The organism is Methylobacterium sp. J-077, from assembly GCF_022829365.1.
Lineage (GTDB): Bacteria > Pseudomonadota > Alphaproteobacteria > Rhizobiales > Beijerinckiaceae > Methylobacterium.
This window is the reverse complement of the sequence record NZ_JAKSYJ010000206.1, coordinates 56,410-98,005: the sequence shown is the minus strand read 5'-3', so window position 1 is coordinate 98,005 and position 41,596 is coordinate 56,410. Positions and strand designations below refer to the sequence as shown.

36 protein-coding genes, 2 pseudogenes and 1 riboswitch (1 of these 39 cut by a window edge) are annotated in these 41,596 nt (G+C 69.6%); of the genes and pseudogenes, 19 read left to right on the top strand and 19 right to left on the bottom strand.

The window, feature by feature from the left end; translation table 11 throughout:
- The 5 genes from MKL11_RS24730 to MKL11_RS24710 form a co-directional block, all read right to left on the bottom strand.
- The coding region (locus MKL11_RS24730) for a cobaltochelatase subunit CobN (protein ID WP_243948120.1) at nt 1-1,734 on the bottom strand (1,734 nt) is incomplete at its 3' end.
- A gap of 70 nt (nt 1,735-1,804) precedes the next feature.
- A complete protein-coding gene (gene cobW, locus MKL11_RS24725; RefSeq protein WP_243948117.1) occupies nt 1,805-2,839 on the bottom strand; it encodes a cobalamin biosynthesis protein CobW in 1,035 nt (344 codons plus the stop codon).
- Nucleotides 2,836-3,234: a DUF1636 family protein gene (locus MKL11_RS24720; protein ID WP_243948115.1), complete on the bottom strand. Its 399-nt coding sequence runs from the start codon at nt 3,232-3,234 to the stop codon at nt 2,836-2,838. Before MKL11_RS24720 ends, cobW begins: the two co-directional genes overlap by 4 nt.
- A complete protein-coding gene (locus MKL11_RS24715; RefSeq protein WP_243948113.1) occupies nt 3,227-3,961 on the bottom strand; it encodes a CbtA family protein in 735 nt (244 codons plus the stop codon). Before MKL11_RS24715 ends, MKL11_RS24720 begins: the two co-directional genes overlap by 8 nt.
- Before the next feature lie 16 nt (nt 3,962-3,977).
- On the bottom strand, nt 3,978-4,160 hold the full coding sequence (locus MKL11_RS24710) for a CbtB domain-containing protein (protein WP_243948111.1): 183 nt from the start codon (nt 4,158-4,160) through the stop codon (nt 3,978-3,980).
- Between the two features lie 33 nt (nt 4,161-4,193).
- Nucleotides 4,194-4,389, bottom strand: a riboswitch (cobalamin riboswitch).
- A gap of 238 nt (nt 4,390-4,627) precedes the next feature.
- Between MKL11_RS24710 and MKL11_RS24705 the strand changes: the two genes are divergently transcribed.
- Nucleotides 4,628-5,647: a DUF4424 domain-containing protein gene (locus MKL11_RS24705; protein WP_243948109.1), complete on the top strand. Its 1,020-nt coding sequence runs from the start codon at nt 4,628-4,630 to the stop codon at nt 5,645-5,647.
- Between the two features lie 129 nt (nt 5,648-5,776).
- Nucleotides 5,777-7,129, top strand: a complete 1,353-nt coding sequence (locus MKL11_RS24700; RefSeq protein ID WP_243948107.1) for a discoidin domain-containing protein — start codon at nt 5,777-5,779, stop codon at nt 7,127-7,129.
- Nucleotides 7,130-7,132: 3 nt separating this feature from the next.
- On the opposite strand, the gene MKL11_RS24695 is transcribed toward MKL11_RS24700, so the two are convergent.
- The 4 genes from MKL11_RS24695 to secG form a co-directional block, all read right to left on the bottom strand.
- The gene (locus MKL11_RS24695) at nt 7,133-8,722 is read right to left on the bottom strand and encodes a S10 family peptidase (RefSeq protein ID WP_243948137.1); all 1,590 of its coding nucleotides are present in this window, start codon (nt 8,720-8,722) and stop codon (nt 7,133-7,135) included.
- Between the two features lie 2 nt (nt 8,723-8,724).
- Nucleotides 8,725-9,177: a DNA polymerase III subunit chi gene (locus MKL11_RS24690; protein WP_007561502.1), complete on the bottom strand. Its 453-nt coding sequence runs from the start codon at nt 9,175-9,177 to the stop codon at nt 8,725-8,727.
- A gap of 58 nt (nt 9,178-9,235) precedes the next feature.
- A complete protein-coding gene (locus MKL11_RS24685) occupies nt 9,236-10,864 on the bottom strand; it encodes a CTP synthase (RefSeq protein WP_243948105.1) in 1,629 nt (542 codons plus the stop codon).
- Between the two features lie 249 nt (nt 10,865-11,113).
- Nucleotides 11,114-11,515: a preprotein translocase subunit SecG gene (secG, locus tag MKL11_RS24680; protein WP_243948103.1), complete on the bottom strand. Its 402-nt coding sequence runs from the start codon at nt 11,513-11,515 to the stop codon at nt 11,114-11,116.
- Between the two features lie 263 nt (nt 11,516-11,778).
- Between secG and MKL11_RS24675 the strand changes: the two genes are divergently transcribed.
- Nucleotides 11,779-12,249, top strand: coding sequence for a nuclear transport factor 2 family protein (locus MKL11_RS24675; RefSeq protein WP_243948101.1), 471 nt, complete (start codon nt 11,779-11,781; stop codon nt 12,247-12,249).
- A gap of 16 nt (nt 12,250-12,265) precedes the next feature.
- Here the strand turns inward: MKL11_RS24675 and ppk2 are convergent.
- Together ppk2 and tpiA are read right to left on the bottom strand one after the other, a co-directional pair.
- A pseudogene (gene ppk2 / locus MKL11_RS24670) lies at nt 12,266-13,176 on the bottom strand (polyphosphate kinase 2).
- A gap of 74 nt (nt 13,177-13,250) precedes the next feature.
- Complete coding sequence (gene tpiA / locus MKL11_RS24665) at nt 13,251-14,012, bottom strand: triose-phosphate isomerase (RefSeq protein WP_243948099.1); 762 nt, start codon at nt 14,010-14,012, stop codon at nt 13,251-13,253.
- 196 nt (nt 14,013-14,208) lie between these two features.
- Here tpiA and MKL11_RS24660 point away from each other — a divergent pair, with 196 nt between their 5' ends.
- The 7 genes from MKL11_RS24660 to glp all read left to right on the top strand — a co-directional run bounded on the left by MKL11_RS24660 (nt 14,209) and on the right by glp (nt 22,012).
- Complete coding sequence (locus MKL11_RS24660) at nt 14,209-16,110, top strand: peptidylprolyl isomerase (RefSeq protein WP_243948097.1); 1,902 nt, start codon at nt 14,209-14,211, stop codon at nt 16,108-16,110.
- 5 nt (nt 16,111-16,115) lie between these two features.
- A complete protein-coding gene (trpE, locus tag MKL11_RS24655; RefSeq protein WP_243948095.1) occupies nt 16,116-17,636 on the top strand; it encodes an anthranilate synthase component I in 1,521 nt (506 codons plus the stop codon).
- Between the two features lie 63 nt (nt 17,637-17,699).
- Nucleotides 17,700-18,314 carry an anthranilate synthase component II gene (locus MKL11_RS24650; protein WP_243948093.1) on the top strand — a complete coding sequence of 205 codons (615 nt, stop codon included), beginning with the start codon at nt 17,700-17,702 and terminating at the stop codon, nt 18,312-18,314.
- A gap of 35 nt (nt 18,315-18,349) precedes the next feature.
- A complete protein-coding gene (gene trpD, locus MKL11_RS24645) occupies nt 18,350-19,387 on the top strand; it encodes an anthranilate phosphoribosyltransferase (protein WP_243948092.1) in 1,038 nt (345 codons plus the stop codon).
- Nucleotides 19,384-20,292, top strand: a complete 909-nt coding sequence (gene trpC, locus MKL11_RS24640; protein ID WP_243948091.1) for an indole-3-glycerol phosphate synthase TrpC — start codon at nt 19,384-19,386, stop codon at nt 20,290-20,292. Before trpD ends, trpC begins: the two co-directional genes overlap by 4 nt.
- Nucleotides 20,293-20,294: 2 nt before the next feature.
- A complete protein-coding gene (gene moaC, locus MKL11_RS24635; RefSeq protein ID WP_243948090.1) occupies nt 20,295-20,786 on the top strand; it encodes a cyclic pyranopterin monophosphate synthase MoaC in 492 nt (163 codons plus the stop codon).
- The gene (gene glp / locus MKL11_RS24630; RefSeq protein WP_243948089.1) at nt 20,783-22,012 is read left to right on the top strand and encodes a gephyrin-like molybdotransferase Glp; all 1,230 of its coding nucleotides are present in this window, start codon (nt 20,783-20,785) and stop codon (nt 22,010-22,012) included. Before moaC ends, glp begins: the two co-directional genes overlap by 4 nt.
- A 4-nt stretch (nt 22,013-22,016) precedes the next feature.
- Here glp and MKL11_RS24625 read toward each other — a convergent pair whose 3' ends face one another.
- Nucleotides 22,017-23,777: a hypothetical protein gene (locus MKL11_RS24625; RefSeq protein ID WP_243948088.1), complete on the bottom strand. Its 1,761-nt coding sequence runs from the start codon at nt 23,775-23,777 to the stop codon at nt 22,017-22,019.
- A gap of 218 nt (nt 23,778-23,995) precedes the next feature.
- On the opposite strand from MKL11_RS24625, the gene MKL11_RS24620 reads away from it, so the two are divergent.
- The 5 genes from MKL11_RS24620 to MKL11_RS24600 all read left to right on the top strand — a co-directional run bounded on the left by MKL11_RS24620 (nt 23,996) and on the right by MKL11_RS24600 (nt 29,725).
- Nucleotides 23,996-25,195 (top strand): glycosyltransferase family 87 protein, encoded by a 1,200-nt coding sequence (locus MKL11_RS24620; RefSeq protein ID WP_243948087.1) that lies wholly within the window; start codon nt 23,996-23,998, stop codon nt 25,193-25,195.
- Nucleotides 25,196-25,222: 27 nt separating this feature from the next.
- Nucleotides 25,223-26,254, top strand: a complete 1,032-nt coding sequence (locus MKL11_RS24615; RefSeq protein WP_243948084.1) for an NAD-dependent epimerase/dehydratase family protein — start codon at nt 25,223-25,225, stop codon at nt 26,252-26,254.
- A gap of 107 nt (nt 26,255-26,361) precedes the next feature.
- Nucleotides 26,362-27,864 carry an NAD(P)/FAD-dependent oxidoreductase gene (locus MKL11_RS24610; protein ID WP_243948135.1) on the top strand — a complete coding sequence of 501 codons (1,503 nt, stop codon included), beginning with the start codon at nt 26,362-26,364 and terminating at the stop codon, nt 27,862-27,864.
- A 113-nt stretch (nt 27,865-27,977) separates the two neighbouring features.
- Nucleotides 27,978-29,261, top strand: a complete 1,284-nt coding sequence (locus MKL11_RS24605) for a PQQ-dependent sugar dehydrogenase (protein ID WP_243948082.1) — start codon at nt 27,978-27,980, stop codon at nt 29,259-29,261.
- Nucleotides 29,262-29,407: 146 nt separating this feature from the next.
- On the top strand, nt 29,408-29,725 hold the full coding sequence (locus MKL11_RS24600; RefSeq protein WP_243948080.1) for a c-type cytochrome: 318 nt from the start codon (nt 29,408-29,410) through the stop codon (nt 29,723-29,725).
- A 228-nt stretch (nt 29,726-29,953) separates the two neighbouring features.
- Here the strand turns inward: MKL11_RS24600 and lepA are convergent, their stop codons facing one another.
- The 3 genes from lepA to MKL11_RS24585 all read right to left on the bottom strand — a co-directional run bounded on the left by lepA (nt 29,954) and on the right by MKL11_RS24585 (nt 33,026).
- A complete protein-coding gene (lepA, locus tag MKL11_RS24595; protein WP_147853555.1) occupies nt 29,954-31,756 on the bottom strand; it encodes a translation elongation factor 4 in 1,803 nt (600 codons plus the stop codon).
- A 220-nt stretch (nt 31,757-31,976) separates the two neighbouring features.
- Nucleotides 31,977-32,213 carry a hypothetical protein gene (locus MKL11_RS24590; RefSeq protein WP_243948079.1) on the bottom strand — a complete coding sequence of 79 codons (237 nt, stop codon included), beginning with the start codon at nt 32,211-32,213 and terminating at the stop codon, nt 31,977-31,979.
- Nucleotides 32,214-32,234: 21 nt separating this feature from the next.
- The gene (locus MKL11_RS24585; protein ID WP_243948078.1) at nt 32,235-33,026 is read right to left on the bottom strand and encodes a HugZ family protein; all 792 of its coding nucleotides are present in this window, start codon (nt 33,024-33,026) and stop codon (nt 32,235-32,237) included.
- A 289-nt stretch (nt 33,027-33,315) separates the two neighbouring features.
- Here MKL11_RS24585 and MKL11_RS24580 point away from each other — a divergent pair, with 289 nt between their 5' ends.
- The 4 genes from MKL11_RS24580 (at nt 33,316) to MKL11_RS24565 (ending at nt 36,862) form a co-directional block, all read left to right on the top strand.
- Entirely contained in the window at nt 33,316-34,026 is a 711-nt protein-coding gene (locus tag MKL11_RS24580; RefSeq protein ID WP_058192712.1) for a response regulator transcription factor, read from the top strand.
- Nucleotides 34,027-34,043: 17 nt separating this feature from the next.
- Entirely contained in the window at nt 34,044-35,846 is a 1,803-nt protein-coding gene (locus MKL11_RS24575; RefSeq protein WP_409565907.1) for a stimulus-sensing domain-containing protein, read from the top strand.
- Nucleotides 35,846-36,286: an HPr kinase/phosphorylase gene (locus MKL11_RS24570; protein WP_279600694.1), complete on the top strand. Its 441-nt coding sequence runs from the start codon at nt 35,846-35,848 to the stop codon at nt 36,284-36,286. The genes MKL11_RS24575 and MKL11_RS24570 overlap by 1 nt, the downstream gene beginning before the upstream one ends.
- A 174-nt stretch (nt 36,287-36,460) precedes the next feature.
- Entirely contained in the window at nt 36,461-36,862 is a 402-nt protein-coding gene (locus tag MKL11_RS24565; RefSeq protein WP_007561549.1) for a PTS sugar transporter subunit IIA, read from the top strand.
- Between the two features lie 6 nt (nt 36,863-36,868).
- On the opposite strand, the gene MKL11_RS24560 is transcribed toward MKL11_RS24565, so the two are convergent.
- The 4 genes and pseudogenes from MKL11_RS24560 to MKL11_RS24545 all read right to left on the bottom strand — a co-directional run.
- Nucleotides 36,869-37,693 (bottom strand): EamA family transporter, encoded by an 825-nt coding sequence (locus MKL11_RS24560; protein ID WP_243948130.1) that lies wholly within the window; start codon nt 37,691-37,693, stop codon nt 36,869-36,871.
- Nucleotides 37,694-37,769: 76 nt separating this feature from the next.
- Nucleotides 37,770-38,891: a Fic family protein gene (locus tag MKL11_RS24555; protein ID WP_313900779.1), complete on the bottom strand. Its 1,122-nt coding sequence runs from the start codon at nt 38,889-38,891 to the stop codon at nt 37,770-37,772.
- A 58-nt stretch (nt 38,892-38,949) separates the two neighbouring features.
- Nucleotides 38,950-40,263 (bottom strand): ATP-dependent protease ATPase subunit HslU, encoded by a 1,314-nt coding sequence (gene hslU / locus MKL11_RS24550; RefSeq protein ID WP_243948076.1) that lies wholly within the window; start codon nt 40,261-40,263, stop codon nt 38,950-38,952.
- Between the two features lie 117 nt (nt 40,264-40,380).
- Nucleotides 40,381-41,596, bottom strand: a pseudogene (locus tag MKL11_RS24545) (SulP family inorganic anion transporter); it runs 282 nt beyond the window's last position.

Here is a 41,596-nt window from a genome sequence, read left to right as displayed (position 1 = left end):
GAGCGTGGGCGCCCGGCAACAGTTTCCGCGGTGGTGGGAGGGGCGGGGTTGTTCACCGGAGCGCCCGCGCCGGCGCGGCGGCATCCCCCCCCCCTCTTCGGGGGAGGGTGGCCCCTGGGTCAGCAGTGGTTGGGATAGGGGCAGCGGGACGCCGGCGGATGTGTCGCACGGCGAACCCTCTCCGCAAGCGGGGCTCCCCTCCCCCGACCCGCGTGAGCGGCCACCCTCCCCCGCAGAGGGGGGAGGGGGCGCAGCGGTGCGCGATCTGACGATCCGAAACCGGAAAAGATCGTCACGGCACATCGGGTCGTCGGCCGGCTCGCCCCAGGCTTCCATCAGCGCATCACGCGATGCCGCGGGCAACTCGGCGAGCCAGGCGGCATACTCCGCCAGCGGGACCGTGAATTCCGCCGCACCCTCGGTGAGCGCCCGCATCACCGCGGCCGACTCGGGCAATGCCCCGGTCGCATAACCCGCCTCGACCAAGTCCGAAGCAAGCGCCCGGGCGCTCTCGGGCGTATCGAGCCCAACCGCGAATCCGGCCCGGCCGCCGCGGGCGGGATAATCGGACAGCACCACGGCGACGCACCGCTCGGCGCGGGGGAGGGCGGCGAGACGCAGCCAGCCGTGCGCGCGCTCAGCCAGGGCCGCGATGCCCTCGACATAAGGAACAGCCCGACGCTCGGCGAAGCCGGCGACCTCCGGGGACTCCTCTTTGAACGAGATCGGGAAGCCCGAGAGCCGTCCGTCGAATTCCGGCAGGGCCACCTGCATGGCGAGGTCGGCAGCGCCGAGGCCCCGCGCCGAGGCTTCCCAGGCCGCCCGGGGGGACCCGACCGTGAAGGCCTGAAGAACCGGACAATCGGCGCCGTCGAGGACGAAGTCGATGCCGTCCTCCCGCGCCGAGAACGCGGTGGCAGCGATCACCAGATCGGGTTTCTCCGCCCGCACGGCCGCGGCGACCGCCGCGGCGGCTTCCGGCTCCCTCAGGCTCGACACCGCCATCGGCAGCACGCCGATCCCGCGGGCGCGGAGCGCTGCGGTCAGGACGACGAACGGCGCGGTATCGCCGCCGAGCACCGCGGAGCGGTAGACCAGGAGCAGGACGAGCGGCGTGGCGGTGACGCGCGGGTCCGAGAGCGGCACCGCCGTTTCAGCGGCCTTGATCGCCGTATCGAGGGTAAGCACGCCGCAGCCCGGGCACCAGGGGAAGCCCCGTGGCAGCGGCTGCGGTGGCTCGACGGCACCGCCTGCACCGATCCGGGCGGCGAGCAGCCGCAGCATCCGGCGCAGGTTCTCCGGGCCGCCGGCCCGGAAATAGCCGTCAAGCAGCACGGCGAAATCCGGGTCGGTGGAAAAACCCGCGAGCCGCGGGTCCGGCCGGTCGTCGCCCGGCAGCACCGCCAGCACGACGCCGTTCGCCCGCGCCGCGGCGGCGCTGCGCTCGATCCCGTAGCGCCAGTAATCCAGGCCGCCGAGGCAGCGGATCACCACGAGCTTTGCCCGGGACACCACGCGCTCGACATAGAGATCGACCGACATCGGGTGCCTAAGCTTCGCGAGCTTGGCGAGTCTCAGGCTCGGCAGTCCCGGTTCGGCGGCGTGGGCCTGCGCGATCCCGGCGAGGTCGCTGTCCGTGAACGACAGCACGACGAGATCGCCGGGCTCCTGCCCGAGATCCACGGCGGCCTCGCCCTCGTCAAGGGAGACGGCATCGATGCGCACCAGGTGCATGGCGGTTCCTAGGCCGCGCCGAAACGGGCGCGCGCGCAGCGTCTCAGGGAAGAAGCGCGCGCAACTGCCGTCATCCAGCGAGCGCCGCGGCGACGGCGCCCTGGTCGAACCCCTTCAAGCCGATCACCACGAGGCGCCCGTCGCGGCTCTCGCCCGTCCGCCAGGGCCTGTCGAAATGGTGGGCGACGCGCCGGCCGACACCCTGGACCACGAGGCGCATGGCCTTACCCTCGACCTCCGCAAAACCCTTGATCCGCAGGACGCCCTCGGCTTCCGCGGCCTTCTCGACCCGGGCCGCGAGATCGCCAGCGGTGACGGCCGGGCGGATCGGCAAAGCCACGGTCTCGAAATCGTCGTGGTCGTGATCCTCGCCATCGCCGTGATGCGAGGGACGCGCGTCCAGATCGTCCTCGGCGGCGGCACCGAGGCCGAGCAGCACCAGCGGGTCGATCGCGCCGTTCTCGGTCTCGACCACCTTCACGGCGCGGGGCAGGTGGGCCTCGACCTCGGCGCGCACCCGCGCCCGGGTTTCGCCGTCGAGCAGGTCGGACTTGTTGAGCACGACGAGGTCGGCGCAGAGGAGCTGGTCCTCGAACACCTCCTCCAACGGGTTGTCGTGATCGACCGCCGCATCGGCCGCGCGCTGGGCGGCCAGGGCCTCGGGATCCTCCGCGAAGGCGCCCGCGGCGACCGCCGGCCCGTCCACCACCGCCACGACCCCGTCCACGGTGACCCGCGAGCGGATCGCCGGCCACTGGAACGCCTGAACCAGGGGCTTGGGCAGGGCGAGGCCAGAGGTCTCGATCAGGATGTGCTCAGGCGGCTCGGCGCGGCCGAGCAGCGTCTCGAGCGCCGGCACGAAATCGTCGGCGACCGTGCAGCAGATGCAGCCGTTCGGCAGCTCGACGATGGACTCCTCGGTGCACCCTTCGACGCCGCAGGCGGCCAGGAACGACTTGTCGAAGCCGACATCGCCGAACTCGTTGACCAGGATCGCCAGGCGGCGGCCCTTGGCGTTCTCGATGACGTGACGGACCAGCGTCGTCTTGCCGGCCCCGAGGAAGCCGGTGACGATGGTGCAGGGGATCTTGGTCACGATGGTCATTCCGCAGCCTCCAGGGTGCCGGCCGGACGCGGGCGGGGATCGGGAAAGGGCGGGATCCGAGCGATCACGCCGGTCTTGAAGGCGGCGGGCCGCTCCCGCCACGGCACGATGCCGTCCTGGGTCGCCGCGTAGGCCGAGAGGCCGTCGAGGATGATCGCCGCGGAGTCGACCGGGTCCATGTCGCCGTAGACGTAGGTCCAGCGGTTCTCGGAGGCGACGGCAACCGAGCAGGGCCGCTTGCACACCGACAGGCACTCGACGCCCTCGATCCGAAGATCCGGGGCCGCGTTACCCGCGCGCAGGGCATCGAGCAGGCGCGCCCCGGCCCGGGGGCCGTCCGGGTCGTCGCCTGGGCGGCGGCAAGTGGTGCAGACGTAGAGGACGGTCTCAGGCATGGGCCGTCCCGCGCGCCGGACCCCGGGCGAAGACCTGCCAGGCCCAGCCGAAGCCGAGGCCGATCAGGACCCAGAAGACGAAGCTGATCGCCAGGGACCGGGCCGCGAACTGCGCCGCCAGCGCCGCCGGCAGCTCGGAGGCCGCCTCCGGCGCCTGCGGGGCGCCGGCCACGTGCGGGGCGATGATCAGCACCAGCCCGCCCAGGATGGCGATCAGCGAGCGCCGGACCGTGATCAGGTACAGGGCCATGCCGGTGGCGGCCGCCGTCATCACCCACCAGGCTTGGCGGGTGGCCAGCGGAGCCGCCTCGCTGCCCGGCAGTTCCGGCGGCAACCCGAGCCCCGGGGCGAGGGCGACGCTGGCGAAGCCGGCGATCGCGAAGGCGAGGCCGACCTGTCGGGTCGGCTCGCGGCCGCAGGCGAGGATCGCCGCACCGAGCAACAGGGCGTAGCCGACCGCGCCGACGAGCGTCGCCAGCGCCGTGAAGGCCATGCGCGGCAGGCCCTCGCCGGGCTGCCATTCGGGCGCAGTGTCCGGCGCGGCGTGATCGTGCCCGGCATGCGCCAGGACGATCGGCAAGCCGCGCGTGGCCTGATGCGTCTCGTGGGTCTCGTAACGCTCGGCCGCCACGATCAGCGGCGAGGTCAGCGTCAGCTCGAGGCCCGTCACCACGACGGCCGCGAGGAAGCCGGCGGCCAGCGCCGCCGACAGAAGCCGGATGATCATCCCTGGGGCAGGGGCGTCAGTGGCAGGGGAAGTTCTGAGTATGCCGGAAATCGTGCGCGGCGTTGTGCAGCGCGATCGCCGGCGAGAAGCCCGCCATGAACAGCAGGCCGAGCCCGAGGAACGCCGCAAGCGCGACGGCGACCGGGCGCTCTGCGGCGCGGGTGCCGGCGGCGACGGGGGCGAGGGTCGAGGTGGTCATCAATATGTCTCCAGCCGCCCCACCGGCGGCATTGCGGGATCTCATTGGGACGGCAGGTCTCCTGGCTCGCGGCTCGGCGCGCCTGCCGCCTTCCCGGATCGCTCCGGTGGCTTCCTGGCAGACGCTCGCCGCTCACAGTTGCGGGGGCAGCCGCGGAATCGGGGTTCGCACCCTTCACCGCATTCCCTTTTCACCCCGTTGCCGGGGCACCGTCACGCGATCGTTGTAGACGCATGACAGCTCTCGCACAACGGAGACGCAGCGGAATCGTTTCCGACTCTTGGGGGATGGTGCGGATATGCGGGTCGGGCAACTGCCGTGACGGTTCGAACGCTTCGCAGCAACCGATTCCGCTATTCCACACCCGCTGCGTTCGTCGTCGACGCTTGGTCGTTGCGACTGCCGCCGTGTAACGGCTTCGTCGGCCCCGGTGGGCCATGTTGCCGAATCTCAATCCTTCAAGCGTGATGTCGATGCGTCCTGTGTCGCTGGCCTTCGTTATCCTGGCGGCGGTATCCCTCCCGGTCAGGGCCGACGACAGCAGCGCGGCGCTCTCCGCGGGCGGGCTCGTTCTAGAGAAGACCGACACGATCGCGCTCGCAGCCGAGGACCTGTATCTGTCGGAAAAGTCCGTGCGGATCGATTACCGGTTCCGCAACGTGACCGACGCCGACATCGAGACCACGATTGCCTTCCCGATGCCCAACATCGCCGGCGATTCCGCGACGCTGGTCTCAATTCCCGATCCGGCGCATGACAACTTCCTGAAATTCGAGACTGCAATCGATGGTCGGCCGGTCGACTGGCAGGTCGAGCAGCGCGCTGTCCTAATGCGCAGCGACAAGCCCCCCGTCGAGATCACCGATCGGCTCAAGGCGCTCGGAATCCCGCTGGTGCCGACCGTCGAGGCGACGGAGGCCGCCCTGCGCCGGCTCGGGGAGAGGCAGCGCCGCGACCTCATCGCGGCCGGCATCCTGGAGCGGCAGGAGCACAAGGACGGGACCATCGCGGACGCCCCGCTCTGGACGCTGAAGTCGAAGTTCTGGCGCCGGCAGGTCTTCCCGGCCGGCCGGGAGATCGCGGTCCGCCAGAGCTACGTGCCGAGCCTCGGCGGTCTCTCGAGTTTGTCCTACGGCGCGCCGAACCTCGATCCGTCACAGAAGGCGCAGTACGCGATCCGGTACTGCACCGACCCGGCCTTCGAGCGCTCGGCCCAGGCCCTGTACCGGCGCGCAAGTGCCGACGGCAGCCGGGCGTTCCAGGCCTACGAGCAGTCCCTGTCCTACGTAATGACGTCCGGGAACAACGGGGCTCGGCCGATCGGCGTGTTCAAGCTGGTGGTCGACAAAGGCGATCCGGCGACCCTGGTCTCGTTTTGCGGCGGCACCGCGAAGAAGATCGGCCCGACCACCTTCGAGATCGTCGTGAAGGATTACATCCCGCAACGCGACATCGATATCCTGTTCCTGAAGACGACGAAGGGCTGACGGGCCGGTTCGGTCCCGGCGTTCCGACGCGCCGACGGGCTTGACGGGCCGGTCTCGATGCGGGCACCGCCGGGCGCGCCGTCCGGCCGCGTCCTCGGCGCGACCGGTCCAGATCGCTTCGGAGACACGATGGCCCCGGCAGACGCCTCGAACCCAGCCCTCGTCGATCTCGCCGCCGGCCGTGTCCCGCAGACCGTGGTGGACGCGGACACGGCCTGGCTGGAGATCGATCTCGGCGGCCGTTTCCCGGTCCAGTCCGTCGTGGTTGTCCCGGGCGGGAAGGAGCAATCGGCGGCAGACGGCGCGATCCTGTTCTCGCAGGACGGCGCGTCCTGGTCCGAGCCCGGCATCGCATCCCGTCAGGTCGAAGCGGGCGCCGGCACGGTCTGCATCAAAGCCGACGAGCGCGCCTGGACGCGCGCCGTGCGCGTCGCGGTATCGCCGCCCATGGCGGACGCCGTGGTCCAGATCCGGTGTGCGGAGGCCGCCTTCGACCTGATCGCTTTGCGGGCGATGCTGAACCTCGACGTGACGCTCCTCAACGAGAAGCCCGGCGCCAACCCCTTCACCTCCTACAGCCTGGAGAGCAGCCCCGGACGCACGAGCCGCGCGCTCGTGGGCGTATCGACGTTCCAGAACGGCGCGTTCGGGAATTGCCTGATCCAGTACATCATCGCGCTCTCGGTCGCGAAGGCGCTGAACCTGAAATACGTGGCGGTTCCGAAGTTCGACCGCAGCAGGGTCATCTTCCTGACCGAACGTCTCACCCGCGACGGCATCACCTTCCTGCCCCCGGACGAGCCGCTTCCGACGGACGGCTACTTCCTGTCCGGCCTGTTCTTCGATCCGACGCAGTTCCAGCGGCAGGTGAGCCTCGAGACGCCGCCGGATTCGCGGGCGATCATCCAGGGGATGATCCGCCCCCTGTTCAACGGCCTGCCGGCGACGTTCCCGGTCAAGCCCGACGACCAGCTCCTGATCCATATCCGCTCGGGCGACATTTTCAGCACCTGGGTCGATCCGCACTATCCGCAGCCGCCCTTCGCCTTCTACCGCATGGTGATCGACCGCCTGCTCGGCGAGGGCCGGATCCGCTCGGTGAAGCTGGTCTTCGAGAACCGGCTGAACCCGGTGATCGCTGAGGTCGAGGCCTATGCAAACCGTCTCGGCCTGCCGGTGGAGACGCAGAGCGAGTCCCTGATCGCCGACGTCACCGCCCTGGTGAACGGGCGCTACCTCGTGTTCGGCCTCGGCACCTTCGGCCCGGGGATCTGCCACCTGTCCGAGCGGGTCGAGCAGGTGTTCTACTTCGCATCCAATTGGCCGCAGATCTTCCGGGGCATCCCGTCCATCGACAAGGTGGTCGAGGTCCGGGACTTGGAGGAGCGCTACATCAAGGTCGGCGAATGGCAGAACACCGACGCGCAGCGCCGCATGATGATCGACTATCCGGCCGAGGCGCTGGCGTTCGACGACGCCTGAAGCTCAGGGTGCGTCCTGGAGGCGTTCGGCTGGTGCGCCGGCCGGCGGTGCGGGTCCGGCATCGCGGTCCTTCAGAGCATCCCGGTAAAGGTTTCGGACATCGCGCCTGAAGGCGGCTCGGGAATCCGAGCGCGAATAGAACATGTGCCCGCCGGGATAGACCGCGAGGCTGACGCGCCCCGCGCCGTAGGCCGGCACCTGCGCCAGCAGCAGCTTCGACGCGTAGTAGGGCGTCACGAGATCGGTGAAGCCGTGGGCGACCAGAACGCGGAGCCGGCCGTCGAGGGCCAGGACGCCCTTGAGGTTCGAGAGCACTTCCGGGGCCTGTCGGCCGGAGCCCCAGCTCCAGCCGCGGTTCACCGCGTTGCTCAGGAGCTCGTAGCGCATGTTCGGCACCGGCCATTTCAGCGTGCGCGCGTAGAGATCGAGCATCGCACTGGTCAGCGGCGCCTGGAGCGCGGTGAGCTGCGGGTCCTCGAAATTCGCCTGCGCGGCGTCCGGATTCGGGTCCCAGCCGGTGATGCCGGTGTCGTAGGCGCTGGTGACGCGGCCCTCCGTCCGGTCGATCTCCCGCTGGACGCTGCGGGTGGAGAGGCGGGCGGCCTGCGCGCGGACGATCGCCGGATCGAGGCCGGTGAGCGGCGCGACCTTCTCGGTCATCCGCGCAACGGCGGCGGTATCGCCTGGGCCCTTGAGCAGGTCCGCCAGATAGGGGCCCGCCGCATAGGCCTCGGCCTCGCCGAGCAGCGCCGGGGTCGGGATGGTCCCGGCCCGTTCCAGGGCGCCGGCTGCCAGGGAGGGCAGCTTCAGCACGTAGCCCCAGGGATTGGCCCGCGGCGTCTCCAGCCAGCCGAAATCGAGCACCGGCGAGAGCAGCACCATCCCGGACAGGCCGATCCCGATTCCCTCCTGCAGCTTCTCGGTGATCAACGGCCCGCGGAAGCCGCCATAGCTCTCGCCGACATAGAATTTCGGGCTCGCCATCCGGTCGTTGACCCGCAGGTAGCGGGCGATGACGGCCGCCAATGTCGATGCGTCGCTGTCGATGCTCCAGTAGGTCTTGCCGTTGCCGTCGCTGGCCCGGCTGTAGCCGGTGCCGACGGGATCGATGAACACGAGGTCGGTGAAATCGAGCCAGGTGCCGTCGTTGGGCGTCAGCGCCACAGATTGCGACGGACTGATGCTGGTGCCGCCAGTGGGCAGACGCCAGGGACCGATCGCCCCGATATTCAAGTAGGCCGAGGACGCGCCGGGGCCGCCATTGACCGCGAAGGTGACGGGCCGCTCGCGGCCGGCCTCCGGCGCCATCGTGTAGGCGACATAGGCGATCTCGGCCTGGAGCTTCCCGGCCTCGTCGACCAGCGGCAGGCTGCCGGCCGTGGCGGTGAAATCCAGCGTCCGTCCGTCCGGAAGCTTGATGCTCTGTCGCGTGGTCGAATCCGGCGGCAGGCGCCGCCCCTCCGGGCCGCGCGGTGCCGGCTTGGACTCCGCTGGCGGGCCAGGATGGTGGGCGTCCTGCGCCCGCAGCGGCAGCGGCGCCGCCGCCAGGGTGAGGGCGAGCGCGGCCTGCGCGAGACGCTTGCTGAGGGGCACGGTCAAGCCTTCTTGTTCCAGCGGCCCGAATCGTCCTGCTGCCAGTAGGCGACGGCATGGCCCGCCTCCTTGGCCTGGCGCCACTGCTCGCGGGCGCGCAGCAGGGCGTCCTGGTCGGTCCCGTCGAACAGGATGCAGATCCGTTCGTAGCTCTCCGCATCCGGCGGCAGGTCGGCGCCCTCCACCAGGAACCGGATCGAGGCAGTGTTGGGGTTCACGTCGCGGAGCGTCAGCACCACCGGCTGGCCGGCCGCATCGGGATCGCGGTCGGTGCCGTGCGGCAGGAAGCTCTCGTCGGAATAGGTCCAGAGGTGGTCGTCGAGGGCCTGCAGGCGCTCCTCGGTGGCCGCCTGGATCGCGGCCTGCCAGCCCCGGCCGAGCGACCGCTCGACGAGGTTCGGCAGCACCTTCTCCAGGGGCTGGCGCTGCATGTGGTAGAACAGAATCTCGGTCACGATCCGACCGATATAGGGTTCAGGCCCACGGCGCGAGCAGCGGCGCGGAGCCGCGGACCTAAACGAGCCGGCTCTGCTCGATCGCCGCGCCGACGAACCCCTTGAACAGCGGGTGCGGCTCGAACGGGCGCGACTTCAGCTCCGGGTGGAACTGCACGCCGATGAACCACGGGTGCCCGACATGCTCCACGGTCTCGGGCAGGAGCCCGTCCGGCGAGAGCCCGGAGAAGCGCAGGCCTTTGGCCTCCAGCCGCTCGCGATAGGCCATGTTGACCTCGTAGCGGTGGCGATGCCGCTCGGAGATCCGATCCGAGCCGTAGATCTGGGCGATCTTCGAATCGGGGTCGAGCTGGGCGTCGTAGGCGCCGAGCCGCATCGTGCCGCCGAGATCGCCCACCGCGGCGCGGCGCTCAAGCTCGTTGCCGCGCAGCCATTCGGTCAGCAGGCCGACCACCGGCTCGGAGGTCTCGCCGAACTCGGTGGAATTGGCATCCGGGACGCCGGCCAGCGAGCGGGCGGCCTCGATCACCGCCATCTGCATGCCGAAGCAGATGCCGAGATACGGGATGCGCTTCTCGCGGGCGTAGCGGGCCGCGCGGATCTTGCCCTCGGCTCCGCGCTGGCCGAAGCCGCCCGGCACCAGGATGCCGTTCAGGCCTTCGAGGAACGGCGCGGGGTCCTCGCGCTCGAAAACCTCGGCCTCGATCCATTCGAGGTTGACCTTGACCCGGTGGCTGATGCCGCCGTGGATGAGCGCCTCGGTCAGCGACTTGTAGGCGTCCTTCAGCCCCGTGTACTTGCCCACGATGGCGATGGAGACCTCGCCCTCGGGGTTGCGCACCCGGTCGGAGATCGTGGTCCAGCGGCCGAGATCCGGCTCCTCGCCGTGCTCGAGGCCGAAATGGCCGAGCACCTCCCGGTCGAGCCCGGCCTTCCGGTAGGAGAGCGGCACCTCGTAGATCGAGGCCACGTCGAGGGCCTCGATCACCGCGGTCTCGCGGACGTTGCAGAACAGGGCGAGCTTGCGCCGCTCCTCGACCGGGATCGAGCGGTCGCAGCGGCAGAGCAGGATGTCGGGCTGGATGCCGATCGAGCGCAGCTCCTTCACGGAGTGCTGGGTCGGCTTGGTCTTCAATTCGCCGGCGGACGGGATGTAGGGCAGGAGCGTCAGGTGGACGTAGGCGCAGGTGCCACGGGGCAGTTCCTGGCCGAGCTGGCGAATCGCCTCGAAGAACGGCAGCCCCTCGATGTCGCCGACCGTGCCGCCGATCTCGACGAGGACGAAATCGAACGTGTCGTTGCCGTCGAGGACGAAGTCCTTGATCGCGTTGGTGACGTGCGGGATCACCTGGATCGTGGCGCCGAGATAGTCGCCCCGCCGCTCCTTGGCGATGATGTCCTGGTAGATCCGGCCCGTGGTGATGTTGTCGGCCCGGCTCGCCGGCACGCCGGTGAAGCGCTCGTAATGGCCAAGATCCAGGTCAGTCTCGGCGCCATCGTCGGTGACGAACACCTCGCCGTGCTGGGTCGGGCTCATCGTGCCCGGGTCGACGTTCAGGTAGGGGTCGAGCTTGCGCATCCGGACCCGGTAGCCCCGGGCCTGGAGCACGGCGGCGAGCGCCGCGGAGGCGAGTCCCTTACCGAGAGAGGAAACCACGCCGCCGGTGATGAAAACGTACCGCGTCATGGGCCTCGGTCCATAAAGAAGGCGCAGGCATTTGCCAAACGGCAAGCCTGCCGGCGATGAAATGTCTGGGGATCGGGCGGGCGCGGGGAACGGCCTGCCGGGTCGGTCCGAAGCCGAGCGAACGCGCCGGCTCCTTGCTCACCCACCGCCCGTCCTCTAGCGGCCCCCAGGTCCACATGTCACGCGCATCCGGCGCAGACCCGGAATGCCCGGATCAGCTCTGCGCGCCCGTCGTCGATCCGCAGAACGTCAGCGCGATTGCGGCGCCTCGGGTACCGCCGGCTGGGCCAGAGCGGTGGCTGGCGCCCGGTCTTGCTGCTGGCGCAGGGTGTCGAGCAGGTTGTCCGCACCGGTGGGCTGCTTGGCCGGCTGGCCCGCGGGGGTCGACGCGCCGGTATCGAGGATCGACTTCGGCGCGGCCGTGCGGTGCGACAGCACGGCGAGCAGCATGCTGGTGGCGAAGAACAGGGCGGCCAGGATCGCGGTGGCGCGGGTGAGCGCGTTGGCCTGGCCGCGGCCGGTCATGAAGCCGGCGACGCCACCGCCGCCGCCGCCGCCGAGCCCGAGGCCGCCCTCGGAGCGCTGCAGCAGCACGACGCCGATCAGCGCGAGCACGATGATGAGGTGGACGACGATCAGGACGGTCTGCATCGGGGTTCCGGAATTTCGTTCGGCTTCGCGCGCCGGTCCTGATAGGCCGGTCCGGCGGCGGGCGCGCGGCGACCGGTGCCAAGCATTCAACTTGGTGCGCCGGTCGCAAATCTGCGCCGGCCTTACACCACTCGCAGGCTGCCGCCAACTTGACGATCGGCCACCCCCTGTTCCCCGCAGCCCTCGCGCCCGGGCGCTTGCCGTGCTTTGTCGGGCGGGAAGGGCGGCTCACCGAACGCGCCGCCCCGTCCGGGAGGCCCGCCATGACCATCTCACGCCGTTCGGCGCTCGCCGCCGCGTTCGCCATCGCCGCCGCCGCGCCGATCCTGATGTCCGTGAGGCCAGCACGCGCCGCCGCCCCGGGCGACTCCGATCAGGGCACCGCGGTCGAGGCGGCGGTCGATAACCTGACCAAGGCCCTGCTCGCGGCGGACGGCGCCGCCCTCGACGCCCTGACTCTCGACGGTCTGAGCTACGGCCATTCCAGTGGCGTGGTGCAGGACAAGGTAGCCTTCATCGAGGCCCTGACCAGCGGCGCTTCACGCTTCCCGAGCATCACCCTGTCGGACCGCTCGGCCTCGGTGATCGGCGACGACGCGATCGTCCGGCACGTCTTCACCGGCGAGACCGTCGCGGGCGGCAAGACCTCCCCGGTGCATATCGGGGTGCTGCAGGTGTGGCGCCGGGATGGCGGCCGCTGGCGGCTGATGGCGCGCCAGGCGTTCAAGCTCTGACGCGCCGTGAATTGGGTCAGTAGCGCGACGGGACGAGCATCTCCGGCGGGGTCGGCGTGCGGATGTAATCCGCGTGGCGCACCCGCTCGGGCAGATGAACCGGCGGATGCTCGACGTCCTGGTAGGGAATCTGTTCGAGCAGGTGACTGATGCAGTTGAGGCGGGCGCGCTTCTTGTCCACGGCCTCGATCACCCACCAGGGTGCCTCGGGGATGTGGGTGCGCGCCAGCATGTCTTCCTTGGCGCGGGTGTAATCCTCCCAGCGCCGGCGGGACTCGACATCCATCGGCGAGAGCTTCCACTGCTTCAGCGGGTCGGCGATGCGCATGTGGAAGCGGAGGGCCTGCTCCTCGTCGGTGATCGAGAACCAGTATTTCAGCAGCACGATCCCTGAGCGCACCAGCATGCGCTCGAACTCGGGCACGGAGCGGAAGAACTCCTCGACGTCGGCTTCGGAGCAGAAGCCCATGACCCGCTCGACGCCGGCCCGGTTGTACCAGGAGCGGTCGAACAGCACGATCTCGCCGCCGGCCGGCAGGTGGGTGACGTAGCGCTGGAAGTACCATTGCGTGCGCTCGCGCTCGCTCGGCGCGGGCAAGGCGGCGACGCGGCAGACGCGGGGGTTCAGGCGCTGGGTGATCCGCTTGATCACGCCGCCTTTCCGGCCGAATCGCGCCCCTCGAACAGGACGACCACTCGCAGCTTGCTGTGCTGCACCCAGTCCTGGAGCCGCACCAGTTCGTGCTGGAGGCGCAGGAGTTCGCGGAAATAGCGTCTGCGATCGAGGCCGGATCCGGTGCCGCCTTCGAGGCTGTCGAGCCGGTCGTCCTCGAAGCCCAGTTCCATCTCCTCGTCGTAGCTGTCGAGGATCTCGCGGCGGATCATCTCCACCATCGTGGGGTCTGCGGAGGCGTGGTCGATCGTCATGTCAGGCTTCTTGGTCGGATATCGTTCCGACCTTAAAAGCAGGATCGTGTGACAGCTCCGAGAAGCCCGGCGCGTTATGCGTAAGCGGCGCAGATCCCCAAAAAGTCCTCGGCCACGAGGCTGGCGCCGCCGACCAGGGCGCCGTCGACATTCTCCACCGCCATCAGCTCCCGGGCATTGCTGGGCTTCACCGAGCCGCCGTAGAGGATGCGGATCCGGTGGGCCTCGTCGCCGACGAGCTTGTCGAGCATCTCCCGCAGCGAGGCGTGGACCTCGGCGATGTCCCGGGGCGTCGGGGTGCGGCCGGTGCCGATCGCCCAGACCGGCTCGTAGGCGATCACCGTGTCGGCCGCCTTGGCGCCCTTGGGCAAGCCGATGGCGAGCTGGGCGCGGACGATGTCGAGGGCGCGGCCCTGCTCGCGCTCCTCGATGGTCTCGCCGACGCAGATGATCCCGCATAGGCCGGCGCGGCGGGCGCCCAGCGCCTTGGCGTGGACGCCGTCATCGGTCTCGTGGTGGTAGGCCCGGCGCTCGGAATGGCCGACGATCACGTATTTGGCGCCGAGATCGGCGAGCATCTCGGCCGAAATCGACCCGGTGAAGGCGCCGCTCGGGCGGGCATGCAGGTTCTGGCCGCCGATGGCGATCGGCGAGCCGGCAGTAGCCGCCACACAGGAGCCGATCAGGGTCGCGGGCGGGCAGATCAGCACGTCGACGCGGGCGGCGAGCTCCGGCGTGAGACCGTCGCGGATCGCCTCGACCACGTGGATCGACGCCCGCGTTCCGTTCATCTTCCAGTTGCCGGCGACCAGCGGCTTCCGCCCCGTCTGCGTCATCCCTATTCCTCGCCTCGACCCCGCGCCGCCTCGGTTTTCCGGGGTCGGCGCGGCCTACCAGAGCGAGCTTGGGCGCGCAAACCGTCCGAAAGGCTGAGCCTTTGCCTGCGGGCGCGAATGGTCTATCGCGGTCGCCTTTCAGGGATGGCATCGGCCCGGCAACGGGTCGGGTGTCGAAGGTATCCGATCACAGATCATGCTTCAGGGCATCCGCAACGCCAGCCAGCACTGGCTCGGCAAGATCGTCTTGACGATCATCTTCGCGCTGCTGATCGCGGGCGTGGGCATCTTCGGCGTGGAGGAGTTCTTCCGCGGCGGCTCCAGCAACAACGTCGCCACGGTGGGCAGCACGCCGATCACCGGCGAGCAGGTGCGCCAAGCCTATCAGAACCAGCTGCAGCGCTATCAGGCGCAGCTGAAGCGCGCGCTCACCCCCGACCAGGCGCGGATGCTCGGCCTCGACCGGCAGGTGATGTCGCAGTTGATCACCGAGGCGGCGCTCGACCAGAAGACGCATGATCTCGGCCTCGGCGTACCGGACGCCTCGGTGATCCGGGCGATCCACGACGAGAAGAGCTTCCAGAACGCGCAAGGCCAGTTCGAGCCGGCGCTGTTCTATCAGACCCTTCAGCGGGCCGGCCTGAACGAGGGCCTGTTCGTGCGCGAGCAGCGGGCCGTGATCGCCCGGCTGCAACTGGCCGAGGCGGTCTCGTCCGACCTGCACGTGCCCGCGGCGATGCGCGAGGCGGTCCACCGCTACGCCACCGAGCGCCGCTCGGCCGCCTACCTGATGCTGACGCCGTCCGTGGCCGGGGAGATCCCGGCCCCAACCGAAGACGAGCTGAAGACCTGGTACGAGGCCAACAAGTCGGGCTTTAGGGCCCCGGAGTTCCGCGCCGCCACCCTGCTGGTGGTCGATCCCGAGGCGATGGCCAAGCCCGAGGCGATCAGCGAGGCCGACGCCAAGGCCGCCTACGAGCTGAACAAGGGCCGCTACGGCAGCCCGGAGAAGCGTACGATCCAGCAGGTCGTGTTCCCGGACGCGGCCTCCGCGGAAGCTGCCCGCAAGGCGATCGAGGATGGCTCGAAGACGTTCGAAGCGGTCGCCGAGGCGCGCAGCACCGGCGGCACCGACCTGACGCTCGGCACGCTGACCAAGGCCGAATTGTTCGACACGGTCGTGGCCGATGCCGCCTTCGCGCTGCCCGAGGGCGGCGTGAGCCAGCCGGTCCAGGGCCGGTTCGGCACGGTGCTGCTGCGCGTGACCAAGATCGAGCCGGGCACGGTCAAGCCGTTCGAGGCGGTCGAGGGCGAGATCCGCAAGAGCCTCGCGCTCACCCGCGCCCGCGACGCCATGGAGACCACCCGCGACGCCATCGAGGACCAGCGCGCCGGCGCCAAGCCGCTGGCCGACATCGCGGCCGAGCGCGGGCTCAAGCTCGTGACCGTCAAGGCGGTCGATCCCCAGGGCAAGGCCCCCGACGGGCAGCGCGTCGCCGACATCCCGGACCCGGACACTACCCTGCCGGCCCTGTTCCGCGCCGAGATCGGCGGCGACAACGAGCCGCTGCGCACGAAGTCCGGCGGCTATGTCTGGTACGACGTGACCGGCATCGATGCCGCGCACGACAAGCCCCTGGACGAGGTCCGGGACGGCGTGAAGGCCGGCTGGACCGCCACCGAGATCGCCAAGCGGCTCCAGGCCAAGGGCCGGGAGCTGGTGGACAAGCTCAATGGCGGCGCGACCATCGAGGCGGTCGCCCAGGAGGCCGGCGTCAACACCCAGGAGGCGCAGGATCTGTCGCGCAACCAGGCGAAGGACATGCTCACCGCCGACGACGTGAACCTGATCTTCGCGACCCCGGTCGGCAAGGCCGGCACCGCCGCTGCGGGCGATTCCCGGGCGGTGTTCAAGGTCACGAGCGCGACGATGCCGGCCTTCGTGGTCGACACCCAGGCCGACAAGACCATCACCAAGAACTTCCAGGCCGCGCTGGCCGACGACGTGCTGTCCCAGTACATCTCGGAGGTCCAGAAGAACGCCGGCGTGAAGATCGACCAGACGGCCCTGCGCCGGGCCATCGGCGGAGAGTATTGAGGGCCATGGCCGAGGCGCCCGACTACGCGGCCTTCGCCGGACGCTACGAGGCCGGGCAGCCGAGCCTCGTCGAACTGAGCCTGGTGGCCGATCTGGAGACGCCGGTCGCGGCGTTCCTCAAGCTGCGCGCCCGCCATGCCGGGCCGGCCTTCCTGCTCGAATCGGTGGAGGGCGGCGCGGTGCGCGGCCGCTACTCGATGATCGGGCTCGACCCGGACCTGATCTGGCGCTGCCGCGACGGCGCCCCCGCCATCGCCCGCGGCGCCGATCTCGACGCGTTCGAACCGGACGATCGGGCGCCGCTCGCCAGCCTCCGGGCGCTGATCGCGGAGAGCGCGATCGGCGAATCCGACGGCCAGGACCTGCCCCCGATGGCCGCCGGCCTGTTCGGCTATCTCGGCTACGACATGGTCCGTGCCATGGAGCGGCTGCCCGAGCCGAACCCGGATCCCCTGGGCGTGCCCGACGCGATCCTGATGCGTCCGCGCGTCATGGTGGTGTTCGATTCGATCCGCGACCAGATCACCGTCATCTCACCCGTGCGCCCGGCGCCCGGCGTGACGGCCCGCGCCGCCTACGAGGCCGCGCTTCTGCGTATGGACCGGGTGGCGGCAGCCCTCGAGGGACCGCTTCCGGTGGACGCCCGGGTCGACCTCTCGACGGTGGCGCATCCCGAGCCGGTCTCGAACACGACGCCGGAGGCCTTCGCCGCCATGGTGGCCCGGGCCAAGGAGTACATCGTCGCCGGTGACGTGTTCCAGGTGGTGCTGTCTCAGCGCTTCTCGGCGCCGTTCACGCTGCCCGCCTACAGCCTGTACCGGTCGCTGCGGCGCACGAACCCGGCGCCGTTCCTCTGCTACCTCGATTTCGAGACCTTCCAGATCGTCTGCTCGTCCCCCGAGATCCTGGTGCGGGTGCGTGAGGGCACGGTCACGGTCCGGCCGATCGCGGGAACGCGCCGCCGGGGCGCGACCCCGGCCGAGGACGTCGCGCTCGCCGCCGAGTTGCTGGCCGACCCCAAGGAATGCGCCGAGCACCTCATGCTGCTCGATCTCGGCCGCAATGATGCCGGCCGGGTCTCCAAGATCGGCACCGTCCGGGTGACGGATTCGTTCTTCATCGAGCGCTACAGCCAGGTGATGCACATCGTCTCGAACGTCGAGGGCGACCTCGACCCGCGCCACGATCCCCTGGACGCCCTGGCGGCGGGCTTCCCGGCCGGCACGGTCTCGGGCGCCCCGAAGGTGCGGGCCATGGAGATCATCGACGAGCTGGAGCACGAGAAGCGCGGGCCCTATGCCGGCTGCATCGGCTATTTCGGTGCCCGCGGCGAGATGGATACCTGCATCGTCCTGCGCACCGCCCTGGTGAAGGACGGGCGGATGCACGTCCAGGCCGGCGCCGGCATCGTCTACGATTCCGATCCGGCCTCCGAGCAGCAGGAATGCGTCAACAAGGCCAAGGCGCTGTTCCGGGCCGCCGAGGAGGCGGTGCGGTTTGCCGCGCAGGCCAAGCGCGGGCAGTAGGGCATGGTTGACCCCGCGGGTGAGAGGCCTCACATCGCGACAATGCCCGAGCCTGCCGCCGCGATGCCCAACGTCCTCGTCATCGACAATTACGATTCCTTCACCTGGAATCTGGTTCACCTGATCGGCCCGCTCTGCGGCGCCGTCGAGGTTGCCCGCAACGATGCGCTGACGGTGGCAGACATCCGCGCCAAGGCGCCGGACGCGATCGTCCTCTCGCCCGGGCCCTGCACGCCGAACGAGGCCGGCATCTGCCTCGACGTGGTCCGCGAACTCTCCGAAGAGATCCCGATCTTCGGCGTCTGCCTCGGTCTCCAGGCGATCGGCCAAGCCTTCGGCGGCGACGTCATCCGGGCGCCGCTGCCGCTGCACGGCAAGGTCTCGACCATCCGGCACAGGGCCAGCGGCCTGTTCCGCGGCCTTAACCACAGCTTCGAGGCGACGCGCTACCACTCGCTGATCATCGACCGCGCCAGCTGCCCGGAGACCTTGCGGATCACCGCGGAAGCCGACGGCCTGATCATGGGCGTGGAGCACGCCGATCGGCCGCTGCACGGGGTCCAGTTCCATCCCGAGAGCATCCGGTCGCAGCACGGCACCGAGATCGTGAAGAATTTTCTGGATCTCGCCGCCGCCTGGAACGCGGCGCGTGACAGGACCCCTGCCGACGTGCATTGACGCCGGACGGCCGGGGCGGCCTTCCGACAGAGCGCATGGACAGTTTCAGACCCCATCTCGCCAAGGTCGCCGGGGGCTTGGCCCTCGATCGCGCCGAGGCGCGCGCGGCCTTCGACGACCTGCTGTCCGGCGAGGTCACGCCGGTCCAGGCGGGCGCTTTCCTGGCCGCCCTTAAAGTGCGCGGCGAGACCGTCGAGGAAATCGTCGGCGCGGCCGAGGCGATGCGCGCGCGCATGACCCGGATCGCAGCGCCCGACAACGCCGTCGACGTGGTCGGCACCGGGGGCGATCATTCCGGCAGCGTAAACGTCTCGACGCTCGCGGCCATACTGGTCGCCGCCTGCGGCGTGCCGGTGGCCAAGCACGGCAACCGCGCCGCGACGTCGCGCTCCGGCGCCGCCGACGTGCTGGCGGCGCTCGGCGTGAAGCTCGGGCTCGATGCCGAGGGCCAGGCCAGGTGCCTCGCCGAGGCCAATTTGTGCTTCCTGTTCGCGCAGGCCCATCACGGCGCCATGCGCCACGTGGCGGCGGTGCGCTCCGAGCTGCCGGTGCGGACCATCTTCAATCTGCTGGGCCCCCTGTGCAATCCGGCCGGCGTCGCCTACCAGCTGTTCGGCGTCGCCCAGGAGGCCCTGGCCGAGCCGCTGACCCGGGTGCTGGCCGAGCTCGGCAGCCGCCGCGTCTGGACGGTCCACGGCTCGGACGGCCTCGACGAGATCACCGTCACCGGGCCGACCCGTGTGGTCGCCCTCGAGGACGGCCGCCTGACCCGCTTCACCATCGAGCCGCAGGAATTGGGCCTGCCCCTACGGGCACCGGAAGACCTGCGCGGCGGCGATCCCGCCGACAATGCCCGGGCGCTCGAAGCCGTGCTCGCCGGGGCGCGCAACGCCTACCGGGACATCGCCGTTCTCAATGCGGGCGCGGCCCTCGTCGTCGCGGGGGCGGTTCCGACCCTGGCGGACGGGCTCGCACGGACGCAGGATGCCGTCGATTCCGGGGCGGCGCGAAAGACCCTCGCCCGCCTGGTCCGGGCCTCGAACGAACGCTCGAACGGGCAGGAGTGCCGATGAGCACGCTCACGCAGGATCCGGCGCCCCAGGTGGACGCGCCCGAGCGGCCCAACGTGCTGGCCCGGATCGAGGCCTACAAGCGCCGTGAGATCGCCGAGGCGAAGCTGCGCGTGCCGCTGGCGAAGCTCGAGCGCCGCGCCGCACAGGCCGAGCCGGTGCGCGGCTTCGCGGCCGCGATCCGGACCCATCTCGCCGCCGGGCGTCCGGCCCTGATCGCGGAGGTGAAGAAAGCTTCGCCCTCGAAGGGGCTGATCCGGGAGGATTTTGCGCCCGCGATGCTGGCAGCCGCCTACGAGGCGGGCGGGGCGACCTGCCTGTCGGTGCTCACCGACGAGCCCTCGTTCCAGGGGCGCCCGGAATACCTCACCGAGGCACGGGCGGCCTGCGGGCTGCCGGTGCTGCGCAAGGACTTTCTGTTCGAGCCCTACCAGGTCTACGAGGCGCGGGCCTGGGGCGCCGATTGCATCCTCGTCATCATGGCTTGCCTCGACGACGACGAGGCCGAGGCTCTGGTCGCCACCGCGCACGAGCTGGGCATGGACGTGCTGGTCGAGGTCCACGACGAGGCCGAGCTGGCGCGGGCCCTGCCGCTCGGCACCGCCCTGATCGGGATCAACAACCGCAACCTGAAGACCTTCGAGGTCTCGTTCGACACCGCGATCCGTCTCGGCCCCGGCATCCCGAAGGATCGGATCGCCGTGGCCGAGAGCGGCATCGGCGGACATGCCGATGTCGAGCGGCTTCGGCAGCACGGCCTCGGCGTGGTGCTGGTCGGCGAGAGCCTGATGCGCCAGGCGGACGTGACCGAGGCGACGCGGGCGCTGCTGTTCGGCGAAGCCGACACATCGGACCCGGACGCCAAGGCCGGCAAGGCCAAGAAGCAAGACGACAAGAAGAAGGGCTGAGCATGGAGCCCGGTTCGACGCTCACCCATCTCGACACCAGTGGCGCGGCCAACATGGTCGACGTCACCGACAAGCCCGCCACCGACCGGACCGCCCGGGCCGAGGGGAGCGTGGTGATGCGGCCCGAGACCCTGTCGCTGATCCGCGAGGGCGACGCCAAGAAGGGCGACGTGATCGGCACCGCCCGGCTCGCCGGGATCATGGCGGCCAAGCGCACCCACGAGTTGATCCCGCTCTGCCACCCGCTGCTGCTCTCAAAGGTCAGGGTCGAGTGCGAACTGGATGATACGCTGCCGGGCCTGCGCATCGCTGCCGAGGTTCGGGTCCAGGGTCCGACCGGGGTCGAGATGGAGGCGCTGACCGCCGTCTCGGTGGCCTGCCTCACGGTCTACGACATGGTGAAGGCGGTGGATCGCGGCATGCGGATCGAGGGCATCCGCCTCGTCGCCAAGGATGGCGGCCGCTCCGGCGCCTACCGGGCGCCTCAGGCATGAGCGGCCTGATCCCGGTCGCCGAGGCGCTCGCGCGGGTCCTGGCGAGCGTGCCCGGCCCGGTCGAGGCGGAGACCGTTCCCCTGGCCCGGGCCGCCGGCCGGACGCTCGCTGCCGATGTCGCCGCCGCGCGCACGCAGCCGCCGTTTCCGGCCTCCGCCATGGACGGCTACGCAGTTCGCTTTGCCGATGCCTCCGCTGTCGGGGCGAGCCTGAAGCTGATCGGGACCAGCGCGGCCGGGCACGGCTTCTCCGGCCGCATCGGTTCCGGCGAGGCGGTGCGGATCTTCACCGGCGCGCCGGTGCCGGAGGGCGCCGACGCGATCCTGATCCAGGAGGACGCCCAGGCCGAGGGCGAGACGGTCCGGGTGGTCGAGGCGGTCGATCAGCATCGCTTCATCCGCCGGGCCGGGCTCGATTTCACCGCCGGGGAGACCCTGCTGGTGGCGGGCATGACCCTCGATGCTCGGCGCCTGGCGCTGGCGGCCGCCGCCGGCCATCCACGCCTGTCGGTCCGGCGCCGGCCGCGGGTGGCGATCCTCGCCACCGGCGACGAGCTGGTGGAGCCCGGCGCCGTACCAGCCTGGGACCAGATCGTCGCGTCGAACAGCTTGGCGCTGGCCGCGCTCTCCGCCGAGGCCGGCGCCGAGATCATCGACCTCGGCATCGCCGCCGACGATCACGGCGCCCTTGAGGACGCCTTCCGTCGCGCCCGGGAGGCTCGGGCCGACCTGCTCGTGACGCTCGGCGGCGCCTCCGTCGGCGACCATGATCTCGTCCAGGCGGCGCTCGCCAAGGAGGGGCTGGAACTTGGGTTCTGGCGGGTCGCGCTCCGGCCGGGCAAGCCGCTGATGCAGGGGCGTCTCGGCGACATGCTGGTGATCGGCTTGCCGGGAAACCCGGTCTCGTCCATCGTCTGCGGGCTGCTGTTCGTGGTGCCGGCGATCCGGGCCCTGCAGGGCGATCCCAAGGCAGGCGCCGACCTCAGCGAGCCGGCTACGCTCGGCCGTGACCTACCGGCCAATGACGGCCGTGCCGATTACATGCGCGCAAGCCTTGCCCTCGAACCCGGAAAGCTGCCGGTGGCGGATCCGGAGAAGCGCCAGGATTCCTCGATGCTGGCGGTCCTCGGCCGCGCCGAAGCGCTGCTGATCCGCGCACCGCACGAGCCGGCTGCCCAAACCGGTGACCCGTGCCGGATCATCCGGCTCGACCGCCGGCTGCTCTGACGTCTCACCGCACCACGCGCCAGACCTTCAGGGGGCCGGGCAGCGGGACGGGCTCCAGACGTTCGGAGCTCGCCTCTCCGCGGGCGAGCCGGGTCGCGAAGGCCGGCTCGGACTGGAGGTCGTCGGCCGGGCGGGCCGGGCAGGCCACCAGATAGTCGACCTTGAACCTGTCGACCACGCGGTCGAGATCAGCCTCGGTCCCGCCAAGCCCCTCGATCGCCGCGGTCAGTCCTGGGATCGCCCGGTGATAGGGCGCGGCAACGATCGCGTGCGGCGTGCGCAGCAGGATCGACGGCCCCAGGAAGATCGGTGCCAGCACGGTCCCGGCCGGCAGTGCCGCCAGGGGCCTCACCGCGGCGTCGCCCTGGCAGGCGATGACTCCGGCCGGATCGGGAGCCGTCCGGGAGGAAGAGCTCAGCCATTCGGCCAGGGCGGTCGGCGCCAACCAGAGCGTGCTGACCAGGCAGCCGCCGAGGGCGACGCTACCCCAGCGGCGAAGGCCGGTCTCGGGTGCGGCGGCGAGATTCAGGGCGCGGTCGAGCACCGGCCCCGCCACCAGCGGCACGAAGCCGGAGGCGATGTAGAGACCGCGGAATTGGAACAACCCGAGGAACAGCCCCGGCCAGAGGAACAGGGCCGCCACCGACCAGGCGCGTCGCTGCGTCCCCCGCCAGGCCATCCAGGTCGCGGTCAGCGTCGCGAGCAGCACGACCGGATAAAACACCAGCATCTCCCACCGCCCCTGGGCGATGGAGTGACGCACCGACGCCATCTCGTTGACGGTGAGCAGCCAGTGATCCCGGACCAGGGGCGTCATCCCGGCAAACGGCCCGTCCAGGCAGACCGGGAAGGCGAGGGCGAATCCGCCGAGCAGGACGAGGCCGCAGGCGCCTGCCAGGACGAGGCGCGACTTCAGCGTCGCGAGATGCCGGCCCAGGACGCTCGCCGCGATCGCGAAGCCGAGGCCGCCGGCGGTCAGCCATAGCCAGGGCGGGGAGAGCGCGTCGCAGCGCGGGGCAGTCCAGAGGCCGGGGGCGGTCTGCGCGGCGAACAGGAGCGGCGCCGCCAGGCCGAGGCCGATCCCGAATCCGGCCAGGCCGGGGAGGGCGGGGCGGCCGCGCCGGCACCAGTCGCCGACGAGGTACAGGGCGCCGAACGCCACGGACGGGAGACCTTCGAGCCCAACCGCGAGCGACAGGGCCGCGAGACCGCCGCCGACGAGTCCGGGGCGTAGCCCGCCGCGGATCATGCAGAGCGCGAGGCCCAGGATCGCCAGGATCTGGACGTTGTGGTGATCGACCCGGCCCGGCTGGAACTGGATGGCGATCCCGAAGGTCTGCGTCGCCACGAGCACCGCCAGGATCGCCGCCCGGCCACAGAAATTCTCTCGTACGCCGCGGTAGAGCAGGGTGCAGAACAGACCGAACAGCAGACCGGGCCAGAACGCCGCCGTCAGCCCCTCGGCGAGCCCGCGGCCGGCCAGGGGCGTCAGCGCCCAGACGAGGCCCGCGATCGGCGCATCCACCAGGCGCGACCAGTGGCTCGGTACGCCGTCCGGCGCCAGGAAGCGGTACTGGGTGTTGTCGTACCACCCCTGTCCGGCCACGAGGTCGCGCACCTCGACGAGCCGCATGGCGTCGTCGGTATCGGGCACGCGCAGGTGCCGGATCGTGTCCCAGACATCCTGCGGCGCGTTCATGGTCGCGAGCGACAGGACGACGAGCACCCACAGGAAGGTGCGCGGATCGATCCGCGTCGTCGGCAATGAGCTTCGATCCGCCTGAGCGGGCATGGTCGGTCACCCGGACGCGCGGCGCGACCCGGATCCTCACTCAGCCGAGCTTAACGCCCGGTCAAGGCGTCAACCGCGATCGTCGCGCGGCCGAACTACAGCGGTTAACCGATCGTCAGCGACGCGCAGCTAGTCTTCGGCCGGACTCCCGTACCTGACCGCCCGTCAATCCGCACTGAGACACTCCGGGCATGCCGACACCGCCCTCGTCCCGTACGCAGATCCGGATCATCGCAACCGGCTTTCTGATCTCGCTCGCGACATGGCTGTCGTTGCGGCCGCGGGATTTTCACGCCTGGATGATCGGCGCGCCGCTCGGGCACGATTACGTCAATTTCTGGCTGGCGCCCCGGCTGGTCATGGCGGGCCAAGCGGGCACGCTGATCGATCTCCCGGCCTACGGGGAGGCGGTCAAGGCGGCGTTCGGCCTGATCCACGATCCGCATCTCCTGTTCGTCTATCCGCCCCACGCGCTGCTGTTCCTGCTGCCGCTCGCCTGCCTGCCGTTCCTCCCGGCCGTCCTCGCCTGGACCGCCCTGAATCTCGGGGCCCTGGCCTGGGCGACGCGCCGCTCGTGCAGGGCCGCCGATCGCACGCTGGTGCTCCTCGCCTGCCTGTCGCCGCCCGCCGTCGCGATGATGCTCTACGGCCATTTCGGCGGCCTGCTCGCCCTCGGGGCGACCGTGGTGCTGCAGGAGAGCGACCGCCGCCCCTGGCTCGCGGGCCTGTGCTTCGCCGGCCTCACCGTGAAGCCGCAATTCGCGGCGGCGCTCGGGCTGATCCTGCTGTGCGGCGGATTCTGGCGCTGCCTGTTCGCGGCCGGGATCGCCACGGCGGCGCTGGTGGGCGTTTCGGTCGCCGCCTTCGGCGTCGTGCTCTGGGAGCGGTTCATCACCGTGACGATGCCGCTGCAGAGCGCCTTCATCACCGAGTTCCACGCGCAGGTCATCGAGACGTCGGTCGCGCCCTATTTCGTCGCCCGGTTCTGGGGACTGCCGGCGAGCGTCGCCTGGGCGATCCAGGGCTGCGTCAGCGTCCTGGCGCTCGCCGCCGCCGTCCGAGCCCTGCGCGGCGACATGCGCAGCCCGGCCCGGCTCCTGGTCGTGCTGCTGGCCGTCCTGGTGATGCAGCCCTACGCCTCGCATTACGACCTCGCCGTGGTGGCCCCGGCCCTGACCCTCGTGGTTCTGGCGCGCGATCCGCGGCCGTCGCGGCTGGCGGTGGCGGTCTGGCTGCTGGTTCCGCTGGCGCGCATCTTCTTCATCTTCGAGATGCCGCTCCTCTGTCTGCTCGTGCCCGGCGCGCTGTTCGCCCAGGCCGCGCTTCTGTCGCGACCCGGCCGTCGGAGCGTCCCAGCCGCGGCATCCGCGCGGCTCGAGCCGGCCGTCTGAATGCCGATTCGCACCCCGGACTGACCCATGGCCCGCGTCCTGATCACCGGCGGCTCCGGCTTCCTCGGCTCGCTGCTGGCGCAGCGCCTCCTCGCGGAGGGACACGCCGTCACCAGCATCGACCTGCTGCCGGGCACCGCCGGCCATCCGAACCTGCACGCCGTGATCGGCGATATCCGCGACCGCGCCCTGCTCGACCGGATCGTCCCCGGGCACGCAGCGGTCTTCCACTGCGCCGCCCTGCTGGCCCACGGCGGCGTCGACGCGCGGGCGATGTGGTCCAGCAACGTCGAAGGCACGCGCGTGCTGGCGCAGGCGACGGCCGCCGCCGGGATCGACAGCCTGGTCTACATCTCCAGCAATTGCCTCTGGGGGCACGGCTTCGACCGGCCGGTGCGGGAGGACGATCCGCCGGCGCCCTGCGAGCGCTACGGCGCCAGCAAGTGGGAGGGCGAGAAGATCCTCGCGGCCCATGCCGGCGACTTCGCGGCCACGATCATCCGATCCCCGACCATCATGGGCGCCGGGCGGCTCGGCCTGCTGGCGATCCTGTTCGAGTTCATCGCCGAAGGCCGACGGGTCTGGTTGGTCGGCGAGGGCAGCAACCGCTACCAGTTCGTTGCGGTGAACGACCTGATCGACGCCATGCTGCTGGCCTGGCGGCGCCGTGCCGCCGGCACGTTCGGGATCGGGTCCGACGATGTCGGCACGATGCGCGACACGTTCGAGCATGTGATCGGCCATGCCGGCACCGGCGCCCGCACGGGCCGCCTGCCGAAGGCGCCGCTGCTTCTCGCGATGCGGGCGGCGCACGCGCTGCGGATCTCGCCGCTCGGGCCGTATCATTACCGGATGATCGCCGAGGACTTCGTCTTCGACACCAGCCGGATCAAGGCGGCCCTGGGCTGGGCGCCGACGCTGACCAACCGCGAGATGCTGCTCGCGGCCTACCGGTATTATGCCGCGAACCGGGCGGAAATCGCCGATCGCCGTGCCGTATCCGCCCATCGGCAAGCCGCCAATATGGGGGTGATCCGCCTGCTGAAATGGGTTTCGTGACAGCATCGCGGCGCGAAAGGCCAGCGATTCCTTAACCACGACGATTCATGCTGCCGGTGATCGGGCGCTGCGTGTGCGACGCCACCCACGAATCGCCGGAGCTGGGGATGAGCCACCACACCGAGACGCTGGTGATCGGCGCGGGGCCGGCCGGCCTCACGGCCGCTTACCTGTTGTCGAAGCAGGGGCGGTCGGTCACCGTGCTGGAGCGGGATCCGGCGCAGGTCGGCGGCATCTCGCGCACCGTCTCGCACAACGGCTACCTGTTCGATATCGGCGGGCACCGGTTCTTCTCGAAGTCCAAGGCGGTGGTCGATCTCTGGGACGAGATCCTGCCCAACGACTTCATCGAGCGGCCGCGCCTGTCGCGGATCTACTATCGCGGCAAGTACTACGCCTATCCGCTCAAGGCCTTCGAGGCGCTGCGCAATCTCGGCCTGTTCACCAGCGCCGCCTGCGTCGCCTCCTACCTGTACGCCCGGATGAAGCCGGTGCGCGACCCGAAGAACTTCCACGCCTGGGTGCGCAACCAGTTCGGCGAGCGCCTGTTCGCGATCTTCTTCAAGACCTACACCGAGAAGGTGTGGGGCATGTCCTGCGACGCGATCTCGGCCGATTGGGCGGCCCAGCGCATCAAGGGGCTCGATCTCGGTTCGGCAATCCGCGACGGCCTCAAGCGCTCGCTCGGCCTGCGCAAGGCGCCGAAGGCCGGCGGCCCGGTGATCAAGACGCTGATCGAGTCGTTCCGCTATCCGCGCCGCGGCCCGGGCATGATGTGGGAGGCCGCCGCCGCCAAGATCCAGGCCCAGGGCGGCCGCGTGCTGCTCGACCGCGGCGTCGATTCCCTCGCCTACGATGCCGGCACCGGCATCTGGACGGTGGCGGCCCGCAGCGCCGACGGCAGCCGCGAGACCTTCACGGCCCGCCACGTGATCTCGTCCGCGCCGGTGCGGGAGCTGGTCGATTCGATCCGACCGCGCCCGCTCAGCACCTTCAACGCACGGGCGCTGAGATACCGCGACTTCCTCACGGTCGCCCTGATCGCGAAATCCCACAAGAATTTCCCGGACAACTGGATCTACATCCACGATCCGTCGGTGCAGGTCGGGCGGGTGCAGAACTTCCGCTCTTGGTCGCCCGAGATGGTGCCGGACGCCGACCACACCTGCCTCGGCCTCGAATATTTCTGCTTCGAGGGCGACGGGCTCTGGACCGCCTCGGACGACGAATTGGTGGCGCTCGCCAAGCGCGAGATCGGCCAGATCGGGCTGATCGACCCGGCCGACGTGGTCGATGCCTGCGTGGTCCGGCAGCCCAAGGCCTATCCGGTCTACGACGAGGATTATGCCGGCCACGTCGTCACCGTGCGGCGTGAGCTGGAGCGGGATTTCCCGAGCCTGCACCTGGTCGGCCGCAACGGTATGCACAAGTACAACAACCAGGACCACGCGATGATGACCGCGATGCTGACCGTGGAGAACATCCTCTGCGGCCGGCGCCGGCACGATGTCTGGCAGGTCAACGAGGACGCGGAATATACCGAATCCGGCGTGTCCGGGGCGCAGGACGCGCTGGGCAGTGAGCGCCTCGTCCCCCGCAAGGTCGCCTGACACGCGACAGGTGCGGACGCGCGTCACCTGCGCAACTTGCCCGCCCGCCTGGGTCGTTTATGTCCGATCCGGAACCGCCCGAACCCAAGGGCGGCCGGGAGGATTTTAAGACGATGCGATCGCTCATCATCGCCGCGCTCTGGGCGGGCGTCGCCCTGCCCGCCCTCGTGGCTCCGGCCCTCGCGCAGGGCGCGGCGCCGGCCGACACCAAGGCCAAGACCGATGACCTGGAGAAGCTCCAGGGCATGCGCAGCACCGACACCCAGGCCGCCCCCGAGATCCCGCAGACCGGCCGGCGAGCCGATGCGATCCGCAAGACGCTGGCCAAGATCAAGCTGCCCGAGGGATTCAAGATCGACCTCTACGCCGTGGTGCCGGATGCCCGCGCCATCGCGGTCGGCCCCAATGCCGGTGTGCTGTTCGTCGGCACCCGCAAGAACAAGGTCTACACGGTCACCGACCGCGACAAGGACCGGGTCGCCGACGAGGTCCGCGCCTTCGCGCCGGGCATCGCGTTCAAGATCCCCAACGGCGTCTGCTTCTCGAAGGACGGCGTGCTCACCGTGGTCGAGCAGAACCGGGTCCTGGCCTTCCCGGCCGCCGAGTTCTTTTATGAGAACCCGGACGTTGCCGCGGGCATCCTCGTGAAGGAGGGCGCCCTGATCCCGGCCGGGGAAGAGAGCTTCAACCACACCGCCCGGGTCTGCCGGGTCGGGGCCGACGGCAAGACCTACATCGCGCTCGGCCAACCCTACAATGTGCCGCCGGCCGAGAAGATGGACCTGTACCGGAAGGCCGGCATCGGCGGCATCATCCGCATCGATGCCGACGGCAAGAACCGCGAGGTCTTTGCGACGGGCATCCGCAATTCGGTGGGCATGGATTTCGCCACCGACAAGTCGCTCTGGTTCACCGACAACCAGGTCGACGGCATGGGCGACGACAAGCCGCCGGGCGAGCTGAACCACGCCACCAAGGCCGGCGAGAACTTCGGCTTCCCCTGGTACGGCGGCGGCGCGGTCCGCACCGTCGAGTACAAGGACCAGACCCCGCCCGCCGACGCGGTCGCCCCGGTCGCCGAACTGCCGCCGCACGCGGCCGATCTCGGCATGACCTTCTACAACGGCAAGCAGTTCCCGGCTTCCTACAAGGGCGGGATCTTCATCGCCGAGCACGGCTCCTGGAACCGCACCGAGCCGGTGGGCGCCCGGGTGATGTTCGCCCCCATGGGCGCGGACGGGAAGCTCGGCGCCGTCAAGCCGTTCGCGGAGGGCTGGCTCACCGGCGACGGCGAGTATCTCGGCCGCCCGGTGGACGTGGCGGTGATGCTCGACGGCTCCCTGCTGGTCTCGGACGATTCCGCCGGGGCGATTTATCGGATTTCGTACGAGAAATAAGGGCGCATTCCCTCCCCCTTGTGGGGAGGGACCGAGGGTGGGGGTGGTTCCGGATCTGGCGCTGCGGTGCCTCCTGCCCGACCCCCACCTCCAGCTCCTCCCCACAAGGGGGAGGAGAGTTCCGTCGCGCAAGCCGAGCCCGCCCGATGATCCGCCCGCTTCTCCTTCTCACCGCTCTGCTCGTCCCGCTTCCGGCCCAGGCCGGCGATGCCGCCCTCGGGCGCAAGAAGGCCAGCGCCTGCCAGACCTGCCACGGGATGGACGGGCTCTCGAAGCTGCCGGAGGCGCCGAACCTCGCCGGCCAGGTCGAGCCCTATCTGGTGAAGCAGCTCACCGACTATCGCGACGGCAAGCGGCAGAACGAGATCATGAACGTCGTCGCCAAGGAGCTGTCGGAGTCCGATATCGCGAACCTGGCGGCGTATTACGCGGGCATCCAGATCGACGTGCTGCCGCCGGGTTAGAAGCTTCTCTATCGACTCACACCGTCGTTGCGAGCGCAGCGAAGCAACCCAGGGCAGCGCGCGATCTCAGGACGTAGCGTTTCACTGGGTTGCTTCGCTGTGCTCGTAATGACGGGAGCGGCCGGCTTCACTTCCAGAACTGGACAACACGTCCGGACGCGGAAGCTAGCGCAGCTCCCGCGTCTCCCTAATGGCAAATAGGGAACAGCAAGTCACAAACGCAGCGCCTCAATCGTCCATCTTCAGCGCGGCGATGAACGCCTCCTGCGGGATCTCCACGCGCCCGAACTGGCGCATCTTCTTCTTGCCTTCCTTCTGCTTGTCCAGCAGCTTGCGCTTGCGCGAGATGTCGCCGCCATAGCACTTGGCGGTGACGTCCTTGGACAGGGCCTTGATCGTTTCGCGGGCGATGATCTTGCCGCCTATCGCGGCCTGGACCGGGATCTGGAACAGGTGGCGGGGGATCAGATCCTTCAGCTTCTCGCACATGGCCCGGCCGCGCGATTCGGCGCGGGTTCGGTGGACCAGCATCGACAGGGCGTCCACCGGCTCGGCGTTGACCAAGAGCGACATCTTCACGAGGTCGCCCTCGCGATAGTCGGAGACGTGGTAATCGAACGAGGCGTAGCCCTTCGAGATCGATTTCAGCCGGTCGTAGAAATCGAACACGACCTCGTTCAGCGGCAGGTCGTAGACCACCATGGCGCGCTTGCCGACGTAGTTGAGGTCGATCTGGACGCCCCGGCGGTCCTGGCAGAGCTTGAGCACGCCGCCGAGATACTCATCGGGCGTCAGGATCGTGGCGCGGATCCAGGGCTCCTCGATCAGCTCGATCTTCATCACGTCCGGCATGTCGGCCGGGTTGTGCAGTTCCTTGAGCGTACCGTCGCGCATCTTCAGCCGGTAGACCACCGAGGGCGCGGTCGAGATCAGGTCGAGGTTGAACTCGCGCTCCAGCCGCTCCTGGATGATCTCCAGGTGGAGCAAGCCCAGGAAGCCGCAGCGGAAACCGAAGCCCAACGCCGCCGAGCTCTCCATCTCGTAGGAGAACGACGCGTCGTTGAGCCGGAGCCGGCCCATGGCCGCGCGCAGGTTCTCGAACTCGGCGGCGTCCACCGGGAACAGGCCGCAGAACACGACCGCCTGGACCTCCTTGAAGCCCGGCAGCATCGAGGTGGTCTGGCGCTTGTCCTCGGTGATCGTGTCGCCGACGCGGGTGTCGGCGACCTCCTTGATCGAGCCGGTGAAGAAGCCGACCTCGCCGGGGCCGAGCTCGCCGATCTCGGCCATCTTCGGGCGGAACACGCCGATCCGGTCAACGCCGTGGACCGCGTCGGCGCCCATCATCCGGATGGTCATGCCCTTCTTGAGCACTCCGTCGATGATGCGCACCAGCACGACCACGCCGAGATAGGCGTCGTACCAGCTGTCCACTAGCAGGGCCTTGAGCGGCGCACTCCGGTCGCCCTTGGGCGGCGGCAGGCGGGTCACGATCGCCTCGAGCACCGCCTCGATGTTGAGCCCGGTCTTGGCCGAGATCGGCACCGCATTGGAGGCGTCGAGGCCGATCACCTCCTCGATCTGCTCCTTCACCCGCTCGGGCTCGGCCGCCGGCAGGTCGACCTTGTTGAGGACCGGGACGATCTCGTGGTTGGCGTCGAGCGCCTGGTAGACGTTGGCGAGTGTCTGCGCCTCGACGCCCTGGGAGGCGTCCACCACCAGCAGCGAGCCCTCGCAGGCGGCGAGCGAGCGCGACACCTCGTAGGCGAAGTCGACGTGGCCGGGCGTGTCCATCAGGTTGAGGATGTAGTCCTTGCCGTCCTCGGCCCGGTATTCCAGGCGCACGGTCTGCGCCTTGATGGTGATGCCGCGCTCCTTCTCGATGTCCATCGAGTCGAGCATCTGCTCGCTCATGTCGCGCAACGCCACGGTGCCGGTGGCCTGGATCAGGCGGTCCGCCAGGGTCGATTTGCCGTGGTCGATATGCGCGACGATCGAGAAGTTGCGGATGTTGTCGATCGGGGTTGTCATCGGCATTCCGTTCGGGCGCGCGACGGCGCGCACCGTCTGACGTCTGGGCGTGTTCGGGTGGATCGGCTCACGCGCGAGATAGCAGCGCCGCGCAGACGCGCCAAGCGCGGGGACCGACGCCCCGCAATCGGGCCGGCACGAACGACGAGGCGGGAGCCGGAACGATCCGGCCCCCGCCTGTCCGTCGCGATGCGCCGATGCCGGCGGCTCTCAGGATCGATCAGCGGCCGCGGTCGCGGATCAGGCGTTCGATCTCGGCCTCGCCGTGGGTGCGGGCCTTCGACTCGGTCGGGTGCTTCCGGTCCGAGCGCTGATGGAGCTTGCCGTGCTTGCGGATGCTCCACTGGAACATCGAGCCGCTCTCGCCGACCGGCTGCACATCGAGGCTGAAAGGATAGGTGTCTGTCTGGATCTCGCTCATCGCGCGGATATGGGGCACCGGGCGGTGCTTCGCCATGCCTGGCGGCGATCTCCCGCGTTACGGAACCGGCGCTCCTGTCCCCCCGCGCACCCGCGCCGCCATGGCGACCAGGCTCCTGCGCAGGCCGCCCATATCCGAGACCCGCTCCGGATAGACCACCCGCGCCGTCCGGTCGCCGGCCATCAGATCCAGACCCTCCGGATCGAGCCCGGTCAAGCGCCAGGGCAGCCCGGCCTCCGCCCCGGCGGCCGCGGCGTAGAGCGCCAGCGCGTCGGCATGGTCGGCGTTCATGTGCTCGACCGCGCCGGCCTCGCCCGTCGCAATGGCGTCCGCTCCGGTGAGGTCGAGGAGCAATTCTTCGCGGGTCAGCGTCGCAGCCTTCGCGAAACCGCCGTTGAGGTGGCCAGCCCGCGCGCGCAACGCGAAGAAACCGAAATCCGGAAAATCGGCATAGAGCTTGGCCTTCGGATGCCGCGCCAGGAACCGCGCCCGCGCCCGCGGCTCGCTCGTCTGGACGGCCTCGCCGACGACGGTGAGCCGCGGATGCGCCAGGGGATCGCCCTTGCCGCCCTGCGCGAACAGCAGCGAGCAGCGCGGATCTGCCAGCAGGTTGCGGGTATGCGCCGAGAGCCGCGACAGCAGCATCAGTGGCGTGCCGTTCTGGTCGGTGGCGATGGTGACCAGCGACGCGAAGGGCGTCCCATCCTGGTCGAGGGTCGCCAGCGCTCCGGAGCGGATGCTCCGCAGCAGCATCCGGGACAGCCCGATCGCGTCGAACGGGGCTTCGGAAGCCGGCAGCGGGCGCGCCGGCTCGCGCGGTTCCGACGCACTGGTGCTGATCTCGCCCATCGAATCCCTCGCGCTTCGAACCGCCGCCACAATCCCCCCGCATGGTAGCGGTGGAGCAGCCGGCGCACGAGCGCCATGGCCCGCGTCAGATCGGCCTTTACGGCCAAGCTATGACCGCCGCTCGCTTTTTCTGATCGACCGTACTAAAGGACCTGTCCCGTTGCGCGAACCGGGCGGCGCCAAAACCGCCCCGGTTCGCACGTCCGCCTGCCCCTCGGGGGCCGGGACGAAGCGCGGCCCGCGCGAACAGCCGGGACCGCGCTTGAGCCCGTTCATTCAGGGATCGCGCATGCCAACCATCGCCCTCGTCGACGACGACCGGAACATTCTGACCTCCGTGTCGATCGCGCTTGAGACCGAAGGCTACCGCATCCAGACCTACACCGACGGCGCCTCCGCCCTCGACGGTCTGCGGCACTCCCCGCCGGACCTCGCGATCTTCGACATCAAGATGCCGCGCATGGACGGGATGGAGCTTCTCCGACGCCTGCGGCAGAAATCCGACCTTCCCGTGATCTTTCTGACCTCGAAGGACGAGGAGATCGACGAATTGTTCGGTCTCAAGATGGGCGCGGACGATTTCATCCATAAGCCGTTCTCGCAGCGCCTGCTGGTCGAGCGGGTGAAAGCGGTTCTGCGCCGCTTCGCAAAGGAGCCGGCGGGCGCCACCCCGCGGGGCGAGGCCGAGGTCGCAGCCCGCTCGCTGGAGCGCGGCTCGCTGATGATGGATCCGGAGCGCCACACCTGTACCTGGAAGGGCGAGCCGGTGACGCTCACCGTCACGGAGTTCCTGATCCTCCAGGCACTGGCCCATCGCCCCGGCGTCGTGAAGAGCCGCAATGCCCTGATGGATGCGGCCTATGACGACCAGGTCTATGTCGACGACCGCACCATCGACAGCCACATCAAGCGTCTGCGCAAGAAGTTCAAAGTGACCGACCAGAGCTTCGATATGATCGAGACGCTCTACGGCGTCGGCTACCGGTTCAAGGAGGCGTGATCTAAAGGATCCGCTCCGTGACCGGCCGTACACCCACCCAAGTCGAGGACGCTCAGCCGCGCGCCTCGTTCACCCAGCTCCTGTCCCGACCGCTGACCTGGCCGCGCGCCCTCTGGGACGCCATCGGCCAGCGCGCGTCGTCGAGCCTGACGCGCCGCATCGTCGTGCTCAACCTCGTCGGGCTGATCGCGCTGCTCGTCGGGTTTCTCTATCTCAACCAGTTCCGGCAGGGCCTGATCCAGGCCCGGATCCAGAGCCTGGCGATCCAGGGCGAGATCATCGCGGGCGCCATCGCGGCCTCCGCCTCGGTGGATACCGACACGATCCAGATCGACCCCGACAAGCTGCTCCAGCAGCAGGCCGGCGAAGCCGCGGAAGAGGAATCGCAGCCGCTCGCGTTCTCGCTCAATCCCGAGAAGGTGGCGCCCCTGCTGTCGCGCCTGGTTACGCCCACCGGCAATCGCGCTCGGGTCTACGACCAGGAAGGCGGGTTGCTGTTCGATACGCGGACCCTTTTCAAGCGCGGCGATGCCGGCCGTGGCGACGCGATCACCGCCAAACCGCACAAGGCCGGCATGCTCGAATCGGCCTTCGAGGCGATCCAGGGGAAACTGAGCGGCCTATTCGGCAGCCGCACCACGCAGCCCGAGGAGACCGGCCCGGTCAACGGCCATTCGCTGCGCGAGGTGCAGGCCGCGCTCGGCGGCAATCGCGGCAGCCTCGTCCGGCGCAACGCGCTGGGCGAGACCACCGTGTCGGTGGCGGTGCCGATCCATCGGGCCGGCTCGGTGCGCGGCGCGCTGCTGATCTCGACGCAGGGCGATGCCATCGACCGGGTGATCGCCTCCGAGCGCTTCGGCCTGCTCCAAGTGTTTCTTGTCGCCTCGGCCGTGATGGTGGTGCTGTCGGCGCTGCTGGCGGGTGCCATCGCGGGCCCGGTCCGGCGCCTCGCCGAGGCCGCGGAAAAGGTCCGGATGGGGATCAAGACGCGGGAAGAGATCCCGGATTTCACCCAGCGCACCGACGAGATCGGCCACCTCTCCGGGGCGCTGCGGGACATGACGCAGGCGCTCTACCGGCGCATCGACGCCATCGAGAGTTTTGCCGCCGATGTCAGCCACGAGCTGAAGAACCCGCTGACTTCGCTCCGCAGCGCTGTCGAGACGCTGCCGCTGGCGAAGTCGGACGATTCGCGCGGCCGCCTGATGGCGATCATCCAGCACGACGTGAAGCGTCTCGACAGGTTGATCAGCGACATCGCCGACGCCTCGCGGCTCGACGCCGAACTCGCCCGCGCCGAGGCGCGCCGGGTCGATCTCAAGAAGCTGCTCACGACGGTGGTCTCGGTAGCGAACGAGCGGCGGCGTCCCAAGGACTGCCTGATCCTGCTCGACGTCGAGCCGATCCCGGACCAGGATGCGCCGTTCACGGTCATCGGCCACGACAGCCGGCTGGGGCAGGTCGTCAACAACCTCCTCGACAATGCCCGCTCGTTCTCGCCCACCGAGGCCAAGGTGCGGGTGGCCCTGCGCCGCGTCCGGGGCGAGGTCGAGCTGGTCTGCGAGGACGAGGGTCCCGGCATCCCCGAGCACGCCCTGGAACGGATCTTCGAGCGCTTCTACACCGACCGTCCCGAGCAGGGTTTTGGCCAGAATTCGGGCCTTGGCCTGTCGATCTCCCGCCAGATCGTCCAGGCCCATCGCGGCATGATCCGCGCCGAGAACCGCCCGGGCGCGCCCGACGAGGACGGCGAGCCCACGGTGCGCGGTGCCCGCTTCACCGTCCGCCTGCCCGCCGCGCCGCGGCAGCTCCACGCCTGATGCCGACCCTGCACGCCGCCTGCGTGATCCTGGGCGAGGCCGGGATCCTGATTCGCGGCCCGTCCGGATCCGGCAAGACGAGCCTGGCGGTCCTCCTCGCCACGGAAGCGGACGGAGCCTTCGTAGCCGACGATCGCGTCGTCTGCGATCGACGCGGCGGCGCGCTCGTGGCCCGGCCCCACGAGGCACTGATCGGGCGCGTCGAAATCCGCGGCCAGGGCATCCTGTCGGCTGCCGAACTCGGCCTAGCACTCCGTCATGAGGCGGATTTGTGCCTCGTGGTCGATCTTATAGACGAAATTCCCCGTCTGCCTGAACCGCCGGACGATACCGAAATTCTCGAAATACGGTTGCCCAGCATCGTCCTCGACCGCGGCGTCCGGAGTACCGGCTTGGCGCAGCTGCTGATTCGTGCGGCGCTGCGAAAGCGCAGGTCGTGACTTCGCAGCCGCACAGGTCGTTGATTCGCGTCGTGGTGGTGCGACCCCATGGCGTCCGAGGAGCGCGCATGGCATGATCGTGGCAATGTCCGAGCAAAAACGTCGCGATCGCCTTGCTGGGGTCAGTGCATTGCACAACATGGCGGCAGACAGAGGACGTTGGAACACGTGTCGATGATTGGCATGGTGCTCGTCACGCACGGGCTGCTGGCGACCGAATTCAAGGCCGCCCTGGAGCACGTGGTCGGCCCGCAGGATCAGATCGAGACGATCACGATCGGGCCGGAAGACGATATGGAATTGCGACGGCGGGACATCATGTCCGCGGTTTGTCGCGTGAACACCGGTGACGGTGTGGTGGTGCTCACCGACATGTTCGGCGGCACGCCCTCAAACCTTGCGCTCTCTTGTATGAACGGCGGCTCGGTCGAGGTGGTGGCGGGGATCAATCTGCCGATGCTGATCAAGCTGGCGAGCGTCCGCGACGAGGAGAACCTCGGCGACGCCGTCCTTCACGCCCAGGAAGCCGGCCGCAAGTACATCAACGTCGCGTCGCGCGTTCTGGCCGGCAAATAAGATCTTTCAGCCTTCGATGAGCGCGGCCTCCAGGACTGGCCGGCGCGACGTGGCGGTGATGCCCGCGGATGCAGCGATCACCAACCCCATTGCGAGCCATTGAACGGCGCCGAGCCGCTCGCCGAGCAGGGCGAAGCCCGCGCAGGCCGCAACCGCCGGCTCCAGGCTCATCAGCACGCCAAAACTCTTGCGGTCGAGGCGCCGCAACGCGAACATCTCCAGCGAATAGGGCAGGGCGCTCGACAACAGCGCCACGGTCAGCCCGGCAACCAGGATCCGGGGCGCAAGCAGGTCCGGGCCGGCCTCGGCGAAGCCGAACGGCGCCACCACCAGGGCGGCCATCAGCATGCCCAGTGACACGGCTTGTCCGCCGTCGATTCGGCCGGCCCGCTGCCCGAACAGGATGTAGAGCGCCCAGGCCAGGGCCGCCCCGAGGGCGAGGGCGACGCCGAGCGGGTCGAGCGCATTGGTCGACGCGACCGGCAGGAGTAGCCCGAGGCCCACCACCGCCACGCCGATCCAGAGGAAATCCGCTCGGCGGCGCGACGCGATGAGCGCGATGGAGAGCGGCCCGGCGAACTCGATCGCCACCGCCGGCCCGAGCGGAAGGCGTGCGATCGACAGGTAGAACAGCAGGTTCATCAGCCCCAGGGTGACGCCGTAGAGCGCGATCCACCCGGCCTCGCGCTGCGACAGGCTGCGCCGCCACGGCCGCCAGACGGCGATCAGGATCAGCGCAGAGAAGCCCACGCGTAGGGACGAAGTCCCGGCCGCGCCGACGATGGGGAACAGGCTCTTGGCGACGGTCGCGCCGTATTGCAGCGAGATCATGCCGCCAACCAGTGCGGCGACCGGGAAAAGTGTGGCGCCGTGGCTCGGCTTGGTGATCGTCACAGACACGGATCTCTCAGACGTGCGGCTCAACCAGACGGTAGCTAGTACTGCGTCCCCCCGCCGGGCCGCGCATCAGGAGCCCGCGCGCGGTCAGATCTTCGATGTCCCGAAGGGCGGTATCGTGCGAGCACGTCGCGATCTGCGCCCATTTCGACGTCGTGAGCTTGCCCTCGAATCCGTCGAGGAGGCGGCCTAGCATCATGCGCTGGCGCGGGTTCACGGGCTGCGCTTCCAGTGCGCGCCAGAACCGCTCCTTGCGCAGGACCGCCGTGAGCGTGGTCTCGGCGTCGGCGATGGCCGCGTCGAGGATTCCGAGAAACCAAGCCAGCCGCGCCGTGATCTCGAGATCGCCCTTCTGGGTGGCTTCGAGCGTCTCGTAATAGGCGTTCCGCTCGGCCCTCAGCCGCGCGGACATGCTGTAGAAGCGCCGTCCCGTCCCCTCGGCCCGGGCTAGCGCCATATCGGCGATGGCGCGGCCTATGCGCCCGTTGCCGTCGTCGAACGGATGGATGGTAACGAACCAGACATGCGCAATCGCGGCCTTGAGGACCGGGTCGGCCGGATCGGCTGGGTCCTCGAACCACCTCAGGAAGCGATCCATTTCTTCGGCGATCCGGTCGGCAGGCGGTGCCTGGAAATGCACCCGCTCGCGCGCCCGGGGGCCGGCGACGACGCGCATCGGTCCAAGCGCATCGGTCCGCCACGCTCCGATGGTGATCGGCTGGCGCCCGATATCGCGGTGCGGGAACAGCGCTATGTGCCAACCGAACAGACGTTCGACGGTCAGCGGCTCGGTGAAACCTTGGGTCGCGTCCAGGACCATCGTGACGATCCCGTCGACCTGCCGCCCGCTCGGAACGAGGCCTGCGGTCTCGATCCCGAGCCGCCGCGCCAGCGATGAGCGGACCTCGTTGCTGGCCAGGGTCTCGCCCTCGATCTCGCTGGTCTTGACCGCGTCTTGGGTAAGGGTGTCGAGGATGGCTTCCTGGCGCAGATTGAAGCCAAGGGCTTCCATGCGGCCCAGCAGCCGGCCTTGGCGGTAGCGAACCGCGCCCAGCGGGCCTAGGAGCGCGGTCTCGTCCCAGCGGAAGCGGGGCCAGTCGGGATGGTCGTAGGTATACACCAATCGACGCATATCATGCGTCGATTGCCCACCTCAATCGAGGCATCGGCCTCGGGCGATCAGCGCGCGCTCACAGAATGAAGCGGCTCAGATCCGCGTTGGCGGCGAGGTCCTCGACCCGGGACCGCACATAGGCGGCGTCGATCGGCACGGTTTCGCCGGAGCGGTCGGTGGCGGTGAACGAGATCTCGTCGATCACCCGTTCCAGCACAGTCTGGAGCCGACGGGCGCCGATATTTTCCACGGACGAATTCACCTCGACGGCGACCCGGGCCAGCGCGTCCACGGCGTCGTCCGTGAAGGTGAGCGTCACGCCCTCGGTCTGCATCAGCGCGACCGTCTGCTTGAGCAGGCTGGCCTCGGTGGAGGTCAGGATCTGGCGGAAATCGTCCACCGTCAGCGGCTGCAGCTCGACCCGGATCGGCAGGCGGCCCTGGAGCTCGGGCAGGAGGTCGGACGGCTTCGAGACGTGGAACGCGCCGGACGCGATGAACAGCACGTGGTCTGTCTTCACCGGGCCATGCTTGGTCGCCACCGTCGTGCCCTCGATCAGCGGCAGCAGGTCGCGTTGCACACCTTCGCGGGAGACGTCCCCGGAGGAGCGTCCCTCGCGGGCACAGATCTTGTCGATCTCGTCGAGGAAGACGATGCCGTTGTTCTCGACCTCGCGAATCGCCTCGCGGATCAGGGCGTCGTCGTCGACCAGCTTGTCGGATTCCTCGGCCAGCAGCGGCGCGTAGGCGTCCCGCACCAGGACCCGGCGCGGCTTGCCGCGCTGGCCGCCCAGCGCCTTGCCGAGCACGTCGCCGATATTGATCGCCCCCATCGAGGCGCCCGGCATGCCGGGGATCTCGAACATCGGCAGGCCGGCGGGGGCACCGGAGGCCAGTTCCAGCTCGACTTCCTTGTCGTCGAGCTCGCTGTCGCGCAGCTTGCGCCGGAAGCTGTCGCGGGTCGCCTGGCTGGCAGTGGGCCCGACCAGGGCATCGAGGATCCGGTTCTCGGCGGCCGCCTCCGCCTTGGCTTTCACGGTCTCGCGCTTGGCCTGTCGGGTCAGACCGATCGCCACCTCCACGAGGTCGCGGACGATCTGCTCGACGTCGCGGCCGACATAGCCGACCTCGGTGAACTTGGTCGCCTCGATCTTCAGGAACGGGGCATTGGCCAACCGGGCCAGCCGCCGGGCGATCTCGGTCTTGCCGCAGCCGGTCGGCCCGATCATCAGGATGTTCTTGGGTGCCACCTCCTCGCGGAGCGGGCCGGTCAGCTGCTGGCGGCGCCAGCGATTGCGAAGCGCGATCGCGACGGCGCGCTTGGCGTCCTGCTGCCCGACGATGAAGCGATCGAGTTCGGACACGATCTCGCGCGGAGAGAACGTCGTCACCGCTGTGCCATCCTGTTTTTCCCGGCCCGACGAAACCGCGAGCCCAGGCCGGGAATGGGGTCGCGGCGCGCGCGACGCAAGAGGCAGGGCGCTCCCGGGGGCGCCAGGACGGGCCGCTCAGTGCCCCGCCGGCGATGGCGCAGCGCCGACCTTGTCGTGCGTGCCGAACCGCTCGACCAGGGTCGCGCTGGCGGCGTTCAGACCGACCACCTCGACGATCCGCCCGCGGCTGCGGGCCTTCAGCACGACGCGGTCGAGGGCGGCCACCGCCGAGATATCCCAGAAATGTGCGTTCCGCAGGTCGATGACGAGGCGGTCCACCGGCTCCAGCACGTCGATCGCCTCCGAGAAGGTGCCTGCGGAGGCGAAGAACACCTGCCCGGCGACCTGATAGGTCCGGGTCTGGCCGTCTCGCGAGAGCGCGGAGGTGACCTGGCTGAGCCGCGACACCTTGCCGGCGAAGAACACGCCGGACAGGAGCACGCCGGCGAGCACGCCCATCGCCATATCCTTGGTGGCGACCACGACAAGGACGGTTGCCAGCATGACCGCCGAGGACGGCAGCGGGTTGGTGCGCAGCTGCGCCAGCGAGCGCCAGGAGAAGGTGTTCAGCGACACCATGATCATCACGGCCGTCAGGGCCGCGACCGGCACCACCGCCAGCAGGTCCTGAAGCGCCACGAGGAGCAGCAGCAGGAACGCGCCTGCGACCAGCGTGGACAGCCGGCCCCGCGCGCCCGAGGAGACGTTGATCACTGATTGCCCGATCATCGCGCAGCCGCCCATGCCGCCAAACACGGCCGAAGCCATGTTGGCGATGCCCTGGCCCATGCATTCCCGGTTCTTGTCGCTGCCGGTGTCGGTGAGGTCGTCGACGATCTGCGCCGTGAGTAAAACTCTCCAGCAGGCCGACCGCCGCCAGCGTCGCCGCGTAGGGCAGCAGGATCCGCAGGGTCTCGAAGGTCAGCGGCACGTTCGGCAGCGCGAAGCTCGGCAGCGTCGCGGGCAGAGCGCCCAGATGCGAGACCGTGCGCACGTCGAGGTGGAAGATCGCCGTCACCGCGGTCAGCACCGCGATCGCCACGAGAGGCGCGGGCACCGCTCGTGTGATCCGCGGGAAGCCGTAAATGATCGCGAGTCCCAGGGCGATCAGCCCGTAGGTCGCCGGCGTGACGCCGGTGAGTTCGGGCATCTGTGCCAGAAAAATCAGGATCGCCAAGGCGTTGACGAAGCCGGTCATCACCGATTGCGAGACGAACCGCATCAGCCGGCCGAGCTTGAGCAGGCCGGCCAGGATCTGGATCAGCCCCATCAGGATGGTGGCGGCGAACAG

Bases quoted from the DNA above. Each gene is read 5' to 3' on its own strand.
- MKL11_RS24720 (WP_243948115.1), bottom strand. From the start codon at position 3,234: ATGCCTGAGACCGTCCTCTACGTCTGCACCACTTGCCGCCGCCCAGGC.
- cobW (WP_243948117.1), bottom strand. From the start codon at position 2,839: ATGACCATCGTGACCAAGATCCCCTGCACCATCGTCACCGGCTTCCTC.
- MKL11_RS24705 (WP_243948109.1), top strand. From the start codon at position 4,628: ATGTCGATGCGTCCTGTGTCGCTGGCCTTCGTTATCCTGGCGGCGGTA.
- tpiA (WP_243948099.1), bottom strand. From the start codon at position 14,012: ATGACGCAGACGGGGCGGAAGCCGCTGGTCGCCGGCAACTGGAAGATG.
- MKL11_RS24710 (WP_243948111.1), bottom strand. From the start codon at position 4,160: ATGACCACCTCGACCCTCGCCCCCGTCGCCGCCGGCACCCGCGCCGCA.
- MKL11_RS24600 (WP_243948080.1), top strand. From the start codon at position 29,408: ATGATCCGCCCGCTTCTCCTTCTCACCGCTCTGCTCGTCCCGCTTCCG.
- MKL11_RS24620 (WP_243948087.1), top strand. From the start codon at position 23,996: ATGCCGACACCGCCCTCGTCCCGTACGCAGATCCGGATCATCGCAACC.
- MKL11_RS24675 (WP_243948101.1), top strand. From the start codon at position 11,779: ATGACCATCTCACGCCGTTCGGCGCTCGCCGCCGCGTTCGCCATCGCC.
- lepA (WP_147853555.1), bottom strand. From the start codon at position 31,756: ATGACAACCCCGATCGACAACATCCGCAACTTCTCGATCGTCGCGCAT.
- MKL11_RS24560 (WP_243948130.1), bottom strand. From the start codon at position 37,693: ATGATCTCGCTGCAATACGGCGCGACCGTCGCCAAGAGCCTGTTCCCC.
- MKL11_RS24610 (WP_243948135.1), top strand. From the start codon at position 26,362: ATGAGCCACCACACCGAGACGCTGGTGATCGGCGCGGGGCCGGCCGGC.
- trpD (WP_243948092.1), top strand. From the start codon at position 18,350: ATGGACAGTTTCAGACCCCATCTCGCCAAGGTCGCCGGGGGCTTGGCC.
- secG (WP_243948103.1), bottom strand. From the start codon at position 11,515: ATGCAGACCGTCCTGATCGTCGTCCACCTCATCATCGTGCTCGCGCTG.
- MKL11_RS24585 (WP_243948078.1), bottom strand. From the start codon at position 33,026: ATGGGCGAGATCAGCACCAGTGCGTCGGAACCGCGCGAGCCGGCGCGC.
- MKL11_RS24715 (WP_243948113.1), bottom strand. From the start codon at position 3,961: ATGATCATCCGGCTTCTGTCGGCGGCGCTGGCCGCCGGCTTCCTCGCG.
- MKL11_RS24660 (WP_243948097.1), top strand. From the start codon at position 14,209: ATGCTTCAGGGCATCCGCAACGCCAGCCAGCACTGGCTCGGCAAGATC.
- moaC (WP_243948090.1), top strand. From the start codon at position 20,295: ATGGAGCCCGGTTCGACGCTCACCCATCTCGACACCAGTGGCGCGGCC.
- MKL11_RS24605 (WP_243948082.1), top strand. From the start codon at position 27,978: ATGCGATCGCTCATCATCGCCGCGCTCTGGGCGGGCGTCGCCCTGCCC.
- MKL11_RS24700 (WP_243948107.1), top strand. From the start codon at position 5,777: ATGGCCCCGGCAGACGCCTCGAACCCAGCCCTCGTCGATCTCGCCGCC.
- MKL11_RS24555 (WP_313900779.1), bottom strand. From the start codon at position 38,891: ATGCGTCGATTGGTGTATACCTACGACCATCCCGACTGGCCCCGCTTC.
- trpE (WP_243948095.1), top strand. From the start codon at position 16,116: ATGGCCGAGGCGCCCGACTACGCGGCCTTCGCCGGACGCTACGAGGCC.
- MKL11_RS24565 (WP_007561549.1), top strand. From the start codon at position 36,461: ATGATTGGCATGGTGCTCGTCACGCACGGGCTGCTGGCGACCGAATTC.
- MKL11_RS24590 (WP_243948079.1), bottom strand. From the start codon at position 32,213: ATGGCGAAGCACCGCCCGGTGCCCCATATCCGCGCGATGAGCGAGATC.
- MKL11_RS24580 (WP_058192712.1), top strand. From the start codon at position 33,316: ATGCCAACCATCGCCCTCGTCGACGACGACCGGAACATTCTGACCTCC.
- glp (WP_243948089.1), top strand. From the start codon at position 20,783: ATGAGCGGCCTGATCCCGGTCGCCGAGGCGCTCGCGCGGGTCCTGGCG.
- MKL11_RS24570 (WP_279600694.1), top strand. From the start codon at position 35,846: ATGCCGACCCTGCACGCCGCCTGCGTGATCCTGGGCGAGGCCGGGATC.
- trpC (WP_243948091.1), top strand. From the start codon at position 19,384: ATGAGCACGCTCACGCAGGATCCGGCGCCCCAGGTGGACGCGCCCGAG.
- MKL11_RS24685 (WP_243948105.1), bottom strand. From the start codon at position 10,864: ATGACGCGGTACGTTTTCATCACCGGCGGCGTGGTTTCCTCTCTCGGT.
- MKL11_RS24650 (WP_243948093.1), top strand. From the start codon at position 17,700: ATGCCCAACGTCCTCGTCATCGACAATTACGATTCCTTCACCTGGAAT.
- MKL11_RS24615 (WP_243948084.1), top strand. From the start codon at position 25,223: ATGGCCCGCGTCCTGATCACCGGCGGCTCCGGCTTCCTCGGCTCGCTG.